The sequence below is a fragment of the Xanthomonas sp. 3498 genome (assembly GCF_014199795.1).
Lineage (GTDB): Bacteria > Pseudomonadota > Gammaproteobacteria > Xanthomonadales > Xanthomonadaceae > Xanthomonas_A > Xanthomonas_A rydalmerensis.
Genome location: NZ_JACHOH010000010.1, coordinates 56,264 through 98,856 on the forward strand (window position 1 = coordinate 56,264; position 42,593 = coordinate 98,856).

Genomic DNA, 42,593 nt, shown 5'->3' on the forward strand with positions numbered 1-42,593 from the left:
GCATACGCCGCGTAGGGCTTGGCCCAGATGGTGCCGCCGACGTTGTTGACCAGCACATCGATCCGCCCCATTCGTGCATGCGCGAACGCCATGGCGCGCAGGTTCTCGGCGTAGTCCTCCAGGTCGGCCACCAGCGTCGCCGCCTCCGCCGGCGCCAGCGCCTGCTCCAGTTCGACGATGTGCTCGGCGCGATCCACCAGCACCAGCCGCGCGCCCTCGGCGGCGGCGCGCTCGGCGACCCTGCGGCCGATTCCTTGCGCGGCGCCGGTGACCACCACCACCTTGCCGGCGAAGCGCGGGCTCACGCGGCGCGCTCCTGGGCCGGCGCCGCCGTGTTGGCGACGAACTTCTCGCAGTGGAAGTTGGCCGGCACCAGGCCACGCTGCTGGAAGTGCGCACGCACCGCCTCGACCATCGGCGGCGGGCCGCACAGATAGACGTCCACATCGCCGTCGTGCAGCGCCTGCGCCGGCAGGTGATCGGTGACGTAGCCGGTCCGCGGGTGGCCGGCCGCCGGATCGACCACGCAGGTGGTGACGTCGAACCAGGCCACGCGTTCGGCGAGCGCCTGCAGGCGCTCGACCAGGACCAGGTCCGCGCCACGGGTGGCGCCATACACCAGGTGCACGGGCTGCGCGCAGCCGCTGGCCTCCAGTTGCGCCAGCATCGACAGGAACGGCGCCAGGCCGGTGCCGCCGGCCAGCATCAGCAGCGGCCGCGTCACCTCGCGCAGATAGAAACTGCCCAGCGGGCCGCTCAGATCGAACCGTTGTCCCGGCGTGGCCGCATCCAGGCAGGCGCTCATCAATCCGCCAGGTACGCGCTTGATCAGGAACGTCAGTTCGGAAGCGCCAGGCGGCGAACTGAACGAGTAGGCGCGGGCCTGTCCGCTGCCGGGAACGGCGATGTTGACGTACTGGCCGGGCAGGAAGTCGGGAACCTCGCCGACCGGCTGCAGGGTCAGCTCCAGGGCGGCGTCGGCGTGCGCGCGCACCGACGCCAGCGTCGCCTGGAACGGCACGCTGCCGGTCTTGCACGCGGCCGACGTCGCCGGCACCGCCAGCGCGCAGTCGGAATCCGGACGCATCTGGCAGGTCAGCACCAGGCCGGCGGCGGCCTCCCCGGCGCTGAGCGCGTCCTCGATGTAGTCCTCGCCGAGCGTGTAGCGCCCGCTTTCGGCGCGGCATTTGCAGGTGCCGCACACGCCGTCGGCGCAATCCATCGGCAGGTTGATCCGCTGGCGGAACGCGGCATCGAGCACCGTTTCGCCCGCGGTGCAGTGGATCACGCGGGTGACCCCGTCTTCGAAGTTCAGTGCGATGCGATAGGACATGGCGGTTGCTCGCGGTGCGGCCCGGTCAGACGTGATAGATGTCGACGACCTGGCGGATGTAGTCGTTCTTCAGCACGATGGTCTTGCGCGCGATGCGCAGCGCATCGCCCTCCTGGCGCAAGGTGAGCGAGGTCGTGCCGAAGAACTGGTCGGTGACCTTGTAGCGGTGACTGAGCGTGTGGAAGTTGTGGCGCACCTCGATCTCGCGTCCGCGCGCGGCCAGCACCTCGACGTTGCTCACCTGGTGCGCGGTACGCGGCTCCGGGGTGGAGGCGCCGGAACGTTCGGTCTTGATGCGGAACACGCGGTCCTCCAGGCCGGACCGGTCGGCGTAGTAGATCAGCGAGATCTGCGATTGCGGGTCGTCGGTGAGGCGGTCGTCGTCGTCCCAGGCCGGCATCCAGTACGTCGCATCCTCGGCGTACAGGGTCAGCCATTCGTCCCACTGGCGATCGTCGAGCAGCCGCGCCTCGCGGTACAGGAAGGCGCAGATGGCCTGGTAGTCGACGCTCATACGCCCTCCGCCCGGTCGCGCGCGATCGCCGCGCGCATCGCCTGCGCCCAGTAGGCGTGCTGGCGCACGAACAGGCCTTCGTCCTCGCTGCGCTCGCCGGACAGCAGCGGTTTCAGGCCCATGCGCCGCGCGTTGTCGTCCGGCCCCTCGATCCACAGCGGCGCGCCGCGGCTGAGATCGTTCCACGGCGCGGCGGTGGCCGCATAGCCGGCCTGACAGGCACGGAACTCCTCCAGGTCGTCGGCGGTGCCCATGCCCGAGACGTTGAAGAAATCCTCGTACTGACGGATGCGCAGGGTCCGCTCCTGGGCGCTTTCGCCCCTCGGGGCGAAGCAGAAGATGCTGACCTCGGTGCGGTCGACGTCGATCGGCCGGATCACGCGGATCTGCGTGGAGAACTGATCCATCAGGAACAGGTTCGGATACAGGCACAGATTGCGGGTCTGCTCGACGATCAGCGCGGCACGCTCGGCACCCAACCGCTGCGCGAGCTCCTCGCGATGGGCGTACACCGGGCGCACCTCGGGGTTCATGGTCTTGGTCCACAACAGGAGGTGGCCGTTCTCGAAACCGTAGACGCCGGCGACGCTCTTGCTCCAGCTGGCGGCATCCACCGCCGGCGTGCCTTCCTGCTTTCGCCGGCTCATGGTGGCCGCGTAGTTCCAGTGCACGGTGCTGACGTGGTAGCCGTCGCAGCCGTTCTCCATCTGCAGCTTCCAGTTGCCGTCGTAGATGTAGGAGGAGTTGCCGCGCAACACCTCCAGCCCCTGCGGCGCCTGGTCGACGATCTGGTCGACGATCAACCGCGCCTGGCCGAGGAACTGCTCCAGCGGCGCCACGTCCTCGCGCAGGCTGCCGAACAGGAAACCGCGGTAGTTCTCGAACCGCGGCACCTGCTTGAGATCGTGGCTGCCGTTCTGGCCGAACTGCGGCGGATACTGGGTGGTCTTCTCGTCCTTGACCTTGAGCAGCTTGCCGCTGTTGGAGAAGGTCCAGCCGTGGAACGGACAGGTGAAGCTGCCCTTGTTGCCGTGCTTGCGTCGGCACAGCATGGCGCCGCGGTGGGCGCAGGCGTTGATCAGCGCGTGCAGTTGCCCCTGCTTGTCGCGCGTGACGACCACCGGTTGCCGCCCGATATAGGTGGCGTAGTAGTCGTTTTCGTTCGGGATCTGGCTCTCGTGCGCCAGGTACACCCAGTTGCCCTCGAACAGGTGTTGCATCTCCAGCTCGAACAGATCGGCGTCGGTGAAGATGTCGCGGCGGCAACGGAACCGGCCCTCGGCGGGATCGTGCTCGATGGCATGCGCGAGCAGCGCATCCAGCGCAGCCGCTTTGTCGATGACGGCGGACATGGCGTTGTCTCCTGGAAGCGTGGAAGCGGGCGGCGTGGCCGAGACGGCGCCGGCCGCATCACGCGATGGTGGGATCAGGCCGCGGCGCGGCGGCGCAGCGGATTGGCCTGGTTGTCGACGCCGTCGACCAGCGGGGTCAGGTGGAAATCGAAGGCGATCTCGGCGAACGGGCCATCCACGCCGTTGGCGGCGATGCTGGCCGGGTCGCTGTGCTCCACGATCGCCGGCACCAGGCCGTCGCGGGTGGCGTAGGCGAAGTCGTCGTCGACCAGCGGATCGCCGGCGATGTTGATCTGCGTGGTCAGCTTGCGGTGGCCGTCGGCGCCGATGAAGAAGTGGATGTGCGCCGGACGCTGGCCATGCCGGCCGAGCGCGAACAGCAGCCGTTCGGTCGGGCTGCCCGGCGGCACGCCGTAGCCCTTGGGCACGATGCTGCGGAAACGGTACTGGCCGTTGTCGTCGGCGAGGATGGTGCGGCGCATGTTGAATGGCGCCTGCTTGCCGGTGGGGTCAAAGTGCGAATAGAACCCACGCGTGTCGCAATGCCAGACCTCGACGCTGGCGCCGGGCAGCGGCTGGCCGTCGGCGCCATACACGGTGCCGTGCATGATCAGGGTGTGGCCATTTTCGTCGGTGCCGTCGTCGAGCCGGGCGAAGCCCTGCGCCACCGGCGCGCCGGCCACGTACAGCGGCCCTTCGATGGTGCGCGGGGTCGGATTGTCGATGCCCAGCGCGGCGTCGATGGCGTCCAGGCGCAGATCCAGGAAGTGGTCCAGGCCCAGCCCGGGCGAGATCAGCCCGGCCTGCCCGGCCGCCCCCAGGTCGTTGAGCCAGGCGATCGCCGCCCAGTACTCGTCCGGCGTCACGTCGAGATCGTCGATCGCCTTGAACAGGTCCGACAGCACCCGGTGCACGATCTGTTTCACGCGCGCATCGCCGGCCGCCTGGTCCAGGCCGCTGACGGTACGCAGGAATTCCTGCACCTGCCGAGTCTCGAAGATCTTGATGCTCATCGTGGTGTTCCTTCTCTGCGCTTGGTTGCGTTGGCTGCCTTGAGACGCCCCGACCATGGGAGCGCCCGCGGATGGGGTCTAACGATCGTCTGCGTACAGCGACGAGGGGTGGCGGCACAGCGGAGTCACCGCGATGCGCATGTAGGGGAACAGCGGCAGCGACAGCAGCAGCGCGTGCAGCTCGGCGTTGTCGGCCACGTCGAAGATGCTGACGTTGGCGTACTGCCCGACCACCCGCCAGATGTGCCGCCAGCGGCCGTCGCGCTGCAGTTCCTGGAAGCGCGCCTTCTCCTCGCGCTTGAGCTGCTCGGCGCGCTCCGGCGGCATGTCGGCGGGAAGATTCACGTCCATGGTCACGTGGAACAGCATGGTCAGTCCTCCATGGTGGTGCTGATCGCCACCACGCTGCGGCCGCGATCGCGGCGGAAGGCCTGCACCTGCGCCTCGTCCAGCGCGATGCCCAGGCCGGGGCCGGTGGGCAGATGCAGATGGAAGTCGGCGTAGCGCAGCGGCTCGGTCAGCAGGTGCTCGGTGAGCAGCAGCGGCCCGAACAGTTCGGTGCCCCACTGCAGTTGCGGGAAGGTGGCGAACACCTGCGCCGAGGCGATGGTGCCGATCGGCCCTTCCAGCATGGTGCCGCCGTACAGGCCGATGCCGGCCGCCTCGGCGATGGCGGCGACCTTCTGCGCGGCGATCGGCCCGCCGGACGGCTCGATCTTCACCGCGAACACGTCGGCCGCCGGCGCCCGCGCGGCCAGGAACGCGCTCTCCGGCCCGGCCAGGATCTCGTCGGCCATCAGCGCCAGCGGGAAGCGCTGCATCAGCCGCTGCATCGCGTCGCGCGAGGCCACCGGCTGCTCGACCAGCTCGCAGCCGGCATCGGCCAGCGCCGGCAGCGCGCGTACCGCCTCGGCCTCGCTCCAGGCCATGTTGACGTCGACCCGCACCGCGCCGCGCGCGCCCAGCGCACGCTTGATCGCGGCCACGTGGGCGATGTCATCGGCCGGCGGCCGCGCACCGATCTTCAGCTTGAACACCTGGTGGCGGCGCAGGTCCAGCATCTGCTCGGCCTCGGCGATGTCGCGCGCGGTGTCGCCAGACGCCAGGGTCCAGGCCACGGGCAGGCGCTCGCGCAGGCGCCCGCCCAGCAACTCGCTCAGCGGCAGCCCGACCCGCTTGCCCTGCGCGTCCAGCAGCGCGGTCTCCACCGCGCACTTGGCGAAATGATTGCCCTTGACCTGCTTGCCGATGCGCTGCATCAGCGCCTGCACGCCGCTGGCGTCGGCACCGGTCAGCAGCGGCGCCAGGTAGCGGTCGATCGCCAGCTTCATGCCTTCCGGGCTCTCCGCGCCGTAGGCCAGGCCGCCGATGGTGGTGCCTTCGCCCACGCCGACCACGCCATCGGAGCAGTGCAGGCGCACCAGCATCAGGGTCTGGCCCTGCATGGTCGCCACCGACAGACGGTGCGGGCGAATAGTCGGCAGGTCGAGCAGCAGGGTCTCGACGCGGTCGATGGTCGGGGCGGCGCGATGGGGGGCGTGCGGCAACGGGTTCATGCGGACAACACTGCGCCGCCACCGTCCGCGCGTCCAAGACTATGTGGGTCTTTCCATCATACCTTTCTGGTATTTTCCTCTCGCGATACCTGTTTGATCTGGCTTTTTTGCAGTGCAACATACCCAAAGAGCACATCGACCACAATGGAACTGCGCCAACTGCGTTACTTCGTCGCCGTCGCTCGCGAGCGCAACTTCACCCGCGCGGCCGAGCTGCTGCACATCGCCCAGCCGCCGCTGAGCCGGCAGATCCAGCAACTGGAGGAACAACTGGGCACGCGCCTTCTGGTGCGCAGCAGCCGCCCGCTGCGCCTCACCGATGCCGGCAAGCTGCTCTACGAAGAGGCGCTGCAGATCCTCGGGCGCGTGGAACAGATGCAGGACGCCACGCGCCGGCTCGGCCGCAGCGAGCAACGCGTGTTCTCGATCGGTTTCGTCGCCTCCTCCCTCTACGGTGGCCTGCCGACCCTGGTGCGGCGCCTGCGGCAACAGCGTCCCGACCTGGATATCCGCCTGCTGGAGCTGATGTCGGGCGAGCAGATCGAGGCGCTGAAGACCGGCCGCATCGATCTGGGCATCGGCCGCATCCGCCACGACGACGACATGGTGGAGCGCTTCGTGCTGCGCGAGGAGCGCCTGGCGGTGGCGCTGCCGATGGACCATCCGCTGGCCACGTCCGACGCCCCGCTGGCGCCGGAAGCGCTGACCGCACAGCGATTGATCGTTTATCCCAGCCAACCGCGGCCGAGCTTCGCCGACCAGGTGCTGTCGCTGCTGCGCGACCGCGGCATCCGCCCGCTGGCGGTGCAAGAGGTGCGCGAACTGCAGACCGCGCTGGGCCTGGTGGCCGCCGACCTGGGCCTTTGCGTCATCCCCACCTCGGTCCGGGTACTGCGCCGCGACCTGCACTACCGTCTGCTCGACGATGAACGCGCCACCTCGCCGATCATCCTCAGCCACCGCCGCAACGACAGTTCGGACCTGCTCCCGCTGATCATGCAGTTGATCCGGGAGATGTACCTGGAACGGCCGGCCTGGCTGGACAGCGCCTACAATCGCCTGCTTCTTCTCCCCTAGGCAACGCCAGCACCGATGCAGACCCCCACGCCCAACGACGCGCCCGACTACCTGGGCGACACCCGCCGCTGGCTGGAACGCGCGGTGATCGGCCTGAATCTGTGCCCCTTCGCCAAGGCGGTGCACGTCAAGCAGCAGATCCGCTACGTGCTCAGCGATGCGAGCACCCCGGAGGCGCTGCTCGAACAGTTGGCCGAGGAACTGGTGCTGCTGCGCGACACCCCGGCCGAGCAGATCGACACCACGCTGATCGTGCACCCGGATGTGCTGCAGGATTTCCTAGACTACAACGACTTCCTCGACAACGCCGACGCCGCGGTCGAGGCGCTGGACCTGCAGGGCATCCTGCAGGTGGCCAGTTTCCATCCGCAGTACCAGTTTGCCGGCACGGCGCCGGAGGACATCGGCAACTACACCAACCGCGCGCCCTACCCCACCCTGCACCTGTTGCGCGAGGACAGCGTGGAACGCGCGGTGGCCGCGTTCCCGGACGCGGACGTGATCGTCGAGCGCAATCTGCAGACGTTGGAGAAGCTGGGGCTGGAGGGCTGGAAGCGGGCGCTTGACGGCCGGGATTAGGCATTCGGGATTGGGGATTCGTAACAGCAGGATCGCGGCGGTGCGAGGCGCATCGCGCCTTTGCCAATCCCGAATCCCCAATCCCTACTCCCGGCCCTCGAACAGCACCGCCACGTCCGCTGCCTCCAGCACCCGCCACTGTCCCGGGGGTAGATCGCCCAGCGCAAAGCCGCCGATGCGGCTGCGGTGCAGCGCGGTCACGTGGTTGCCGACGGCGGCGAACATGCGCCGCACCTGGTGGTAGCGGCCTTCGTGCAGGGCGACGCGCACCTGCCGCGGCCCCAGCGTTTCCAGCGCCACCGGCAGCAGCGGCGTGGTCTCGCCCTCGAGCATCAGCGTGCCACTGGCGAACTGCGCCGCTTCGTCGCCACACAGATCCTCGGCCAGGGTGGCCTCGTAGACCTTCGCCAGGCGTGCCTTCGGCGAGACGATGCGGTGCAGCAGCGCGCCGTCGTCGGTCATCAGCAGCAGGCCGCTGGTGTCGCGGTCCAGCCGCCCGACCGTGGACAGCAACGGCGAGCGCAGGCGGAAGCGCGGCGGCAGCAGGTCATAGACGATGCGTCCCGGATCCTTGGTCGAGCAGGTGTAGCCGACCGGCTTGTGCAGCGCCAGGATCAGCCCGGGCGGCGGATCCAGCGGCTCACCGTCAACCCGGATCGCCGCGTGCGGCACCTGGTCGTCGGCGTACAGCACCTCGCCCTCGGCGTCGGTGATGCGGCCTTCGCGGAACATCAGCGCCACCTGCTTGCGGCTGCCGTAGCCCAGGTTGGCCAGGTGCTTGACCAGTTTCATCGGCGCGCTCCGCCGCGGCTGCGCACCGCGTGGATCAGCTTGAAGCCGTCGCGGGTGGCGAGCACCTCGGTCGCGCCGAAGCTGGCGTCGAGCACCGCCTCGTAGGGCAGATGGCGGTTGGCGACCAGGAACAGCCGCCCGCCGGGCGCCAGCGCCTGCGCCGCCACCGCGATGAAGCGCCGGCCGATGTCCGGCCGTTCCAGTCGCCCCGGTGCGTGGAACGGCGGATTGCTGACGATGACGTCGTACTGCCCCGGCAGTCCGGTGGTCACGTCGTGCCAGTGGAAACCCAGCGTCGTCCCGGTCGGCGACTGCGCCAGGTTGGCGCGCGCCAGCGCCAGCGCGCGCGCGTCGGCCTCGAACAGGTCCAGCGCGGTCAGCTGCGGGCAGCGCGCCAGCAGTTCCGCCGACAGGTAGCCGTAGCCGGCGCCGAGATCGGCGGCACGGCCACGCAGGTCGGCGGGCAGGTGCTCGGCCAGCAGCGCCGAGGCCGGGTCGATGCGGTCCCAGGCGAACACGCCGGGGCGGCTACGGAAGCGCCCGTCCAGGATCGGCCGCACCGCGTCCAGTTTCGCCCAGCGCTGCTGCAGCGCGGCGTCGTGGGTGCCGTGCAGCGGCGCGGTCCAGTAGACCCGGCAGTGGTGCTTGGTCAACTTGCCGCCGAGGCCGGCCAGTTGTTGCAGGTCGTCCTCGCCTGAGCGCGCGCCCTCGTTGTTGGCCTGGCAGGCCACCACCACGCCGCCCGGCGCGGCCAGCGCCACGGCGCGCGCCAGCAGCGCCCGCGCCTCCTCGCGCTGGCGCGGCGGCAGCACCAGCACCAGCGCGTAGCCGCCGGCATCGGCGGCGCCGTCCTGCTCGGCGCGCACGGTCCAGCCACCCTGCTGCAGCGCGCTGGCGAACGGCCGGTAGTCCTGCTCGCAGACCAATTGCGCCGACTGCGCGTGCTGGCGCAGCACCCAGCCGTCGCGGGCGCGCAGGAACAGCACCTTGCCGGCAGGCCAGCGCAGCACGCCCTGGGAAAACGGCAGGAACAGGGTATCGAGGGGAGCGTCTTGCGCGGCCGGCATCTGGCATGGTCATCGGAACAGGGACGCGCATTCTACCGGCAGCGCGCCGCGACCCCGGTTTTGCGCGAATCCAACGCATCATTGATGTTCCGGCAACATCGCCGCGCCTAGGCTGCAAGACACCCAATGACCGGAGAGGCAGCATGCGCGCAGTGTTCATCGGCGGCGTCGTCGACAACAGCGAAGTGGACCTGGATGGCAGCCAGCCGCCGTTGCACTACCCGGAGAACACCGGCACCGGGCGCCCGCGCTACCGCCTGCACCAGCGCGGCGCGCGCGACGACGGCAGCGTGGTCTATGCCGTCTACGCCGCCCCGGAACTGGGCGACACCGAAGTGGAGCGCGTGTTCAACGAACGTGGCTACGCCCGCCGTTTCGGCGTGGAGCCGGCGCCGGTGGAGCATTGATGCCGGATAGTCGGCGCAGGCACACGTTGTAGGAGCGGCGTCGGCCGTGATCGGGGCCTTTCTCGGCAAGGCCCTGGTCGCGGCCGATGCCGCTTCTACACAAGGTTTTTGACCATGCTCGAGTGGCGAGGAGCCGCGGCCGATCCACGCGCCGTCCGCCCCGACCCACACGGACCGTGGTGCTCGCATGCCGCTGCACCGCGCGATTTACGGCCACAGACGCGGCCAATGTCCAATGTGGGAGCGGTTTCAGCCGCGATGGGCATTCCTGGTAGTGCCCGTCGCGGCTGAAGCCGCTCCCACAGGTGCATCTGCGGCCTTCTTCGCACGGCGCAACCGCGCGCAATGCGATGCGCGAGATGCTTCAGGCCCTGTGCCACGACGCGTTGGCGAGAACTTTTGTAGGAGCGGCTTTCAGCCGCGACAGGGCCTCCATGGTGAAGTCCGGTCGCGGCTGAAGCCGCTCCTACGATTGGATGCGGACAGGCAGGCCTGATGCCTGCTGCCGCTCACTTAGCCGGCTTGGGCGTCACCCGCCACACCACGTTGCCGACATCATCGGCGACCAGCAGCGCGCCGGGCTTGTCCACCGCCACGCCGACCGGGCGACCCTGCGCGCGGCCTTCGGCGTCGAGGAAGCCGGTCAGCACGTCCTGCGGCTTGCCGCTGGGCTTGCCATTGGCGAAGGGCACATAGATCACCTTGTAGCCCGACGGTGGGTTGCGGTTCCAGGAGCCGTGCTGGCCGATGAAGGCGCCGCCGCGGTAGGTCGGCGGCAGCAGCGCGCCCTCGTAGAAGGCCAGGCCCAGGGAGGCGGTGTGTGCGCCCAGCGCATAGTCCGGCTTGATCGCGCTGGCCACCATCTCCGGGTTCTGCGGCTGCACGCGCTCGTCCACGTGCTGGCCGTAATAGCTGTACGGCCAGCCGTAGAAGCCGCCCTCGCGTACCGAGGTCAGGTAATCGGGGACTAGATCGCTGCCGAGTTCGTCGCGTTCGTTGACCACGGTCCACAGCGTGTCGGTGCCCGGCTGCCAGGCCAGGCCGACCGGGTTGCGCAGGCCGCTGGCGAACACGCGGGTGGCGCCGCTGGCCGCGTCCACTTCCAGGATCGCGGCGCGGTTGAGTTCCTGCTCCATGCCGTTCTCGGCGATGTTGCTGTTGGAGCCGACGCCCACGTACAGCTTCTTGCCGTCGCGGCTGGCCAGCAGGCTCTTGGTCCAGTGGTGGTTGATGCCGCCGGGCAGGTTGGCGACGAAGCTGGGCGCGGCGGTGATCTGGGTGTCGCCGTCCTTGTACGGGAAGCTGACCAGCGCATCGGCATTGGCGATGTACAGGCGGTCGCCGACCAGGGCCATGCCGAACGGCGAATACAGGCCCTTGAGGAACTGCGTGCGCACTTCGGCGACGCCGTCGCCGTCGGCATCGCGCAGCAGGGTGATGCGGTTGGCGCTGGGCACGCTGGCACCGGCCTTGGACATCATCGCGCCCTGGATCTTGTCGCGCAGCCCGCTGCTCTCTTTTTCCGGCGCCGGCGGCTCGGCGGTCTCGGCGACCAGCACGTCGCCGTTGGGCAGCACGTACAGCCAGCGCGGATGGTCGAGATCGCGCGCGAAGGCCTGCACCGCCAGATCGGCGGCCGGTACCGGCGCGGCGCCATCGGCCCAGCGCTTGACCTCGGCGACCTTGACCGTGGGGATCATGCGCTTGACCGGATCGGGCAGCACCGGGTTCGGCCCCATGCCGTCCTCGATGGGGTGCTTGGCGGTGTCGCCGCAGGCAGCGAGCAAGGCGGCACTGAGCGCACACAACACCCAACGGGCACGAATCGGCGAAGACATGGTCATGCGTCTTGGATATCCGGGAACACGGGGGAACGCCGATGATGCCCAGCCCCGCCGCGGAAAAAGTGAAAGATGCGTCAAGAGGCGTCGCCGCGCGGATCGCTATCCCAGGGCCGCGGCGGCAGCTGGCGCACGCTGCGGATTTCGTCCAGCCACAGGTAACGGTGCTGGGCCGGATCGTCGAGATCGTCGATGCGCACCTGCGCATTGCTGCCTTCGTTGCCGTCGGCATCGCGGAATTGCTGGATGCTGGGGCGCACCGACACGGTGCCAAAGCACACGCTGCCGTCGGTCAGTTCGATGCGCACATGCGACTGACCGGGCAGTTGCAGGATCAACGCTTCCAGCGCCTGGATCTGCGCCTGGTCGGTGTGGATACGCTCGGCAAACTGGGTCATCGGCGGACTCCGTATGGGGACCGCTGCACCCTAGCGCCGCCGGTGTGAGCCGGCAGTCAGCGCTGCCGCGCGAAGCGCACCGCAGACACCAGCTGCGCCACGCTGTACGGCTTGGCTAGGTGCTCCTGGAAGCCGGACTGCAGCGCGCGCTGGCGATCGTCGGCACGCGCCAGCGCGGTCACTGCCACCGCCGGCAGGTCGTCCGCGCTCAGACCCATGTTCTCGCGCACGGTGCGGATCAGGCCGTAGCCGTCCATGCCCGGCATGCCGATGTCGGTGACCATCACGTCGATCGCCGCATGGCCGCCGTCATCGAGCACCTCCAGCGCCTCGCTGGCCGAGCCCACCGCGACCACTTCGGCCCCCTGCTCCTCGAGCAGGCGCCGCAGGTAGTCGAGCATGTCCGGCTGGTCCTCCACCGCCAGCAGGCGCACGCCCTTGAGCGAATACGCCTCGACCACTTGTTCGGCCATCGCGAAGGCGCGCACTTCGCGCAGCGGGCGCGAGCCCGGCGCGTCGCGGTGCAGCGGCAGGCGCACGGTGAACACCGAGCCGCAGTCGCGGCCTTCGCTGAATGCGCTGATCTGGCCGCCGTGCATCTCCACCAGTTGCTGCACGATCGCCAGACCCAGGCCGAGGCCGCCGTGCAGACGCGTGGTGGTGCTGTCGGCCTGGCGGAAGCGGCCGAACAGGTGCGGCAGGAATTCCGGCGGGATGCCGTCGCCGGAATCGCGCACGGCGACGCTGACGTGCTCGCCATCGTCGTCGAGCTCGATCGCCAGGGCGATGCGCCCGTGCGCGGGGGTGAACTTGATCGCATTGGACAACAGGTTCCAGAACACCTGCTGCAGGCGCGTGGCGTCGCCCAGCACCATGCAGGGCTGCGCGGGCGCCTGCAGGGTCAGCGCCTGGTCCTTGCCTTCGGCCACCGGCTCCTGCGCGCGCATCGCCTCGCGCACCTGCTCGGCCAGGTCCAGCGCCTCCACTTCCAACTGCACCTTGCCCAGCAGCATGCTGCTGAGGTCGAGCATGTCGGAAATCAGCCGCTGCTGCGCACGCGCGCTACTGGCGATCACCGACAGGCCCTTGCTGCTCGGGTCGCCCGGCGGCAACCGCTGCAGCAGCAGATCGCTCCAGCCGAGGATGGTGGTCAGCGGCGTGCGCAGTTCGTGCGACAGCGTCGCCAGGAATTCGTCCTTCAGCCGCGCCATGCTCTCGGCGGCGTTGCGCGCGCTGCGCTCGGACTCCAGCAGTTGCTCGCGCGCCAGTTCGATGTCGCGGCGTTCGGTGACGTCCGGGCTGCTGCCGGCCAGGCCGATGAACTTACCCTCGGCGGAGTAGCGCGGCACCGCGGTCATTTCCACCCAGCGCCATTCGCCGTCGTGGCGGCGCGCGCGCGCCAGCGCACGCAGATTGCGCTGGTCGTGCAGCGCGTTGCGCAGTTCGTAGGCGAACACGCCCACATCCTCCGGATGCAGCACATCGCCCCAGCCCGGGCGCACCCCATCGGTGTCCAGATCGATGCCGAAGAACTCGGCGTAGGCAGTGTTGGTGAAGCGCAGCTCGCCCTGGGCGTCCAGCACCCACACCGGCATCGGCAGGCCCTCGGCCAGCGCGCTGAAGCGCGCCTCGCTCTCGGCCAGGTCGCGCTCCATCCGCTTGCGCTCGGTGATGTCGAGGAACTGCACGGCGACCTGGCGCAGTTCCGGCGCGCCGACGCGGAACGCATCCACCGCCCACCAGCGGTCCAGCGCGGTGGCGAAGTTTTCGAACTTGGCCGAGCGGCCGCTCAGCGCCACCTCGCCGTAGCGCTGGAACCAGTGCTCCTCGTGGGTCGGCGAGATGTCGCGCATGCGCCGCCCGACCACCTCGCGCAGGCCGGTCTCGCGCTCGAAGGCCGGATTGACCTGCAGGAACACGTAATCGACCGCGCGCTCGCCTTCGAACAGCATCTGGATCACGCAAAAGCCGGAATCGATCTTGTCGAAGATTTCGCGGTACTGCAGGTCCGTCGCCTGCGCGAACGAAGACGAGGTGGATTCTGGGCTGGCATGCATGACGGAGTAACTCTGGAAGCGGCCTACGGCAACGGACGACGACGGTGCCCTGCATCCGCGGCGCAACAACGACGCGCTAGGAACGGCGAGGCGGAACCCCCATCTTGTTAAGCCACTCCGCCGCCGTCAAGCCAGGGGCACGCTGCACCTGCGGGAACCGGGTCACCAGAAGAAGGCGATCACCAGGACGATGCCCAGCAGCGAGAGACCGATCCCGGCAAACACCAGCCACTGGGTCAGGCGCGCGCTGCGCAAGGCCTGCTCTTCCAGCCAACGCTCGGCTTCCTCGCGCCACGGCGGCGGCGGCGAGGATTCCAGCAGTTGCTGGACGCGTGCCGCCCCCAGCTGCCGGCATTGCCGACGGCATTCTGCGGGGATCACGGGTCGCTGGGGTGCGCTCACGACGGACATGACAAGCTTCCTGAACCGCTCAGCCGAGCGTGAAACGCGGTGCGTCGCTGGCGAGCTCGTGCTCCACCGCCATCCGCGCCAATCGCGTGTAGTTGGCACGCGGGCCGACCCCGCGGCCGACGATCAGGCCCAGGTACTCCAGGCCGGCCCACACCCGCGCCTTCCACTCCACGCCGTCTTCGGCCAGCACCAGCGTCAGCGTATAGCGGAAGCTCTGCCCCTGCGGGCTGCGGTAGTGGTAACTGGGCGGGAACTGCACGGCCACGTCCTGCGCCTCGCCGAGCGAGACCAGGTAGCGCCGCAACAGATGGCGCACGTCGTCGCCCGGGTTCAGGCGCAGCTGGCGCGCCGCCTCGTCCAGGTTGGCCTGGTGCTCGACGAACGCGGCCGCGCCACTGGCCGGGCTGTGCCCGTGGCGCTTGGCCCACTCGATGAACTGCAGCCGCACATCGCTACCGGTATGGGCGTGGTGGAACAACGGCGTCTTCATGCGATCCCCGCATCACTCGAGTGGCCTCCATGCTCGCGCGCGCACCGTGAAGCAGGCGGCGAGGCGATGTGAGCCGGCCGTCACGCCGGAGCGGATGAATCCGCGGCCAACGGTGCTCGCCGCACGCCTCGCCGCGATTGCGGGCGCGCCGGCACAGGCACACACTGGACACACGCCTCCTGGAGATCCGCCATGAAGATCCGCTATGCCTGGACGGCGCTGGCTGTTGCCTGCCTGTGGGCGGGCGGCGCCTCCGCCGAGATCCGTAACGTCACCGACCCGCAGGCGCCGCGCAGCCTCGCCAGCGACGGCCCGGTGCAGGTCAGCTGGGCCGATCCGGCCACCTTCAGCGAACTGCGGCAGAGCCGCAACCGCTGGGAAGCCGAACGCGGCGATTGGGTGCAGGACCTGGCCGCCTACCTGCAAAAGCAGGCCGCCAAGCAACTGCAGCCCGGCCAGCGCCTGGACATCAAACTGACCGACATCAAGCGCGCCGGCGACTACGAGCCCTGGCACGGCCCGAACTGGAACGACGTGCGGGTGATGCGCGACCTGTACCCGCCGCGGATCAGTCTCGACTTCACCCTGTACGGCGCCGACGGCCAGGTGCTGGCGCAGGGCCAGCCGAAGCTGATGGACCCGAGCTACCTGTACAACAGCTCGGTCGGCCTGAGCACCGATCCGCTGCGCTACGAAAAACGCATGCTCGACGACTGGCTGCGCCGCCAGTTCCGCAACAAGGACAGCGCGGTCGCCGAGCGCTGAAGCCGTCCGCGCGGCGCCGGCATCGCGCCGGCGCCGTCAGGCACGGGTCAACCGCCGAGATAAGTGCGCGGCGCGCGCTTGAGGCCGCACAGCAACCGGTAGGCGCTGGAGTTGCAGCGCCCGGCCAGCGCATCGATACGCGGCTGCGCGCCCCACAACTGCACCTCGCTGCCGAGTCCGGCCTGCGGGTGGTCGGTCAGATCCACGGTCAGCATGTCCATCGACACGCGCCCGATCAGTTCGCCGGGCGCGCCGTCGATCAGCACCGGCGTGCCGTTGGGCGCGAACTGCGGATAGCCGTCGGCATAACCGATCGCCACCACCCCGACCCGGGTCGGCCGCGCCGCGACGAAGCGCGCGCCGTAGCCGACCGGCTCACCCGGCCCCAGGTCGCGCACCGAGATGACCTTGGACTGCAGGGTCATCACCGGGCGCAGTTCGCCGGGCAGTGCCGCCGTCGCGGCGAACGGGTCGGCGCCGTACAGCATCAGCCCCGGCCGCCCCCAGTCGTTGTGCAGCTCAGGCCAGCCCAGCAGTGCCGGCGAATTGCACAGGCTGGTCTCGCCGGCCAGGCCGGCAGTGGCCTGGCGGAACACCTCCACCTGCTCGCGGGTACGTGCGCTGTCCAGTTCGTCGGCACGGGCGAAGTGGCTCATCAGCACCAGCCGCTCGACCTGCGGCAACGCGCTCAGGCGCGCATGCGCGGCGCGGAACTCCTCCGGCGCCAGGCCCAGCCGGTGCATGCCGCTGTCCAGCTTCAGCCACAGGCACAGCGGCTGCGGCGCGGCGAAGGCGGCGATCGCCTCCACCTGCCAGGGCGAGGCCACCGCGCACCACAACCGGTGTTCGGCGACCAGCGGCAATTCGTCGGCGTCGAAGATGCCTTCCAGCAGCAGGATCGGCGCGGCGATACCGGCCTGGCGCAGTTCCAGCGCCTCCTCGATGCAGGCCACCGCGAAGCCGTCGGCCTCGCCGTCCAGCGCGCGCGCGCAGGCCACCGCGCCATGCCCGTAGGCATCGGCCTTGACCACCGCCAGCGCCTTGCCGCCGCTCAGCCGCCGGGCCAGGCGGTAGTTGTGGCGCAGCGCGTCGAGGTCGATCAATGCACGGGCTGGGCGCACGCGACGGCCTCGGCGACGGACGCGGCGGAACCGCGGGAGTAACGGAAGATGTCCAGGCCCTCGCCGCTGATCTGCGGCTGCCGTGAGACCATCAGGTCGGCCAGGTAGCGGCCGGAGCCGCAGGCCATGGTCCAGCCCAGCGTGCCGTGGCCGGTATTGAGGAACAGGTTGCGGTAGCCGGTGGCGCCGACCACCGGCGTGCCGTCCGGGGTGGCCGGACGCAGCCCGGTCCAGAACTCGGCCGCGGCCAGGTCGCCGCCGTGCGGGTACAGGTCGTTGACCACCTTCTCCAGCGTGGCGCGGCGCCGCGCCGGCCGCGACAGATCGAAGCCGGCCAGTTCGGCCATGCCGCCGACGCGGATACGCTCGTCGAAGCGGGTGATCGCGACCTTGTAGCTCTCGTCGAGGATGGTGGAGGTCGGCGCCAACGCCGCGTCGCGGATCGGCAGGGTCAGCGAATAGCCCTTCAGCGGGTACACCGGCAGGCGGATGCCCAGCGGCGCCAGCAGGCCGGGCGAATAGCTGCCCAGCGCGACCACGTAGCGGTCGGCGCGCTCCAGCCGGCCGCCGATGCGCACGCCGTCGATGCGATCGCCATCGGCGTGCAGCGCCTCGATGGTCTCGCCCTGCCGGAACTGCACGCCGGCCGCAGCCGCCATCGCCGCCAGGCGCTGGGTGAACAGGCGGCAGTCACCGGTCTGGTCGTTGGGCAGGCGCAGCGCGCCGACCAGGGTCGCCGGTGCGCTGGCCAGGGCCGGCTCGACCCGGGCGATGCCGGCACGGTCCAGCAGTTCGTAGGGCACGCCGTACTCGCGCAGCACCTCGATGTCCTTGGCCGCGCCGTCCAGTTGCTGCTGGGTGCGGAACAGCTGGGTGGTGCCGAGCTGGCGGCCTTCGTAGGCGATGCCGGTCTCGGCGCGCAGCTGGTCCAGGCAGTCGCGGCTGTACTCGGACAGGCGCACCATCCGCGCCTTGTTGATCGCATAGCGCTCGGCGGTGCAATTGCGCAGCATCTGCGCCAGCCACAGGTACTGCTGCAGGTCGGCGGTCGGCGTGATCGCCAGCGGCGCATGGCGCTGGAACAGCCATTTCAGCGCCTTCAGCGGCACCCCCGGCGCCGCCCACGGCGACGCGTAGCCGGGCGAGACCTGGCCGGCATTGGCGTAGCTGGTCTCCAGCCCGGCCGCCGGTTGGCGGTCGACCACCGTCACCTCGCAGCCGCTGCGGGCCAGATACCACGCCGTGGCCGTGCCGATCACACCGCTGCCGAGAACCAGAACCCGCATGCGCCTACTCCGTTCGGATCAATTCCCTGGCTGGATGGCGCCAGGGCAGAAGTTCGGTGCAGTATAGGCAGCGCAACCCAGGATTTTCCCCTGACTTCTGCCGACCTGGCAGGCCAAACCCCTGAGACCCACCCGCATGGCCGCACGCCTCCGCGAACTGGACAAGATCGACCGCAAGATCCTGCGCATCCTGCAGCAGGAAGGGCGCATTTCCTTCACCGAACTGGGCGAACGGGTCGGCCTGTCGACCACGCCCTGCACCGAGCGGGTGCGCCGGCTGGAACGCGACGGCGCCATCACCGGCTACTACGCGCGGCTGGACCCGCACTACCTCAAGGCCAGTCTGCTGGTGTTCGTGGAGATCAGCCTGGCCTACAAGTCCGGCGACATCTTCGAGGAGTTCCGCCGCGCCGCGCTGAAGCTGCCCAACGTGCTCGAGTGCCACCTGGTCTCGGGCGACTTCGACTACCTGCTCAAGGCGCGCATCAGCGAGATGGCGTCCTACCGCAAGCTGCTGGGCAGCACTCTGCTGACCCTGCCGCACGTGCGCGAGTCCAAGAGCTACATCGTGATGGAGGAAGTGAAGGAAACGCTCAGCCTGCCGATCGCCGACTGAGCGTTTCGCGCGGGATGCAGGTCAGGAGACCAGCAGCTTCTCGAGATCGTCGCGCGAGGAATTGGCGTGGTTCTTGGCCAGTTCCGCCACCACCCGCTTCTGGACCTCCTTGTGCAGCAGCGGCCGCAACTGCCCAAGCGTGTGCGGGTCGGCGACCAGCATCAGGTGCTCCACCTGTCCGCGCAACGCGTCCTGGTACAGCCGCTCGGCCACCTGGCGCACGAACCCGGCCTCATCCATGGTCATCGGCCGGTCGCCGTCCTCCACGCCCTCGATCGGCGTCGGGTTCAGCACTTCGGTCTGCTCCAGCAGCGCGGTCTCGCCGGCCAGGTTGACCCGGAACAGGCGCGCGCTGGTGCGGTCGGCGACGACGATCAGGGTGTTGTCGGGAAGCTTGCTCATCGGTTCTCCTGCGAAACATGGCGCCGCGGCAATCGCGGCCGGTACGCCAGTCTAGAAACCGATTTGTGAGGATGGCGGCCACGCGGCGTTCGCCGCGCGTTCGTCGCCCGGGTGCAAGCGCATCACTCCTGGATGCGCACGCCGTCGCCGCTGGGGACGGTGTCGTAATAACGGCCGGTGCGGGTGTCCAGCGCGCGGTTCGGGCCGACCTGCATCGCTCCGGGAACCACCTGCCCGCTGCGGTCGTAGAGGCGCACCGGACGGCGTGCGGAGGGGTCGGCGACCGCGGCCGCAGGCACTGCCGGGCTGGCCGGGCGCGTGTGCCGAGTCTTTCCTTGCCGGTCGTCCAGGTTGGACGGCACAGGCGCGGCACTGGGAGCGGTCGTCGATGCCGGCGCACGCTCGTCGAGACGGCTGGCCACCGAGGGCGCCGGCGGCGGCGCGGACTGCAGGGTATTGGCGTCGCGATTGCCGGCCGGTGCGCCGGGGACTGGCTGAAGACTCTGCGCGGCGGCAAGCGCCGGCACGAGCAGGGCGATGGCAACGCAGGGCAGCAAGCGGTTCACGGTGGCTCCGTCGATGGGCCGGGGGAGCGTTCCACGCTAGCGCATCGCCGAGGCCGCGTCGACGCGGTACGGCGCGCTTGATCCGCCGCGTACAGCCCTCATGTTGTTTTCCCCTCCTCCAGCCACGGGTCCCGCCATGAGCCGATTCGACCTCACGCCTCCCACCACTGCCGAGCGCGAGCGCCTGATCGGCGACCTGAACGTGGAGGAACGCCGGGTGCTGCTGCAGCACGGTACCGAAGCGCCGTTCTGCGGCGTGTTCCTGGACAACAAGCTGGAGGGCGTCTACACCTGCCGGCTGTGCGGACTGCCGCTGTTCCGCTCCAGCGCCAAGTTCGATTCCGGCACCGGCTGGCCGAGCTTCTTCGCGCCCTACCACCCCGACCACGTGCGCGAGATACGCGACACCAGCCACGGCATGATCCGCACCGAGATCGTCTGCGCCCGCTGCGACAGCCATCTCGGCCACGTGTTCCCGGACGGCCCGCCGCCGAGCGGCGAGCGCCACTGCCTGAACTCGGTCTCGCTGCAGTTCACCGAACAGGGCCAGGCGTTGCCCAACCCGCTGCACCGCGCCGGCGGCGAGACCGAACCGGCCTGATTCCGGCGCAGCCGCGCCGCCATAGGGAGACCACCGGTATGCGTACCCCGTTGCTTCCCCTCCTGCTCCTGCCACTGGCCCTGAGCGCCTGCCAGCGCAGCCCCACCCCACCGCCGGCGCAGACCACGCCGACAGCAGCCACCCCTTCGCCCGCCGCCGCGCCCGGCCTGCAGGCCGATGCCCTGCCCATGCAATGGCGCTGCGGCGAGGAACTGGTGCAGGCGGCGGCCGATCCGGCGCGCGAGCGGCTGGCCCTGCAGGTGCGCGGCACCCGCCTGGACATGCAGCGCACCGATGCCGGCGCCGCCACCGGCGCGCGCTACGCCGACGCGCTGGGAAACACCTTCTGGCAGTCGCAGCCGGACCAGGCCACGCTGACCCTGGCGGGTGTGGGCGAGACGCTCAAATGCGTCCGCCACGACAGCGGCATGACCGGTTGAGCACCCGGTCCGCCACCCACACCGCCAAAAACCCGGCACAGTTCACACCTTCAGAATGGCGCGGTGGGGCCGACATCTAGGGCGTCCCCGCTTCGGCCCGCAGGCTGCCCCGCCATGCTCATCATCGTTGGCTTCATCGTCGTCATCATCAGCGTGGTCGGCGGCTACGTGCTGTCGCACGGCAAACTCGGCGCGCTGTGGCAGCCCTACGAGCTGATGATCATCGGTGGCGCGGCGCTGGGCGCGTTCCTGGTCAGCACCCCGGGCAAGATCGTCAAGGCCACCATCGCCGACGTGATGGGGGTGTTCAAGGGTCCGAAATACAAGTCCGACGACTACCGCAGCACCCTGACCCTGATCTACGAACTGCTGAACAAGGCGCGCCGCGACGGCTTCATGGCCCTGGAAGACCACGTCGAGCGGCCGGCCGACAGCGCGATCTTCGGCAACTACCCGAAGGTGCTTGCCGACCATCACCTGCTCGACTTCATCACCGACTGCCTGCGCCTGATGATCGGCAGCAACATCGAGCCGCACGAACTGGAACCGCTGCTGGAACTGGAGCTGGAGAAGCACCACCACGAGGCGATGGCCCCGGCGCATGCGCTGAGCAAGGTGTCCGACGGCCTGCCCGGCTTCGGCATCGTCGCCGCGGTACTGGGCATCGTGATCACCATGGGCGCGATCGGCGGCCCGATCGAGGAGATCGGCCACCACGTCGGCGCGGCGTTGGTCGGCACCTTCCTCGGCATCCTGATGGCTTACGGCTTCGTCTCGCCGCTGTCGGCGGCGATGGAAGCGCGCGCCGAGCAGGACAGCCGCATCTTCGAATCGGTGAAGACCGCGCTGCTGGCCTGCCTGCGCGGCTACAACCCGAAGATCGCCCTCGAATTCGCGCGCAAGACCCTGCCGACCGACGTGCGGCCGAGCTTCGCCGATTTCGAAACGCACCTGAAGACGATCAAGTAACGCCGCCATGGCCGAGACCAAGCCCACCGTCGTCATCCGCCGGGTCAAGAAGGTCCAGGGCGGCGGCCACCACGGCGGCGCGTGGAAGGTGGCCTATGCCGACTTCGTGACCGCGATGATGGCGTTCTTCCTGGTGCTGTGGCTGGTCGCGGCCACCACCAAGGAACAGCGCGCGGCGATCGCCGAATACTTCCGCAATCCCAGCCCGCTGGCCGGCAAGAGCCCGGCGCCGAGCCCCGGCATGGCCGGCCCCGGCGGCGCCAGCACGTCGATGATCAAGCTCGGCGGCGCCGGCGAGATGCAGCGCGGCAACAACAAGGATCCGTTCGGCAGCAAGAGCCTGAAGGGCGACGACAACAGCAAGAGCAGCCAGCGCGAGAAGGAAAAGGAGCGCCTGGAAACGCTGATGCAGGAGCTGAAGCAAGCCATCGACAAGAGCCAGGCGCTGGAGCCGTTCAAGGACCAGCTGCTGCTGGACCTGACCCCGGACGGCCTGCGCATCCAGATCGTGGACAAGGAGAACCGGCCGATGTTCGACCTCGGCAGCGCGGTGCTCAAGCCCTATACCCGCGGCATCCTCCACGAGCTGTCCGGCTTCATCAACCAGGTGCCCAACCACATCAGCATCACCGGCCATACCGACGTCACCCAGTACAGCGGCAAGAACGGCTACAGCAACTGGGAGCTGAGCGCGGACCGCGCCAACGCCGCGCGCCGCGAGCTGGTCGCCGGCGGCATGGGCGAGGACAAGGTCTCGCGCGTGGTCGGGCTGTCCTCGTCGGTGCTGTTCGACAAGCAGGTGCCGAACAACCCGATCAATCGCCGCATCAGCATCGTGGTGATGACCAAGGATGCCGAGGACGCCGCCACCGCCGACGGCGACCATAGCGTGGCCCTGGGCACGGTGCAGCCGGACGCCGACACCAAGGTGCCGGACCTGAGCGCCGCGGCGACGGAAGCGGCCGCAACACCGGCCGCCGGCAAGGGCGCGCCCGCGGCGGCGCCTGCCGCCACGCCTGGCGCGGCCCCGGCGGCACCGGCTGCGACACCGACCAAGGCCTCGGTGCAGATCGCCGAGCCGCGCACGACCTCGCCGGAGGCCGCGGCCGCCGCCGCACGCGACGCCTTGCGCAGCATCAACGGCGGCGCACCGGTGACGGCCGCCGCCGGCAGCGGCGGGGCCGAAGCGGCCAGCGCACGCTGATCGCGGCGGCACATCCGGCGGCCAGTGGCCGCACCGCGCTGGCCCGGCAGGACCGTACACGGCGCGGCGCTTACAATGGCCGCCACTTCGCCAACGAGACCGCCGTGTCCAAGCAATCCAAAGCCAAGCGCGACAAGCGCAAGAAGCAGCAGTCGCCGCGCCCCTTCGCCCGCCTGGGCCGCGAGCAGCCCATCGCCAACCATGCCGTGCTGCAGGACCAGAGCGGCCGCGTGCTGGCCGCGATCGGCCTGCAGGGACGCCAGTGGTTGCTGGCGGTCGGCGGCCAGACCATGGGCAATGCCGACAATCCGGTGCCGATGCTGGCGATGCTCAAGCACCTGGCCAACCTGCAGGAGCAGGAAGGCAACACCATCACCCTGGAATACTCGACGCAGCTGCAGCAGATGATCGACGCGCTGGCGGCCGAGGCCGGCCAGACCCCGGCCGAGTACCTGGACGCGCTGGTCGCCGAGTTCGCGGCTGGCGACGGTGCGGCAGAGACTGCGGACGAGGACGAGGACGAGGACGGGACCGACGCGGACGACGCGCCGGAGACGACCGGTGCCGCGCCGGCGCAGGCCGACAGCAGCGCGGCGCCTGACGCCGCGGCGGATGCCGACGGCACGCACAAGCCGGCCTGACCGGACCCGATGGCGGTCTACATCGACGACGCGGTGCATCCCTGGCGCGGCCAGCGCTGGGGTCACCTGCTCGCCGACACGCTGGACGAACTGCACGCCATGGCGGCGCGGCTGGGCATTCCCCGCCGCGCCTTCCAGAACAAACTCAGCGGCGCGCACTACGACGTGCCGGCGCCCCTGCGCGACGAAGCGATCCGCCTGGGCGCGGTGCCGGTGTCGCGGCACAGCGATCGCGAACTGCTGAAAGCCCTGATCCGCCATGCGCGTGCGCAGGCGCGCGGCGAGGCGCAGTGAGCGATGCCACCGCGTCCGCCAACGCGCTTTTCGTAGGAGCGGCTTCAGCCGCGACTGGCGTTCCCGGGAAAGCCTGTCGCGGCTGAAGCCGCTCCTACAGCACGCCCGCAGCGCCGACTGACGTCTGCCTAGAACGGATCGCTGCCCGGTCGCAGGTCGATGCCCAGGATCGCAGCCAGGCGCTGCATGTCCTGGTCGTCGCGGCTGAGCGCCATCCAGCCGGCGCGGATCTCGCTGCCGGCGTCCCAGCACCAGATGCTGTAGCCGTGCTCGCGCAGGCGGTCGTAGGCCACGGCCAGCAGCGAGGCGCTGTCGTGATCCTCGAGGAAATCGGCGTCGTCGATGTCGCCGCCCCAGTCGATGCGCAGGTTCCAGCGCGCGGCCAGTTCGTCGATCGCGCCGATCAGCGCCTCGCAGTCGTGACCGTCGACGTAGAAGCCCGCGCGCCAGTCGATCGCGTCCTTCAGCGTCCACAGCCAATCGGCGTTCTCGCGCTCTGCCTCGCCGGCCGCCTCGCGGTAGGCGTCGAACTGGCGCAGCGCGCTTTCCTCGTCGCCGGGGTTGATCAGCAGCAACAGGTTCCAGATCAGGCCCTGCTGGGTGTCCGGATCGTCGTCGTCGCCGAACAGGTCGTCGGGATCGTCGTAGTCGGCGCTGTTGTCGGGCATGGCGGCGGATCGGGCATCACGGGGGAGCGCCAGTGTGCCGCGCCCGGCGCGGCGACGGAAGCGCGGAACTCGGCAACGGCGCCGCGGGCGTTTATCCTTCGCAGCCCGGAAGACGGCGCTGTCCGCCGCCACGCGAAGCCACCACGATGTCCGACACGCCCCCCGACCGCCTGGCGGTCAGCCCGCAGAGCCCCTTCCACGATGCCGAGACGCTGTCGCGCGGCGTCGGCATCCGCTTCAATGGCGTGGAGCGCGACAACGTCGAGGAATACTCGATCAGCGAAGGCTGGATCCGCGTGCAGGTCGGCAAGGCACGCGACCGCCGCGGCAATCCGATGACCATGAAGGTCAAGGGCCAGGTCGAAGCCTTCTGGCTCGACGCCAAGTAAGCGCGACCGCCGACAGGCACAGCGCCTGCCGGCACATTGCGGTGGCCGGCCGCACGCCGCGGCCCCGGCTACCGCCTCAGGGCTTGAGCCGGTAGCCGCTGCGGAAGATCGCCCAGATCACGCCCAGGCACAGCGCCAGGAATCCCAGGGTCATGCCCACGCTGACCGCGATGTGCACGTCGGCCTTGCCGTAGAACGCCCAGCGGAAGCCGCTGACCAGGTACACCACCGGGTTGAACAGGCTGATCTTCTGCCACAGCGGCGGCAGCATGTTGATCGAGTAGAAGCTGCCGCCGAGGAAGGTCAGCGGCGTGATCACCATCAGCGGGATCACCTGCAGCTTCTCGAAGCCGTCGGCCCACACGCCGATGATGAAGCCGAACAGGCTGAAGGTCAGCGCGGTCAGCACCAGGAAGCCGAACATCCACAGCGGATGCGCGATCTCGTACGGCACGAAGGCGCGCGCGGTGAGCAGGATCAGCAAACCCAGCAGCACCGACTTGCTCGCCGCCGCGCCGACGTAGCCGATCACCACCTCCCACCACGCCACCGGCGCCGACAGCAACTCGTAGATGGTGCCGGCCCAGCGCGGCATGTAGATGCCGAACGAGGCGTTGGAGATGCTTTCGCTGAGCAGCGACAGCATCACCAGCCCGGGGATGATGTAGGCGCCGTAGCCGATGCCGTCGATGGCGCCCATGCGCGAGCCGATCGCCGCGCCGAACACCACGAAGTACAGCGAGGTCGACAACACCGGCGAGGCGATGGACTGGGTCAGCGTGCGGAAGGTGCGCGCCATCTCGAAGCGGTAGATCGCGGCGATCGCGTGCAGGTTCATGCGCGCACCTCCGCAGCGGCGGCGGCCGGCCGCACCAGGTTGACGAAGATCTCCTCCAGCGAACTCTCGCTGGACCGCAGGTCCTTGATCTCCACGCCCTGCGCCTCCAGTTGCCGCAGCAGCGGGCCGATGCCGGTCTGCGCGGCCTGCGCGTCGTAGGTGTAGGTCAGCGTCGCGCCGTCGGCGGACAGTTCCAGCGGCTGCGCCGCCAGCGCCGGCGGCAAAGCCGGCAGCGGCGCCTGCAGGGTCAGCGCCAGTTGCTTCTTGCCGAGCTTGCGCATCAGCGTGCGCTTGTCCTCCACCAGCAGCAGTTCGCCGCGGGCGACCACGCCAACGCGGTCGGCCATGTCCTCGGCCTCCTCGATGTAGTGCGTGGTCAGGATGATGGTGGTGCCCTGCTCGCGCAGGCGCCGCACCATCTGCCACATGTCGTGGCGCAATTCCACGTCGACACCGGCAGTGGGTTCGTCCAGGAACAGGATCGACGGCTCGTGCGCCAGCGCCTTGGCGATCAGCACGCGCCGCTTCATGCCGCCGGAAAGGGTGGAGATCTTGCTGCCGCGCTTGTCCCACAGCGACAGTTCGCGCAGCACCCGCTCCAGGTGGGCGTCGTCGCGCGGCTTGCCGAACAGGCCGCGGCTGAAGCGCACCGTCGCCCACACCGTCTCAAACGCATCGGTGGCCAGCTCCTGCGGCACCAGGCCGATCTTGCTGCGCGCGGCGCGGTAGTCGCGCACGATGTCGTGGCCGTCGGCCAGCACCCGGCCGCTGCTGGGCGTGACCAGGCCGCAGACGATGCTGATCAGCGTGGTCTTGCCGGCGCCGTTGGGACCGAGCAGGGCGAAGATCTCGCCGCGGCGGATCTCCAGATCGATGCCCTTGAGCGCCTGGAAGCCCCCGGCGTAGGTCTTGGTGAGCTGTTGCACGGAAATGATCGGCGACACGGGAACTCCCTGAGCGGCGCAGCGACTGCGGTACGGCCCCCAGGGTAGAAGCCCGGTCGTGATGGATAAATCCCGATCTGGCGGAAGCACTCTCCCGGATGCGGGACAGTGCGCCAGCCAGTGCCTGCAAACGCTGACGACGCCGCCGTGGTCGCCGCGCCGAACGCCGGCTAGCGTTCGCCGGTATCGAGGCTGCCGGTGGCCGGTCGCGCAGGGCGCGGCAAGGGCAGCACGCGCCAGCCGAAGTTGACCCCGGCCGCCGCCAGCAGGATCAGCAGCGCCCCGAGCACCTGCGTCCACGCCAGCGACTGCCCGAAGGCGATGCGATCGACCACGATCGCCACCACCGGATAGATGAACGACAGCGTCCCGATCATCGCGGTGGGCAGTTTCTGGATCGCGCCGTACAGCAGCACGTACATCACGCCGGTGTTGACCACGCCGAGCACGACCAGATCCAGCCATTGGCCCGGGCGGGTAGGCAAGGCATCGAAGTGCACGAACGGGGCCAGCAACACGATGCCGATCCCGAGTTGCAGCAGTGCGAGCAGGTGCGGTGGCGTGCCTTTCAGGTGCTTGGTGACGATCGACGACACCGCGTACAGAAATGCGGCGCCCAGCGCCAGCGCGACGCCCTGCAGGTATTCGCCCGGCACCGCGAGCACCGCCGGCGCGATGCGCACCACGCCCACCAGGCCGACGAACGCCACCGCCAGCCACGCCACGGTCGAGGCGCTGATGCGCTCGCGGAACACGATCGCGCCGAGCCCGACCAGCATGAACGGCTGCGTGTTGTAGACGGCGGTGGCCATCGAAATCGAGGCGCGGCCGTAGGCGGCGAACAGCAGCAGCCAGTTCGCCACGATGGTGACGCTGCCGAGCAGCACCAGTGCCAGCATCGGCGGCGAGAACGCCTTGCGGCGCAACAGGCCCAGCGCCGCGCAAAGGATGAGCAGGGTGGCCGCGCCGAACACGCAGCGGAAGAACACCACGTTGACCGGCGACTGCCGCGACGACATCACCAGCCAGCCGATGGTGCCGGACATGAGCATGGCCACGACCATCTCGGCCGCACCACGGCGAATTTCGTTGGACGCCATCCCGGTTCCTTTCAACGCTGCGAACGACAGCCATTGTAGAAACCGGGATTCCGCGAAAACATGCTTAAACTTAAGCTTATCCCGCAATCTTCCTGCGAAACAAAGGTCGCAATGCAAAACCGCCTTTCCCCACTCGCCGTCGCCCCGCTCGACGCGATCGACCGCGCCATCCTCGCCGCGCTGGCGCAGGATGCGCGCATGGCGACCAGCGAGCTGGCCAGGCAGATCGGCCTGTCGGCGCCGGCCACCGCCGACCGCGTGCGCCGGCTGCAGCACCAGGGCGTGATCGCCGGGTTCACGGTCGAACTCGACCCGCGCGCGCTCGGCTACACCTTGCAGGCGATCGTGCGGGTGAAGCCGCTGCCCGGACAGTTGCACCTGGTGGAGGAGTTGCTGCAGCGCATTCCGGAATTCGTCGAGTGCGACAAGGTGACCGGCGAAGACTGCTTCATCTGCCGGCTGTACCTGCGCGACATCGAGCACCTGGACAGCATCCTGGCAAAAGTCACCGATCGCGCCGAAACCAATTCCGCCATCGTGAAGTCGACCCCGGTCCGCAGGCGGCTGCCGCCGCTGGTCGAGGACGCCTAGCGCGATGCGCTAGCCGCGGGGCTTGCGACAGACCATGCAGCGCAGAGGCGCAGGCTGGCGTGCGCCATGGAGGGCAGAGGGCGAAGAACACCAAGCCGGCGCGAGCTGGGACGGCACCAGGAACCCGCTTTCACCAATCCCGAATCCCGACTCCCCACTCCCGGCCCTCAGCTCTTGCGCCGCGCCTCCAGCAGATCCAGGTTGCGGATCAGCCGGCGCGCGATCTCGTCGGAGATCTTGCGCTGGCGGGTCAGCTTGAACAATTCCTGGCGTTCGGCCTGCAGGCCTGCATGGCGCAATTGGCGCAGCACCGCATCCAGGCGCCGCGCCTCCTCCGGGTCGCTCTCCATCGCCTCGCCGTGATCGAGATGGCGCTGGTACAGCGCGCTGACCCGGTTGGCGGCCTCGTTGTAGAGATCGGCGTGCTCGCTGTCCTGCACCAGCCGCTGGCGCAGCTTCTCCACCGCCGCCAGCGCCGCGCGCGAGGACTCGCGCCGCGCCAGGTCCTCTTCCCGCTGGTCGTTGGGTTCTTCCGGCAACGCCAGGCCGCGCAGCAGCCGCGGCAGCCCGATGCTGGCGACCAGCAGCGAGGTGACGATCACCGCGCTGGCCAGAAAGATCGCCAGGTCGCGCGCCGGAAACGCGGCGCCGCTGGGCAGGGCCAGCGGCAGGGTCAACACGCCGGCCAGGGTGATCGCGCCGCGCACGCCGGCCAGCGAGGTCGCCACCACGATCCGCCACGGCGGGCTCTGCCGGTCCTCGCCGCGGCGGCGCGCCTTGAGCAGGGTCCAGCGCAGCGACAGCCACACCCACAAAAAGCGCAGCAGCAGCAGGCCGACGTAGATCGCCAGCGCGTAGGCGGGCAGCCACCACGGATTCAGGTGCCCGGCTTCGTCCATGTTGTGCATGGCGCCCTGCACGATGCCCGGCAACTGCTCGCCGAGCAGCACGAACATGATGCCGTTGAGGGTGAACTGGACCATGTCCCACACCGCCGAGCGCTGCACGCGCATGCTGCCCGGGGCGCGGCCGCTCAGTTCCACGTAGCTCATGGCGATGCCGGCGGCGACCGCGGCGAGGATGCCCGAGGCGTTGATCGCCTCGGCCAGCAGGTAGGCGGCGAACGGCAGCAGCAGGTTGACCAGGATCGCCGCCCCCGGCTCCTCGCCGACCTGGCGCCACACCCAGCGCTGCGCCAGGCTGGTGCCCACCACCACCGCGATGCCGGCGGCCACGCCGACCAGCGCCACCCACAGGAAGGTCAGCGAGGCGTCGGCCAGCGAGAACGTGCCGGTGATCGCCGCGGCCACCGCGAACTGGAAGCAGACCAGGCCGGACGCGTCGTTGAGCAGCGACTCGCCTTCCAGGATGTGCATCAGCCGCTTGGGGATCGGCGCGCGCGCGGCGATCGAGGACACCGCGATCGGGTCGGTCGGCGACACCACCGCGGCCAGCGCGAACGCCACCGCCAGCGGCATGGTCGGGATCATCCAGTGGATCAGGAAGCCGGCGCCGAGCACCGTGAACACCACCAGGCCCAGCGCCAGTTCGAGGATCACGCCCTTGTCGCGGAACAGGCCCTGCTTGGGGATGCGCCAGCCGTCCAGGAACAGCAGCGGCGGCAGGAACAGCAGGAAGAACAGCTCCGGCTCCAGCGCATAGCCCTTCTTGAACACCCCGGCGATGATCGCGCCCAGGCCGATCTGCACCAGCGGCAACGGCAGCGAGAACGGCAGGACGCGCACCAGATAGCCGCTGGCGACCACCGCCAGCAACATCGCCAAGACCACTTCGATCGAATGCATGCTCGTCCGACAGCGGCGCCACGCAGGCGGCGCCGCCCATGAATGGGGGGAGCCTGCAAGCAAAGCGCACCGCGGCGGCGATGTCCAGTGGCGCGGCGGGCGTGTGCGGCTACTATCCTGCTGCAGGCCGGTGGTGGACACCGGCGCCTTCCGCCGGAGACCGCATGCTCACCATCCAGGAACTCAACCGCTTCATCGATGTGCAGGCGGCGGAAGGCAGCGTCCAGCGGGTCTGGGACCTGATCGGCGACCACTTCGTCCAGGCCCAGGCCAGCCTGCCGGCCGAGCACGCGATGGAGCGGCGCGAGCTGTCCTTCCACGACCATGTGCGGCTGCTGGGCTACCTGTGCCTGCTGCTGGAGGGCGTGCCGGGCGACCTGGTGGAGATCGGGGTCTGGAAGGGCAAGTCGCTGGTGCTGATGAACGAGGTCTGCGGGCGCGAGCGCCGGGTGATCGGCATGGATCCGTTCGCGTTGCCGAACCAGTTCGAGGAATTCAACCACTACCGGCAGCAGTTGCTGCCCAATGCGCGCTTCATCCGCGGCTATTCGGAGTTCTGCGCCGAGCATTTCTACGCCATGGAGCCGAAGGTGGCGCTGTTGCACATCGACGGCGGGCACACCGGGCGCAATGTGCTGCTGGATTTCCTGCTGTACGGACCGAGTGTCGTCTCCGGCGGGTTCGTGGTGTTCGACGACTACGGCGACTGGGAATACTCACCGGAGGTCGGCCCGGCTGTGGACCTGCTGCGCGCCGCCGGCTACTTCGGCGACTTCCACGTGCTCGGCTGCGCCCACGGCTTCGAGAACAGCTACGTGCTGCAGCGCCGCTGAGCCGAGGTGCTGAATCTGTCCAGCGCTCACCAGCGCTGGAAGGTGGCGGCGCCGGCATGGACGGTTGACGACGCAACGTCTTCGTTTAGGCACATCGTACGCATTGCCGCCGTACGGCCTGTTTGCTCCAGCGCGTGCGTCATCATGCGCGCAGCGCATGGCTGGACCGCGCATAGCGCGTGCGTGCCCAACCGGCAGCGACCTCCGTTCATCATTATCTGGACGGCGTGATGCAACCGCGCCGGCGCAGCGCGCGTAAAGACAGGTGCACGGCCGACTGGCCGCGCATCCCTTTCAAGGAGCAAGCCCATGAAGATCCACTTGCTGTCCCTGGCCCTCGCCGGCCTCGTCTCCCTGCCTGCCATGGCCGCCCCCAGCCAAACCGCGATGCACGACCACGCGGCGATGAGCGAGGCCAAGCCGAATCCGATGGTCGGCGGCGCGCCGATGTACGCCACCAAGGACATCATCGACAACGCGGTCAACTCCAAGGATCACACCACCCTGGTCGCCGCGGTCAAGGCCGCGGGCCTGGTGGACACATTGAAGGGCGCCGGCCCGTTCACCGTGTTCGCACCGACCAATGCCGCCTTCGCCGCCTTGCCGGCGGGTACCGTGGACACGCTGCTCAAGCCGGAAAACAAGGAAAAACTGACCCAGGTGCTGACCTACCACGTGGTCCCGGGCAAGCTCGATGCGGCCGCGCTGCTGGCGCAGATCAAGGCCGGCGGCGGCAGCGCCAAGCTGACCACCGTGCAGGGCGAAACGCTGATCGCCAAGACCCGCGGCGGCAAGGTCACCCTCACCGACAGCAAGGGCAACACCGCGCACGTCACCACCGCCGACGTGATGCAGAGCAATGGCGTGATCCATGTGGTGGACAAGGTTTTGATGCCGTAAGCACACGTCGGGGGGTGCATTGGCATCGCGGGGGCGGCTACGGCCGTCCCCGTTTTGCACGTGCACGCGGCCGACCACGAGGGCGCTCCGCCGACGAGGACCGCGCCACGCGCACAGGGCGTCAGTCGCCGGCACCGCCTGCATGCGGCATCGGCACCTGCGCTGCCAGCACGCGCAAGTCGCGCACGAAGCCCTGATAGGCGGCCTCGCCCGCCTCGCCGCCACGCTGGCGCAGCACCCACGACGGATGCACCGTGGCCAACGCGCGGGTGCCATCGTCCAGCGCCTGCCACTGCCCGCGCTGGGCCATCAGCGCAAAGCCGCTGCCCAGCACCGCACGCGCCGCGGTCGCGCCCAGGCACAGCACGATGCGCGGGCGCACCCGCGCCAGTTCGCCGGCCAGCCACATCCGGCAGGCCTCGACGTGGGCGCGCTCGGGATTGCGGTGCAACCGCGCCTTGCCGCGCTGCTCGAAACGGAAATGCTTGACCGCGTTGGTGACGTACATGCCTGCACGGTCGACACCCAGCTCCTGCAACGCGCGGTCGAACAGGCGCCCGGCCGGGCCGACGAAGGGACGCCCGCTCAGGTCCTCCTCGTCGCCGGGCTGCTCGCCCACCACCATCACTGCCGCATCCTGCGGGCCTTCGCCGAACACGGTCTGGGTCGCCGGCTGCCACAGCGGACAGCGGCGGCAGTCGCGCGCCGCCGCGCGCAGCGCATCGAGGCTGTCGTCGGCGGCCACCACCGGCGCCGGTGCCGGCGCGGGAATGCGCCGCCGCACCGGCTCGGGCGCGCGCTCGGCCATCTCGCGCACGCGCTGCCCGGCATCGCGGATGAGCGTGGGCAGCAGCTGCGCCTCCGGCAGATGCTTCCAGTATTTCTGCGGCATCTCCTGGCGCATCATCGTCGGGTTGAGCCGTGCCGGGTTGAAGATGTTGGCGTAGTAGGTGCGCCACAGTGCGTCCTGCGCATCGTCGGCCGGCGCATCGGCGCGCTGCGCGCCGTCGCCGAACCGCAGCGTCTCGCCGTCCCAGCGCACGCTGCGGTACGGGGTGAGGATCGCCCAGCGCATGCCGGCGAAACGGCGCGCGAAGAACGGCGCCACGCGATCGACGATGTGGTGCTCCGGCTCGAACCAGGCGATGTACGCCTCCTGCTCGCCGGGTACCTCGCGGAAGCGCACGAACGCCTTCATCTTGTGGCTGTCGCGGCGCACTGCCTGCGCCCATTGCTGCGCGCGGTGCACGTCGGCATCGGTGACCCGCTGCAGCAGCGCGCGCTCGCCGCCGGCGATGCGCCACAGCAGGCGGTACAGCAGCGCATGCCGCTGCGGATCGCGATGGCACAGCACCGCACCGGCCAGCGCCAGGAACTCCGCCGACACCCGCGGCGGCTGGACCTGCGCAGGCAGCGTCGCGACGTCGGTCCCGACCAGCAGGCCGCCCTGCGCATCGCCATCCCAGGCCAGCGTCTCCGGCGCCACCTGCGCGCACCACGCCGCCCGCGCCACCGCCCGCCATGCCTCCAGGCTCCACGGCGGCACCACCTCAGCCTGAAACATGGCCCGCCCCGCGTAGCGCTCCGACGCCGCGAACGCAAAGGACCGCGCCCATCGCGTCAGTCAAACAACCCACCCTGCCGCGGCGCTGGCGCCAGCTGCGCGCGCAGCCGTTGCGGATCGTCCAGCCGCTGCCGCGGATGGTGGTCGAGCACACTGACGAACGGCAGCAGTTTCTTCAGCGGCACCCGCAACCGCGCCAGGTCCTCGACCCGCAGCCGCGCATGCCGCCGCGCCAGCAGCAAGCGCTCGACGTTGCGCGTGCCCAATCCCGGCACGCGCAGCAACAGTTCGCGCGCGGCAGTATTGAGATCCACCGGGAACCGTTCGGGGTTGCGCAGCGCCCAGGCCAGCTTGGGGTCCACGTCCAGATCGAGCATGCCGCTGGTGGTGGGCGGAGCGATCTCCTCCACCGAGAACGCGTAGAACCGCAGCAGCCAGTCGGCCTGGTACAGGCGGTGTTCGCGCTGCAGCGGCGGTGCCTGCAGCGGCAGCTTGCTGGAGGCGTCGGGAATCGGACTGAACGCGGAGTAGTAGACCCGGCGCAGGCGATAGTTGCCGTAGAGATTGTGGCTGGTGTGCAGGATCGCGCGGTCGTCGGCGCCGTCGGCGCCGACGATCATCTGCGTGCTCTGCCCGGCCGGGGCGAAGCGCGGCGGCTTGGCGCGCACCCGCGTCTCGGCCTTGCGCGCTTCCTTGCTCTCCTCGATGCGCCAGCGCAGCTCGCCCATCGCCGCACGGATGCCGCCGACGTTCTTCTCCGGCGCCAGTTGCGCCAGGCCGCGCTCGGTCGGCAACTCCACGTTGATGCTGAGCCGGTCGGCGTAGCGGCCGGCGGCGGCGAGCAGTTCCGGCGCCGCGTCGGGAATGGTCTTGAGATGGATGTAGCCGGCGAAGCGGTGCTCCTCGCGCAGTTGCCGCGCCACTTCCACCAGTTGCTCCATGGTGTAGTCGCTGTTGCGGATGATGCCGCTGGAGAGGAACAGGCCTTCGATGTAGTTGCGCTTGTAGAAATCCAGGGTCAGCTTGACCACTTCGGCCGGGGTGAAGCGCGCGCGGCGCACGTTGCTGGACACGCGGTTGACGCAGTACGCGCAGTCGAACACGCAGAAGTTGGTCAGCAGGATCTTCAGCAACGACACGCAGCGCCCGTCGGGCGTGTACGAATGGCAGATGCCCATGCCCTCGGTGCTGCCGATGCCGCCGCTGCGCAGCGAATGGCGCTTGTCGGCGCCGCTGGAGGCGCAGGACGCGTCGTACTTGGCCGCGTCGGCGAGCACGGCGAGTTTTTCGAGGGTATTCACCGGCCGACGATGCCGGGTCCGCGTCTCAAACGGTGAGATGCGGATGCGCTGCGGCCTTCACCGCGATGAACCGCTCAGTCGACGCGCCCGGTGTTCAGGCCGCGGCACGCGCCACAGCGCCGTCGAAGCGGTAGATGTCCATCGCCAGCAGGCCAGCGTCGATGCCGGCGTCGATGCGCTGCGCGCCAAGCCCCTCCGCGCCGGCCGCGCCCATCGCCACGTAGATCGGCAACCAGTGCTCGTCGGTGGGATGCGCACGCGCGGCGAACGGGGCCTGCCGGCGGTAGTCGAGCATCGCCGGCACGTCGTCGCGGCGCAACGCCTGCTCGGTCCATTCGATGAACGGACGCACGTAGGGCACCTCCTTGCCCTCGGCGTAGCGGCCGAAGTCGTGCAGGTTGTGGGTGATGCTGCCCGAGCCGATCACCAGCACGCCGTCCTCGCGCAGCGGCGCCAGCGCGCGGCCCAGCGCCAGGTGGTGCTCCGGCCCCAGCTCGGGCTGGATCGACAGCGGCACCACCGGGATGTCGGCCTGCGGGTACAGCAGCGACAGCGGGACCCACACGCCGTGGTCCAGGCCGCGGCGCGGGTCCAGTACCGGCTGCAGCCCGGCCTGTTCCAGCAACTCGGCGACCTGCTCGGCCAGTGCCGGCGCGCCCGGCGCCGGGTACTGCATCGCATGCAGCGCCTGCGGGAAACCGCCGAAGTCGTGGATGGTCTGCGGCTGCGCCGCGGCGCCGACCAGCGGCCGCCGGCCCAGCCAGTGCGCCGAGGCCAGCACGATGGCGCGCGGCCGCGGCAGCGTCGCCGCCAGTTCGGCCAGGCGCGTGCCGACCAGGCCGGGCTGCAACGCGGTCATCGGCGAACCGTGCGAGATGTACAGGGAAGGCAGGCGGGACATGGGAGGTCTCCGGAGGAAGGAGCGCTGCGCTCAGCGCGAGCGCAACGCGAAGCGGCCGTCGCCGATCAGGAACAGCACCGCCAGCGCCAACGCCCAGAACGCCGGGTACTCCCAGCCGCCGCCGGGATTGGCGAAGCCGAAGCCGTTGGCGCCGTGCACGCTGACGATGGTGCCGAGCAGCAGCGGGATGCCGAGCAGTCCGACCCAGCGCGCGTACACGCCGAGCAGCAAGGCCGTGGCGAGGGTGAATTCCAGCGCCATAGCCACATAGCCCAGCCCGCCGGGCAGGCCGAGCGACACGAAGTAGGCGGCGGTGCCGGCCGGGGTGAACACCAGCAGCTTGGTCAGCGCATGCACCAGGAACAGCGCGCCCAGGGCCAGGCGCAGCAAGGTGGCGCCGTAGGGCGCCAGGCGGGAGACGGGAGCGGACATGAAGGATCTCCGACAGCGGTGGGATGGGGAACGCTGCACAGGCTATTCCCATCGCCACCATGGATAAATTACCTTTATTCCGAAGATTAATTTCAGGATGCGCAACAATGGATACGCTGGATGCCATGCGGGTGTTCGTCGCCGTGGTCGACCGCAACGGCTTCAACGCCGCCGCCGACGCGCTGGGCATGTCCACCGCCAGCGTCACCCGCCAGGTGGCGTGGCTGGAGCAGCGCCTGGGCTCGCGCCTGCTCAACCGCACCACGCGCCGGGTCAGCCCGACCAGCGTCGGCGCCGCCTACTACCAACGCTGCCAGCTGCTGCTGGCCGAGTTCGACGATATGGAAGCGGCGGTCGGCGAGCAGGCGCTGACGCCGTCCGGCACGCTGCGGATCAACGCCCCCTTCAGTTTCAGCGTCGCCCGGCTCGGGCCGCGCCTGGCCGGCTACAGCGCGCGCTATCCGCAGGTCGCCCTCGATCTGTCGCTGTCCGACCGCCTGGTGGATATCGTCGAGGAAGGCTACGACCTGGCGATCCGCATCACCCGCCAGGTGGCGCCGACCTTGATCGCGCGCAAGCTCGGCGAAGTGCAGGCCTTCCTGTGCGCGTCCCCAGCCTACCTGGCGCGCGCCGGCGCCCCGCAACTGGCGGCCGACCTGGCCGGCCACGCCTTCCTCAGCTACAGCTACGTGCAGGACGACCTGACCCTGCACGGCCCCGACGGCGCGACCCAGGTGCGGGTGGCCGGCACCCTGCGCGCCAACTGCGGCGACGTGCTGCGCGAGGCGGCCATCGCCGGCATGGGCATCACCGTGCAGCCGGACTTCATGGCCGAGGCGGCACTGGAGGACGGACGCCTGGTGCGGGTGCTGCCCGACCACGAGATCGGGCCGATCGGCGTGTACGCGGTGTACGCCAGCCGCAGCCACCTGGCGCCGAAGGTGCGCAGCTTCATCGACTACCTGGTCGAAGTGGGCATCGACAGGGCGATGCGCTCCCCGGCCGAGAGCTGAACCGCGGCGCGCGGTCGGACACAACATCCCGCCGATGGCGCTGATCGCGGCGGCCGCGCATGCGCACAATGCCCGCGCTTTTCCCCCACACCCTCAGGAGTCCGCGCATGAGCAAGATCGCGATCGTCTACTTCAGCGGCTACGGCCACACCGTCAAGCAGGCCGAGGCCGTGCACGCCGGCGCCGCCAGCGTCGGCGAGGCCACGCTGTACCGCATCGACCAGGACGGCAACCTGCCCGACGGCGCCTGGGAGGCCATCGGCCAGGCCGACGCCATCATCTACGGCAGCCCCACCTACATGGGCGGCCCGGCCTGGCAGTTCAAGAAGTTCGCCGACGCCAGCTCCAAGCCGTGGTTCTCGCAGGCCTGGAAGGACAAGGTCGCCGCCGGCTTCACCAACTCGGCCTCGGTCAACGGCGACAAGTTCGCCACCATCGGCTACTTCTGGACCCTGTCCCAGCAGCATGGCCAGATCTGGGTCGGTACCGGCCTGCTGCCGTCCAACACCAAGGCGCACGGCCCCGACGACGTGAACTGGACCGCCGGCTCCGGCGGCGCGCTGGCGATCTCGCCGTCCGATGCGTCCCCGGACGAGGCACCGCGCAGCGGCGACCTGGAGACCGCGCGCCTGCTCGGCAAGCGCGTGGCCGAGTTCGCGGCCAAGCTCAAGGGCTGAGTCCGTCGGGTGCCGCCCGCGAAGGGCGGCACCCTGCGCCCCTATCGCAAGCGGTCTCTGGGCGACGCGACGCCCCTCGGCGCCCGGCCTTGCCGGTCGGGCGCTGCTCCTAGCCGCGCTACGATCGCGGCTGCGGTTGCGGCACTGCCGCCTATCCTCTTTGTCCCCACGTCGCAATATGCCGGCCACCGGCCTGCGCCGCGCTCTACGCAGCGCGGCCGGCCGCGTGCGCTGCGCGCAGGTGATCGATGAACACGCGCAGCTTCGGCGGCAAGTGCTCGCGCGCCGGGTAGTAGATGTGCCAGCCGGCGAACGGCGCGTGCCAGTCGTCCAGCACCCGCTGCAGGCGGCCGGCGGCGACGTCGGCGGCGACCTGCCATTCGAACGCTTGCCCCAGGCCCAGCCCGCGGCACGCGGCGTCCAGGCCGACCAGGGTGTCGTTGACCACCAGCCGCCCGGTGACTTCGACCAGGAAATCGTGGCCGTCGCGGGTGAATTCCCAGGCCTGCAGGCGACCGTCGGTGCGGCGCCAGCGGATGCAGTCGTGCTCGGCCAGTTCGGCCGGTGTGCGCGGTGTCCCGTGTGCGGCGAAATACGCCGGCGCGGCCACCACGGTCTGCCGCTGCGGCGGACCCACCGGCACCGCGATCATGTCGCGCGCCAGGCTCTCGCCCAGGCGAATGCCCGCGTCGAAGCCGCCGGCGACGATGTCGGCCAGGGTCCGGTCCGAGTACAGCTCCACGCTGACCTCCGGATAGCGCGCCAGGAATGCCGGCAGGTGCGGGCACACCAGTTGCTCGGCGGCCACCAGCGGCAGGTTGATGCGCAGCGTGCCGGCCGGGCGGTCGCGCAGGAAATCCAGGTCGGCGAAGGCCGCGTCGATCTGCGCCAGGCCCGGCGCCACCCGCTGCAGGAAGCGCTCGCCGTGCTCGCTCAGGCCGACCCGGCGGGTGGTGCGGTTGAGCAGGCGCGCGCCCAGTTGCGCCTCCAGCGCGCGCAGCGTCTGCGACAGCGCCGAGGGCGAGACGCCCAACTCGGCGGCGGCACGGGTGAAGCTGCCATGGTGGGCGACGCGGACGAAGGCGACGACGGCGGACAGCGGCGGGGGACGGTGCATGGCGAGCGGGCAGCAGTAGAGGACGGACGCGTCAGGTGCGCCAGCATTGTTTAGCACACCTTCAAAGCACATGCGGATTACCCGGATTTATCCATGACAACGTGGCGCCTACAGTGCCCGCACCCTCACCTGGAGACCGCCGCGATGGCCCTCGATCACTACCGCCTGCTCGGCCGTTCCGGCCTGCGCGTCAGCCCGCTGTGCCTGGGCACCATGACCTTCGGCGCCGACTGGGGCTGGGGCGCGGACGCCGACGAGGCGCGCCGGCTGTTCGACCTGTACGTGGAGGCCGGCGGCAACTTCCTCGACACCGCCAACATCTACACCAACGGCAGCGCCGAGACCCTGCTCGGCCGCTTCGTCGCCGGCCGCCGCGACCGCCTGGTGATCGCCAGCAAGTTCGCGCTCAATCCCTTCCCCGGCGATCCCAACGGCGGCGGCAACCACCGCAAGGCGCTGCTGCGCTCGGTCGACGCCAGCCTGGCGCGGTTGGGCACCGACTATCTGGACCTGCTGTACCTGCACGCCTGGGACGGCACCACCGGCATCGACGAAGTCATGCGCGGTTTCGACGACCTGGTGCGCGCCGGCAAGATCCTCTATGCCGGCATCTCCGACACCCCCGCCTGGCAGGTGGCGCGCATGCAGACCCTGGCCGACCTGCGCGGTTGGACGCCGTTCGTCGCCCTGCAGATCGAGTACTCGCTGGCACAGCGCACGGTCGAGCGCGAACTGGTGCCGATGGCCGAGGCGCTGGGCATGTCGGTGCTGGCCTGGTCGCCGCTGGCGATGGGCGTGCTCACCGGCAAGTACGGTGCCGCCGATCTGGCGCGGGTGCGTGCGGCCGCCTCCGGCGGCGCCCAGGTCGATGGCGTGGGCCGCGCCGAGGTCGCGCATTCGCAACGCACCTTCAACGAACACGCCCTGGCGGTGGCCGAGGTGGTGGTGACGCTTGCCGCCGAGTTGCAGCGCTCGCCGGCGCAGGTGGCGCTGGCCTGGCTGCTCGCGCGCGGGGCGATGCCGATCGTCGGCGCGCGCAGCGTGACGCAACTGCAGGACAACCTGGGCGCACTCACCCTGCACCTGGACGCCGAGGCACTGCAGCGGCTGGACGCGGCCAGCGCGATCGAACTGGGCTTCCCGCACGACTTCCTGGCCTCGCCGAATCCGCAGGCCTTGCTGAGCGGTGGCACCCGCATCCAGCCGCGCTGAGCGCGGCGACCTTCGCACACGAGGACCGTCCCATGACATCCACCACCAACACACTGCCGAGCAGCATGACCCTGGCCGACGCCGAAGCGGCCGGCATCGCCCAGATCGCCGCCTTGATGGGTGCGCAGCAGGGCGCGGCGATCCGCGCCCTCGCCGACGATACGGACACTGCGCTCACCGGCCGCGGCGCGGCCATCGCGTTCGGCGAGATCTATCGTCCGGGCACCGCGTTGGAGCTGAAGACCCGCGAGCTGGTCACGGTGGCGGTGCTGGCCAGCCTCGGCCACGCCGAACCGCAACTGCGCGTGCACCTGCGTGCGGCGCTGGCCGCCGGCGCCAGCCGCGCGGAGATCTTCGCGGTACTCGACCAGTTGTACGCCTACGTCGGCTTCCCCACCGCGCTCAATGCCCTGGCCGTTGCCCGCGAGGTCCTCGGCGAATCCTCACCCTGAGCGAACCGCCCTGCGGCCACGCTCTCCCTCCCCTCCCCCTCAGGAGCATCTCCATGCAAACCCGCACCCTCGGCCGCAACGGCCCCCGCGTCTCCGCTCTCGGCCTCGGCTGCATGGGCATGAGCGCGTTCTACGGCGGCCGCAGCGACGACGCGGCTTCGATCGCGGTCATCCATGCCGCGATCGAGCACGGCGTCAGCCTCATCGACACCGCCGACATGTACGGCCCGCACACCAACGAAGTGCTGGTCGGCAAGGCGCTGGCCGGGCGCCGCGACCAGGTCGTGCTGGCGACCAAGTTCGGCATCAAGCTCGACCCCAACGACCCGACCGCGCGCGGCATCGACGGCCGCCCGGAGTACGTGCAGTCCGCCTGCGAGGCCAGCCTGCGCCGGCTCGGCGTGGACCATATCGACCTGTACTACCAGCACCGGGTGGATCCGAACGTGCCGATCGAGGACACGGTCGGGGCAATGGCACGGCTGGTGGAACAGGGCAAGGTGCGTTTCCTCGGCCTGTCCGAAGCCGCCGCAGGCACCATCCGCCGCGCGCATGCGGTGCATCCGATCACCGCGCTGCAGAGCGAGTATTCGCTGTGGTCGCGCGACCCGGAACACGACGGCGTGCTGGAGACGGTGCGCGAACTGGGCATCGGCTTCGTGCCTTACTCGCCGCTGGGCCGCGGCTTCCTGACCGGCGCGATCCGCTCGCCGGAGGATTTCGAGGCCGACGACTACCGGCGCCATTCGCCGCGCTTCCAGGGCGAGAACTTCGACCGCAACCTGCAGCTGGTGGAGCGGGTGCGCGAGCTGGCCCAGGCCAAGGGCGTGACCCCGGGCCAACTGGCGCTGGCCTGGGTGCTGGCGCAGGGCGAGGACCTGGTGCCGATCCCCGGCACCAAGCGCCTGGCCTACCTGGAAGAGAACCTGGGCGCGCTGCAGGTGAAGCTGAGCGCCGAGGAGCTGGCGCAGATCGAGGCGATCTTCCCCGCCGATGCCGCCGCCGGCCATCGCTACCCAGCCGCGTCGCGCGGCGCCCTGCAGGGCTGAACCGCGCCCCCGGCCGCGGCGCGGGTCGATTGCCCGCGCCGCGCCGGCCCCGCATCATGCGGGGGTGATCTCCTTCATCGTCCCCGCGCACGACGAAGCTGCCCTGATCGGCGACACGCTGGCCTCGCTGCACGTCGCCGCCCAGGCGCTGCGGCTGAACTGCGAGACGCTGGTGGTGGCCGATGCCTGCAGCGACGCCACCGCCGAGATCGCGCGCCGGCACGGCGCGCAGGTGCTGGAGGTGGAGTTGCGGCACATCGCCGCCGTGCGCAATGCCGGCGCCGCCGCCAGCCGCGGTCGCCATCTGCTGTTCGTCGATGCCGACACGCGGGTCAACACCCCGCTACTGGCGGCGGCGCTGCGCGCGCTCGGCACCGGTGCGGTCGGCGGCGGCGCGCAGGTGCGCCTGCTCGGCGACGTCGCCTGGTACGAACGCCTGGCCCAGGCGCTGTTCGGCTGGCTGTTCCGTTGCACCGGCATCGCCCCCGGCTGCTTCCTGTTCTGCACGCGCAGCGCCTTCGTCGCCGCCGGCGGCTTCGACGAGCGCTACTACGCCGGCGAGGACGTGGCGCTGAGCCGCGCACTGGCGCGGCAAGGACGCTTCGTGATCCTGCGCGAGCCCGTGCACACTTCCGACCGCAAACTGCGCAGCTTCAGCAAGCGCGAGCACCTGGGACTGCTATTGCAGCTGCTGCGCCGCGGCCGCGGCATGCTGCGCTCGCGCGACGCGCTCGGCTTCTGGTACGGGCAGCGCCGCGGGCCTTAGGGCGTGTCATCCATCCCCGAGCATGCCGCGCCGCGATTGCGCGCGCCTGTGGCAAGGAAGAGCGAGGAAGTGGACGTGCGTCCACGCCCGAGCGATGACGCCGCCATGGGCGCGCCCAACCGCGGCCCTTCGGGTTGGGCCTGGCAGGCGCGCGGCCGGCGCCGCGCGGCTTGACCTGACGGCCAGTCAGGCGCTGCGCCACGCAACGCCGGCCGCGCGCCTGCCAGCCCCAACGCGGCATACTCGGGA

48 protein-coding genes and 1 pseudogene (1 of these 49 cut by a window edge) are annotated in these 42,593 nt (G+C 69.9%); 21 read left to right on the forward strand and 28 right to left on the reverse strand.

All coding sequences use genetic code 11. From position 1 onward, the window contains the following. From GGR66_RS20570 to GGR66_RS20600, 7 genes are all read right to left on the reverse strand, one after another. On the reverse strand, positions 1-305 hold the start of the coding sequence (locus GGR66_RS20570; RefSeq protein ID WP_184450359.1) for a 1,6-dihydroxycyclohexa-2,4-diene-1-carboxylate dehydrogenase. The gene continues 469 nt to the left of window position 1, outside the view; the window shows 305 of its 774 coding nt (coding positions 1-305); the start codon lies at positions 303-305; its stop codon lies beyond the left edge, outside the window. Further along, positions 302-1,333 (reverse strand): benzoate 1,2-dioxygenase electron transfer component BenC, encoded by a 1,032-nt coding sequence (gene benC / locus GGR66_RS20575; RefSeq protein ID WP_184450361.1) that lies wholly within the window; start codon positions 1,331-1,333, stop codon positions 302-304. The genes GGR66_RS20570 and benC overlap by 4 nt, the downstream gene beginning before the upstream one ends. A gap of 25 nt (positions 1,334-1,358) precedes the next feature. Beyond that, on the reverse strand, positions 1,359-1,847 hold the full coding sequence (gene benB, locus GGR66_RS20580) for a benzoate 1,2-dioxygenase small subunit (RefSeq protein ID WP_184450363.1): 489 nt from the start codon (positions 1,845-1,847) through the stop codon (positions 1,359-1,361). Further along, complete coding sequence (locus tag GGR66_RS20585) at positions 1,844-3,199, reverse strand: Rieske 2Fe-2S domain-containing protein (protein ID WP_184450365.1); 1,356 nt, start codon at positions 3,197-3,199, stop codon at positions 1,844-1,846. The genes benB and GGR66_RS20585 overlap by 4 nt, the downstream gene beginning before the upstream one ends. 74 nt (positions 3,200-3,273) lie before the next feature. Beyond that, entirely contained in the window at positions 3,274-4,212 is a 939-nt protein-coding gene (gene catA, locus GGR66_RS20590) for a catechol 1,2-dioxygenase (protein ID WP_184450367.1), read from the reverse strand. Between the two features lie 78 nt (positions 4,213-4,290). Continuing rightward, on the reverse strand, positions 4,291-4,581 hold the full coding sequence (gene catC, locus GGR66_RS20595; protein ID WP_184450369.1) for a muconolactone Delta-isomerase: 291 nt from the start codon (positions 4,579-4,581) through the stop codon (positions 4,291-4,293). Between the two features lie 2 nt (positions 4,582-4,583). Next, positions 4,584-5,768 carry a muconate/chloromuconate family cycloisomerase gene (locus GGR66_RS20600; protein WP_184450372.1) on the reverse strand — a complete coding sequence of 395 codons (1,185 nt, stop codon included), beginning with the start codon at positions 5,766-5,768 and terminating at the stop codon, positions 4,584-4,586. A 144-nt stretch (positions 5,769-5,912) separates the two neighbouring features. On the opposite strand from GGR66_RS20600, the gene GGR66_RS20605 reads away from it, so the two are divergent. Together GGR66_RS20605 and GGR66_RS20610 are read left to right on the forward strand one after the other, a co-directional pair. Next, entirely contained in the window at positions 5,913-6,845 is a 933-nt protein-coding gene (locus tag GGR66_RS20605) for a LysR family transcriptional regulator (protein WP_184450374.1), read from the forward strand. Positions 6,846-6,860: 15 nt separating this feature from the next. Continuing rightward, entirely contained in the window at positions 6,861-7,424 is a 564-nt protein-coding gene (locus GGR66_RS20610) for a DUF1415 domain-containing protein (RefSeq protein ID WP_184450377.1), read from the forward strand. Positions 7,425-7,508: 84 nt separating this feature from the next. Here GGR66_RS20610 and GGR66_RS20615 read toward each other — a convergent pair whose 3' ends face one another. Together GGR66_RS20615 and GGR66_RS20620 are read right to left on the reverse strand one after the other, a co-directional pair. Continuing rightward, complete coding sequence (locus tag GGR66_RS20615) at positions 7,509-8,216, reverse strand: pseudouridine synthase (protein WP_184450379.1); 708 nt, start codon at positions 8,214-8,216, stop codon at positions 7,509-7,511. Then, the gene (locus GGR66_RS20620; protein ID WP_184450381.1) at positions 8,213-9,283 is read right to left on the reverse strand and encodes a methyltransferase; all 1,071 of its coding nucleotides are present in this window, start codon (positions 9,281-9,283) and stop codon (positions 8,213-8,215) included. Before GGR66_RS20620 ends, GGR66_RS20615 begins: the two co-directional genes overlap by 4 nt. Positions 9,284-9,426: 143 nt before the next feature. Between GGR66_RS20620 and GGR66_RS20625 the strand changes: the two genes are divergently transcribed. Continuing rightward, positions 9,427-9,690, forward strand: coding sequence for a hypothetical protein (locus GGR66_RS20625; protein WP_017908770.1), 264 nt, complete (start codon positions 9,427-9,429; stop codon positions 9,688-9,690). Positions 9,691-10,199: 509 nt separating this feature from the next. On the opposite strand, the gene GGR66_RS20630 is transcribed toward GGR66_RS20625, so the two are convergent. From GGR66_RS20630 to GGR66_RS20650, 5 genes and pseudogenes are all read right to left on the reverse strand, one after another. Then, entirely contained in the window at positions 10,200-11,534 is a 1,335-nt protein-coding gene (locus GGR66_RS20630) for a sorbosone dehydrogenase family protein (protein WP_184450383.1), read from the reverse strand. 74 nt (positions 11,535-11,608) lie between these two features. Next, complete coding sequence (locus GGR66_RS20635) at positions 11,609-11,929, reverse strand: DUF3247 family protein (RefSeq protein WP_184450385.1); 321 nt, start codon at positions 11,927-11,929, stop codon at positions 11,609-11,611. 56 nt (positions 11,930-11,985) lie between these two features. Next, a pseudogene (locus GGR66_RS20640) lies at positions 11,986-13,929 on the reverse strand (ATP-binding protein); the annotation flags it as partial. A gap of 219 nt (positions 13,930-14,148) precedes the next feature. Further along, complete coding sequence (locus GGR66_RS20645; RefSeq protein WP_237475366.1) at positions 14,149-14,397, reverse strand: hypothetical protein; 249 nt, start codon at positions 14,395-14,397, stop codon at positions 14,149-14,151. 19 nt (positions 14,398-14,416) lie between these two features. Next, positions 14,417-14,887: a hypothetical protein gene (locus tag GGR66_RS20650; RefSeq protein ID WP_184450389.1), complete on the reverse strand. Its 471-nt coding sequence runs from the start codon at positions 14,885-14,887 to the stop codon at positions 14,417-14,419. 192 nt (positions 14,888-15,079) lie between these two features. On the opposite strand from GGR66_RS20650, the gene GGR66_RS20655 reads away from it, so the two are divergent. Beyond that, positions 15,080-15,652, forward strand: a complete 573-nt coding sequence (locus tag GGR66_RS20655; RefSeq protein ID WP_184450390.1) for a DUF3016 domain-containing protein — start codon at positions 15,080-15,082, stop codon at positions 15,650-15,652. Between the two features lie 47 nt (positions 15,653-15,699). Here the strand turns inward: GGR66_RS20655 and alr are convergent, their stop codons facing one another. Continuing rightward, positions 15,700-16,773: an alanine racemase gene (alr, locus tag GGR66_RS20660; RefSeq protein ID WP_184450392.1), complete on the reverse strand. Its 1,074-nt coding sequence runs from the start codon at positions 16,771-16,773 to the stop codon at positions 15,700-15,702. Next, positions 16,752-18,059, reverse strand: a complete 1,308-nt coding sequence (locus GGR66_RS20665) for a D-amino acid dehydrogenase (protein ID WP_184450394.1) — start codon at positions 18,057-18,059, stop codon at positions 16,752-16,754. The genes alr and GGR66_RS20665 overlap by 22 nt, the downstream gene beginning before the upstream one ends. A 136-nt stretch (positions 18,060-18,195) precedes the next feature. Here GGR66_RS20665 and GGR66_RS20670 point away from each other — a divergent pair, with 136 nt between their 5' ends. After that, complete coding sequence (locus GGR66_RS20670; RefSeq protein ID WP_017908762.1) at positions 18,196-18,675, forward strand: Lrp/AsnC ligand binding domain-containing protein; 480 nt, start codon at positions 18,196-18,198, stop codon at positions 18,673-18,675. Between the two features lie 21 nt (positions 18,676-18,696). On the opposite strand, the gene GGR66_RS20675 is transcribed toward GGR66_RS20670, so the two are convergent. Both GGR66_RS20675 and GGR66_RS20680 read right to left on the reverse strand, forming a co-directional pair. After that, on the reverse strand, positions 18,697-19,077 hold the full coding sequence (locus tag GGR66_RS20675; RefSeq protein WP_048492458.1) for a host attachment protein: 381 nt from the start codon (positions 19,075-19,077) through the stop codon (positions 18,697-18,699). 122 nt (positions 19,078-19,199) lie between these two features. Continuing rightward, positions 19,200-19,643: a hypothetical protein gene (locus tag GGR66_RS20680; protein ID WP_184450396.1), complete on the reverse strand. Its 444-nt coding sequence runs from the start codon at positions 19,641-19,643 to the stop codon at positions 19,200-19,202. 136 nt (positions 19,644-19,779) lie between these two features. Here GGR66_RS20680 and msrB point away from each other — a divergent pair, with 136 nt between their 5' ends. From msrB to GGR66_RS20710, 6 genes are all read left to right on the forward strand, one after another. Beyond that, a complete protein-coding gene (gene msrB, locus GGR66_RS20685; protein ID WP_160968122.1) occupies positions 19,780-20,244 on the forward strand; it encodes a peptide-methionine (R)-S-oxide reductase MsrB in 465 nt (154 codons plus the stop codon). A gap of 38 nt (positions 20,245-20,282) precedes the next feature. After that, positions 20,283-20,684: an MliC family protein gene (locus tag GGR66_RS20690; RefSeq protein WP_184450399.1), complete on the forward strand. Its 402-nt coding sequence runs from the start codon at positions 20,283-20,285 to the stop codon at positions 20,682-20,684. 114 nt (positions 20,685-20,798) lie between these two features. Then, positions 20,799-21,653, forward strand: a complete 855-nt coding sequence (gene motA / locus GGR66_RS20695) for a flagellar motor stator protein MotA (protein WP_160968126.1) — start codon at positions 20,799-20,801, stop codon at positions 21,651-21,653. Between the two features lie 7 nt (positions 21,654-21,660). Continuing rightward, entirely contained in the window at positions 21,661-22,857 is a 1,197-nt protein-coding gene (gene motB / locus GGR66_RS20700; protein WP_184450401.1) for a flagellar motor protein MotB, read from the forward strand. Between the two features lie 104 nt (positions 22,858-22,961). Then, complete coding sequence (locus tag GGR66_RS20705; protein WP_184450403.1) at positions 22,962-23,498, forward strand: hypothetical protein; 537 nt, start codon at positions 22,962-22,964, stop codon at positions 23,496-23,498. Between the two features lie 9 nt (positions 23,499-23,507). Continuing rightward, on the forward strand, positions 23,508-23,792 hold the full coding sequence (locus tag GGR66_RS20710) for a DUF4031 domain-containing protein (RefSeq protein WP_160968132.1): 285 nt from the start codon (positions 23,508-23,510) through the stop codon (positions 23,790-23,792). A gap of 128 nt (positions 23,793-23,920) precedes the next feature. Here GGR66_RS20710 and GGR66_RS20715 read toward each other — a convergent pair whose 3' ends face one another. Next, on the reverse strand, positions 23,921-24,460 hold the full coding sequence (locus tag GGR66_RS20715) for a hypothetical protein (protein ID WP_184450405.1): 540 nt from the start codon (positions 24,458-24,460) through the stop codon (positions 23,921-23,923). Positions 24,461-24,606: 146 nt separating this feature from the next. Here GGR66_RS20715 and GGR66_RS20720 point away from each other — a divergent pair, with 146 nt between their 5' ends. Beyond that, positions 24,607-24,849 (forward strand): DUF3297 family protein, encoded by a 243-nt coding sequence (locus GGR66_RS20720; RefSeq protein ID WP_048492240.1) that lies wholly within the window; start codon positions 24,607-24,609, stop codon positions 24,847-24,849. A gap of 76 nt (positions 24,850-24,925) precedes the next feature. Here GGR66_RS20720 and GGR66_RS20725 read toward each other — a convergent pair whose 3' ends face one another. The 3 genes from GGR66_RS20725 to GGR66_RS20735 all read right to left on the reverse strand — a co-directional run bounded on the left by GGR66_RS20725 (position 24,926) and on the right by GGR66_RS20735 (position 27,731). Beyond that, positions 24,926-25,687 carry an ABC transporter permease gene (locus GGR66_RS20725; RefSeq protein WP_184450407.1) on the reverse strand — a complete coding sequence of 254 codons (762 nt, stop codon included), beginning with the start codon at positions 25,685-25,687 and terminating at the stop codon, positions 24,926-24,928. Next, positions 25,684-26,631, reverse strand: a complete 948-nt coding sequence (locus GGR66_RS20730; RefSeq protein ID WP_184450409.1) for an ABC transporter ATP-binding protein — start codon at positions 26,629-26,631, stop codon at positions 25,684-25,686. The genes GGR66_RS20725 and GGR66_RS20730 overlap by 4 nt, the downstream gene beginning before the upstream one ends. Before the next feature lie 170 nt (positions 26,632-26,801). Further along, complete coding sequence (locus GGR66_RS20735) at positions 26,802-27,731, reverse strand: DMT family transporter (protein ID WP_184450411.1); 930 nt, start codon at positions 27,729-27,731, stop codon at positions 26,802-26,804. A gap of 111 nt (positions 27,732-27,842) precedes the next feature. Here GGR66_RS20735 and GGR66_RS20740 point away from each other — a divergent pair, with 111 nt between their 5' ends. Then, positions 27,843-28,322 (forward strand): Lrp/AsnC family transcriptional regulator, encoded by a 480-nt coding sequence (locus GGR66_RS20740; RefSeq protein ID WP_184450413.1) that lies wholly within the window; start codon positions 27,843-27,845, stop codon positions 28,320-28,322. 167 nt (positions 28,323-28,489) lie between these two features. Here GGR66_RS20740 and GGR66_RS20745 read toward each other — a convergent pair whose 3' ends face one another. Further along, positions 28,490-30,127, reverse strand: a complete 1,638-nt coding sequence (locus GGR66_RS20745) for a Na+/H+ antiporter (protein ID WP_160968144.1) — start codon at positions 30,125-30,127, stop codon at positions 28,490-28,492. A gap of 164 nt (positions 30,128-30,291) precedes the next feature. Between GGR66_RS20745 and GGR66_RS20750 the strand changes: the two genes are divergently transcribed. Beyond that, the gene (locus GGR66_RS20750) at positions 30,292-30,960 is read left to right on the forward strand and encodes a class I SAM-dependent methyltransferase (RefSeq protein WP_184450414.1); all 669 of its coding nucleotides are present in this window, start codon (positions 30,292-30,294) and stop codon (positions 30,958-30,960) included. A gap of 309 nt (positions 30,961-31,269) precedes the next feature. Then, positions 31,270-31,860 carry a fasciclin domain-containing protein gene (locus GGR66_RS20755; protein ID WP_160968148.1) on the forward strand — a complete coding sequence of 197 codons (591 nt, stop codon included), beginning with the start codon at positions 31,270-31,272 and terminating at the stop codon, positions 31,858-31,860. Between the two features lie 121 nt (positions 31,861-31,981). Here the strand turns inward: GGR66_RS20755 and GGR66_RS20760 are convergent, their stop codons facing one another. From GGR66_RS20760 to GGR66_RS20775, 4 genes are all read right to left on the reverse strand, one after another. Next, positions 31,982-33,424, reverse strand: a complete 1,443-nt coding sequence (locus tag GGR66_RS20760) for a UdgX family uracil-DNA binding protein (protein ID WP_184450416.1) — start codon at positions 33,422-33,424, stop codon at positions 31,982-31,984. A 56-nt stretch (positions 33,425-33,480) separates the two neighbouring features. Further along, complete coding sequence (locus GGR66_RS20765; RefSeq protein WP_184450417.1) at positions 33,481-34,725, reverse strand: putative DNA modification/repair radical SAM protein; 1,245 nt, start codon at positions 34,723-34,725, stop codon at positions 33,481-33,483. Between the two features lie 94 nt (positions 34,726-34,819). Beyond that, a complete protein-coding gene (locus GGR66_RS20770) occupies positions 34,820-35,626 on the reverse strand; it encodes a class III extradiol ring-cleavage dioxygenase (RefSeq protein WP_160968154.1) in 807 nt (268 codons plus the stop codon). A 30-nt stretch (positions 35,627-35,656) separates the two neighbouring features. Then, positions 35,657-36,058: a DoxX family protein gene (locus tag GGR66_RS20775; protein WP_184450419.1), complete on the reverse strand. Its 402-nt coding sequence runs from the start codon at positions 36,056-36,058 to the stop codon at positions 35,657-35,659. Between the two features lie 107 nt (positions 36,059-36,165). On the opposite strand from GGR66_RS20775, the gene GGR66_RS20780 reads away from it, so the two are divergent. Together GGR66_RS20780 and GGR66_RS20785 are read left to right on the forward strand one after the other, a co-directional pair. Continuing rightward, entirely contained in the window at positions 36,166-37,071 is a 906-nt protein-coding gene (locus GGR66_RS20780) for a LysR family transcriptional regulator (RefSeq protein ID WP_160968158.1), read from the forward strand. 107 nt (positions 37,072-37,178) lie between these two features. After that, positions 37,179-37,748 carry a flavodoxin family protein gene (locus GGR66_RS20785; RefSeq protein ID WP_160968160.1) on the forward strand — a complete coding sequence of 190 codons (570 nt, stop codon included), beginning with the start codon at positions 37,179-37,181 and terminating at the stop codon, positions 37,746-37,748. Positions 37,749-37,953: 205 nt separating this feature from the next. Here GGR66_RS20785 and GGR66_RS20790 read toward each other — a convergent pair whose 3' ends face one another. Next, positions 37,954-38,865 carry a LysR family transcriptional regulator gene (locus GGR66_RS20790; protein WP_184450421.1) on the reverse strand — a complete coding sequence of 304 codons (912 nt, stop codon included), beginning with the start codon at positions 38,863-38,865 and terminating at the stop codon, positions 37,954-37,956. A 144-nt stretch (positions 38,866-39,009) separates the two neighbouring features. Between GGR66_RS20790 and GGR66_RS20795 the strand changes: the two genes are divergently transcribed. The 4 genes from GGR66_RS20795 (at position 39,010) to GGR66_RS20810 (ending at position 42,344) form a co-directional block, all read left to right on the forward strand. Beyond that, positions 39,010-40,077 (forward strand): aldo/keto reductase, encoded by a 1,068-nt coding sequence (locus tag GGR66_RS20795; protein WP_184450423.1) that lies wholly within the window; start codon positions 39,010-39,012, stop codon positions 40,075-40,077. Between the two features lie 32 nt (positions 40,078-40,109). Continuing rightward, positions 40,110-40,529, forward strand: a complete 420-nt coding sequence (locus GGR66_RS20800) for a carboxymuconolactone decarboxylase family protein (protein WP_255421818.1) — start codon at positions 40,110-40,112, stop codon at positions 40,527-40,529. Positions 40,530-40,582: 53 nt separating this feature from the next. Then, positions 40,583-41,578 carry an aldo/keto reductase gene (locus tag GGR66_RS20805; RefSeq protein WP_160968166.1) on the forward strand — a complete coding sequence of 332 codons (996 nt, stop codon included), beginning with the start codon at positions 40,583-40,585 and terminating at the stop codon, positions 41,576-41,578. Between the two features lie 64 nt (positions 41,579-41,642). Then, the gene (locus GGR66_RS20810) at positions 41,643-42,344 is read left to right on the forward strand and encodes a glycosyltransferase (RefSeq protein WP_184450425.1); all 702 of its coding nucleotides are present in this window, start codon (positions 41,643-41,645) and stop codon (positions 42,342-42,344) included. Positions 42,345-42,593 lie beyond the last annotated feature (249 nt).

What these genes read in the sequence shown, in the direction of transcription:
- GGR66_RS20600 (WP_184450372.1), bottom strand. Translation starts at nt 5,768, where the DNA reads ATGAACCCGTTGCCGCACGCCCCCCATCGCGCCGCCCCGACCATCGAC.
- GGR66_RS20715 (WP_184450405.1), bottom strand. Translation starts at nt 24,460, where the DNA reads ATGCCCGACAACAGCGCCGACTACGACGATCCCGACGACCTGTTCGGC.
- GGR66_RS20585 (WP_184450365.1), bottom strand. Translation starts at nt 3,199, where the DNA reads ATGTCCGCCGTCATCGACAAAGCGGCTGCGCTGGATGCGCTGCTCGCG.
- GGR66_RS20710 (WP_160968132.1), top strand. Translation starts at nt 23,508, where the DNA reads ATGGCGGTCTACATCGACGACGCGGTGCATCCCTGGCGCGGCCAGCGC.
- GGR66_RS20630 (WP_184450383.1), bottom strand. Translation starts at nt 11,534, where the DNA reads ATGACCATGTCTTCGCCGATTCGTGCCCGTTGGGTGTTGTGTGCGCTC.
- benC (WP_184450361.1), bottom strand. Translation starts at nt 1,333, where the DNA reads ATGTCCTATCGCATCGCACTGAACTTCGAAGACGGGGTCACCCGCGTG.
- GGR66_RS20720 (WP_048492240.1), top strand. Translation starts at nt 24,607, where the DNA reads ATGTCCGACACGCCCCCCGACCGCCTGGCGGTCAGCCCGCAGAGCCCC.
- GGR66_RS20780 (WP_160968158.1), top strand. Translation starts at nt 36,166, where the DNA reads ATGGATACGCTGGATGCCATGCGGGTGTTCGTCGCCGTGGTCGACCGC.
- GGR66_RS20665 (WP_184450394.1), bottom strand. Translation starts at nt 18,059, where the DNA reads ATGCGGGTTCTGGTTCTCGGCAGCGGTGTGATCGGCACGGCCACGGCG.
- GGR66_RS20800 (WP_255421818.1), top strand. Translation starts at nt 40,110, where the DNA reads ATGACATCCACCACCAACACACTGCCGAGCAGCATGACCCTGGCCGAC.
- GGR66_RS20725 (WP_184450407.1), bottom strand. Translation starts at nt 25,687, where the DNA reads ATGAACCTGCACGCGATCGCCGCGATCTACCGCTTCGAGATGGCGCGC.
- benB (WP_184450363.1), bottom strand. Translation starts at nt 1,847, where the DNA reads ATGAGCGTCGACTACCAGGCCATCTGCGCCTTCCTGTACCGCGAGGCG.
- GGR66_RS20655 (WP_184450390.1), top strand. Translation starts at nt 15,080, where the DNA reads ATGAAGATCCGCTATGCCTGGACGGCGCTGGCTGTTGCCTGCCTGTGG.
- catC (WP_184450369.1), bottom strand. Translation starts at nt 4,581, where the DNA reads ATGCTGTTCCACGTGACCATGGACGTGAATCTTCCCGCCGACATGCCG.
- GGR66_RS20795 (WP_184450423.1), top strand. Translation starts at nt 39,010, where the DNA reads ATGGCCCTCGATCACTACCGCCTGCTCGGCCGTTCCGGCCTGCGCGTC.
- GGR66_RS20775 (WP_184450419.1), bottom strand. Translation starts at nt 36,058, where the DNA reads ATGTCCGCTCCCGTCTCCCGCCTGGCGCCCTACGGCGCCACCTTGCTG.
- GGR66_RS20645 (WP_237475366.1), bottom strand. Translation starts at nt 14,397, where the DNA reads ATGTCCGTCGTGAGCGCACCCCAGCGACCCGTGATCCCCGCAGAATGC.
- GGR66_RS20740 (WP_184450413.1), top strand. Translation starts at nt 27,843, where the DNA reads ATGCAAAACCGCCTTTCCCCACTCGCCGTCGCCCCGCTCGACGCGATC.
- motB (WP_184450401.1), top strand. Translation starts at nt 21,661, where the DNA reads ATGGCCGAGACCAAGCCCACCGTCGTCATCCGCCGGGTCAAGAAGGTC.
- GGR66_RS20615 (WP_184450379.1), bottom strand. Translation starts at nt 8,216, where the DNA reads ATGAAACTGGTCAAGCACCTGGCCAACCTGGGCTACGGCAGCCGCAAG.
- GGR66_RS20785 (WP_160968160.1), top strand. Translation starts at nt 37,179, where the DNA reads ATGAGCAAGATCGCGATCGTCTACTTCAGCGGCTACGGCCACACCGTC.
- GGR66_RS20750 (WP_184450414.1), top strand. Translation starts at nt 30,292, where the DNA reads ATGCTCACCATCCAGGAACTCAACCGCTTCATCGATGTGCAGGCGGCG.
- GGR66_RS20625 (WP_017908770.1), top strand. Translation starts at nt 9,427, where the DNA reads ATGCGCGCAGTGTTCATCGGCGGCGTCGTCGACAACAGCGAAGTGGAC.
- GGR66_RS20675 (WP_048492458.1), bottom strand. Translation starts at nt 19,077, where the DNA reads ATGAGCAAGCTTCCCGACAACACCCTGATCGTCGTCGCCGACCGCACC.
- GGR66_RS20635 (WP_184450385.1), bottom strand. Translation starts at nt 11,929, where the DNA reads ATGACCCAGTTTGCCGAGCGTATCCACACCGACCAGGCGCAGATCCAG.
- GGR66_RS20745 (WP_160968144.1), bottom strand. Translation starts at nt 30,127, where the DNA reads ATGCATTCGATCGAAGTGGTCTTGGCGATGTTGCTGGCGGTGGTCGCC.
- GGR66_RS20605 (WP_184450374.1), top strand. Translation starts at nt 5,913, where the DNA reads ATGGAACTGCGCCAACTGCGTTACTTCGTCGCCGTCGCTCGCGAGCGC.
- GGR66_RS20770 (WP_160968154.1), bottom strand. Translation starts at nt 35,626, where the DNA reads ATGTCCCGCCTGCCTTCCCTGTACATCTCGCACGGTTCGCCGATGACC.
- GGR66_RS20610 (WP_184450377.1), top strand. Translation starts at nt 6,861, where the DNA reads ATGCAGACCCCCACGCCCAACGACGCGCCCGACTACCTGGGCGACACC.
- GGR66_RS20760 (WP_184450416.1), bottom strand. Translation starts at nt 33,424, where the DNA reads ATGTTTCAGGCTGAGGTGGTGCCGCCGTGGAGCCTGGAGGCATGGCGG.
- msrB (WP_160968122.1), top strand. Translation starts at nt 19,780, where the DNA reads ATGAGCCGATTCGACCTCACGCCTCCCACCACTGCCGAGCGCGAGCGC.
- motA (WP_160968126.1), top strand. Translation starts at nt 20,799, where the DNA reads ATGCTCATCATCGTTGGCTTCATCGTCGTCATCATCAGCGTGGTCGGC.
- GGR66_RS20650 (WP_184450389.1), bottom strand. Translation starts at nt 14,887, where the DNA reads ATGAAGACGCCGTTGTTCCACCACGCCCATACCGGTAGCGATGTGCGG.
- catA (WP_184450367.1), bottom strand. Translation starts at nt 4,212, where the DNA reads ATGAGCATCAAGATCTTCGAGACTCGGCAGGTGCAGGAATTCCTGCGT.
- GGR66_RS20735 (WP_184450411.1), bottom strand. Translation starts at nt 27,731, where the DNA reads ATGGCGTCCAACGAAATTCGCCGTGGTGCGGCCGAGATGGTCGTGGCC.
- GGR66_RS20790 (WP_184450421.1), bottom strand. Translation starts at nt 38,865, where the DNA reads ATGCACCGTCCCCCGCCGCTGTCCGCCGTCGTCGCCTTCGTCCGCGTC.
- GGR66_RS20755 (WP_160968148.1), top strand. Translation starts at nt 31,270, where the DNA reads ATGAAGATCCACTTGCTGTCCCTGGCCCTCGCCGGCCTCGTCTCCCTG.
- GGR66_RS20670 (WP_017908762.1), top strand. Translation starts at nt 18,196, where the DNA reads ATGGCCGCACGCCTCCGCGAACTGGACAAGATCGACCGCAAGATCCTG.
- GGR66_RS20690 (WP_184450399.1), top strand. Translation starts at nt 20,283, where the DNA reads ATGCGTACCCCGTTGCTTCCCCTCCTGCTCCTGCCACTGGCCCTGAGC.
- GGR66_RS20805 (WP_160968166.1), top strand. Translation starts at nt 40,583, where the DNA reads ATGCAAACCCGCACCCTCGGCCGCAACGGCCCCCGCGTCTCCGCTCTC.
- GGR66_RS20620 (WP_184450381.1), bottom strand. Translation starts at nt 9,283, where the DNA reads ATGCCGGCCGCGCAAGACGCTCCCCTCGATACCCTGTTCCTGCCGTTT.